Annotated in this window: 39 protein-coding genes (2 of these 39 only partly in view); 12 read left to right on the top strand and 27 right to left on the bottom strand. The window is 43.3% G+C overall.

The window, feature by feature from the left end; translation table 11 throughout:
* The 3 genes from EO132_RS15745 to EO132_RS15735 all read left to right on the top strand — a co-directional run.
* A protein-coding gene (locus EO132_RS15745; RefSeq protein WP_205780376.1) for a SusD/RagB family nutrient-binding outer membrane lipoprotein crosses the window boundary here: on the top strand, window positions 1-1,467 show its 3' portion. Its footprint begins 15 nt before the window's first position; 1,467 of the gene's 1,482 nt are visible here — the last part of the coding sequence; its start codon lies beyond the left edge, outside the window; its stop codon occupies window positions 1,465-1,467.
* An 85-nt stretch (window positions 1,468-1,552) separates the two neighbouring features.
* Window positions 1,553-3,142 carry a BCCT family transporter gene (locus EO132_RS15740; protein ID WP_127138771.1) on the top strand — a complete coding sequence of 530 codons (1,590 nt, stop codon included), beginning with the start codon at window positions 1,553-1,555 and terminating at the stop codon, window positions 3,140-3,142.
* The gene (locus EO132_RS15735) at window positions 3,132-4,013 is read left to right on the top strand and encodes a universal stress protein (RefSeq protein ID WP_127138770.1); all 882 of its coding nucleotides are present in this window, start codon (window positions 3,132-3,134) and stop codon (window positions 4,011-4,013) included. Before EO132_RS15740 ends, EO132_RS15735 begins: the two co-directional genes overlap by 11 nt.
* Here the strand turns inward: EO132_RS15735 and EO132_RS15730 are convergent, their stop codons facing one another.
* Window positions 4,014-4,778, bottom strand: coding sequence for a 3-keto-disaccharide hydrolase (locus EO132_RS15730; RefSeq protein WP_127138769.1), 765 nt, complete (start codon window positions 4,776-4,778; stop codon window positions 4,014-4,016).
* A 161-nt stretch (window positions 4,779-4,939) separates the two neighbouring features.
* On the opposite strand from EO132_RS15730, the gene trxA reads away from it, so the two are divergent.
* Window positions 4,940-5,239 (top strand): thioredoxin, encoded by a 300-nt coding sequence (trxA, locus tag EO132_RS15725; protein ID WP_127138768.1) that lies wholly within the window; start codon window positions 4,940-4,942, stop codon window positions 5,237-5,239.
* 11 nt (window positions 5,240-5,250) lie between these two features.
* On the opposite strand, the gene EO132_RS15720 is transcribed toward trxA, so the two are convergent.
* Both EO132_RS15720 and EO132_RS15715 read right to left on the bottom strand, forming a co-directional pair.
* Window positions 5,251-6,111, bottom strand: a complete 861-nt coding sequence (locus tag EO132_RS15720) for a universal stress protein (RefSeq protein WP_127138767.1) — start codon at window positions 6,109-6,111, stop codon at window positions 5,251-5,253.
* Between the two features lie 4 nt (window positions 6,112-6,115).
* Window positions 6,116-6,961, bottom strand: coding sequence for a universal stress protein (locus EO132_RS15715; RefSeq protein WP_127138766.1), 846 nt, complete (start codon window positions 6,959-6,961; stop codon window positions 6,116-6,118).
* A 270-nt stretch (window positions 6,962-7,231) separates the two neighbouring features.
* Here EO132_RS15715 and EO132_RS15710 point away from each other — a divergent pair, with 270 nt between their 5' ends.
* Genes EO132_RS15710 through EO132_RS15700 form a run of 3 tightly spaced genes read left to right on the top strand, consistent with a single transcriptional unit; the run spans window position 7,232 to window position 12,703 of the window.
* Window positions 7,232-8,305 (top strand): efflux RND transporter periplasmic adaptor subunit, encoded by a 1,074-nt coding sequence (locus EO132_RS15710; RefSeq protein WP_127138765.1) that lies wholly within the window; start codon window positions 7,232-7,234, stop codon window positions 8,303-8,305.
* Window positions 8,305-11,391 carry an efflux RND transporter permease subunit gene (locus EO132_RS15705; protein ID WP_127138764.1) on the top strand — a complete coding sequence of 1,029 codons (3,087 nt, stop codon included), beginning with the start codon at window positions 8,305-8,307 and terminating at the stop codon, window positions 11,389-11,391. The genes EO132_RS15710 and EO132_RS15705 overlap by 1 nt, the downstream gene beginning before the upstream one ends.
* A gap of 1 nt (window position 11,392) precedes the next feature.
* Window positions 11,393-12,703, top strand: coding sequence for a TolC family protein (locus EO132_RS15700; RefSeq protein WP_127138763.1), 1,311 nt, complete (start codon window positions 11,393-11,395; stop codon window positions 12,701-12,703).
* A 54-nt stretch (window positions 12,704-12,757) separates the two neighbouring features.
* On the opposite strand, the gene EO132_RS15695 is transcribed toward EO132_RS15700, so the two are convergent.
* The 9 genes from EO132_RS15695 to EO132_RS15655 all read right to left on the bottom strand — a co-directional run bounded on the left by EO132_RS15695 (window position 12,758) and on the right by EO132_RS15655 (window position 27,127).
* Window positions 12,758-14,377 carry a sodium:solute symporter gene (locus EO132_RS15695; protein WP_127138762.1) on the bottom strand — a complete coding sequence of 540 codons (1,620 nt, stop codon included), beginning with the start codon at window positions 14,375-14,377 and terminating at the stop codon, window positions 12,758-12,760.
* 9 nt (window positions 14,378-14,386) lie between these two features.
* Window positions 14,387-15,574 carry an aldose epimerase family protein gene (locus EO132_RS15690; protein WP_127138761.1) on the bottom strand — a complete coding sequence of 396 codons (1,188 nt, stop codon included), beginning with the start codon at window positions 15,572-15,574 and terminating at the stop codon, window positions 14,387-14,389.
* A gap of 19 nt (window positions 15,575-15,593) precedes the next feature.
* The gene (araA, locus tag EO132_RS15685; RefSeq protein WP_127138760.1) at window positions 15,594-17,099 is read right to left on the bottom strand and encodes an L-arabinose isomerase; all 1,506 of its coding nucleotides are present in this window, start codon (window positions 17,097-17,099) and stop codon (window positions 15,594-15,596) included.
* A gap of 17 nt (window positions 17,100-17,116) precedes the next feature.
* On the bottom strand, window positions 17,117-17,818 hold the full coding sequence (locus EO132_RS15680) for an L-ribulose-5-phosphate 4-epimerase (protein WP_127138759.1): 702 nt from the start codon (window positions 17,816-17,818) through the stop codon (window positions 17,117-17,119).
* A gap of 3 nt (window positions 17,819-17,821) precedes the next feature.
* Entirely contained in the window at window positions 17,822-19,498 is a 1,677-nt protein-coding gene (locus EO132_RS15675; protein ID WP_127138758.1) for a ribulokinase, read from the bottom strand.
* A 28-nt stretch (window positions 19,499-19,526) separates the two neighbouring features.
* On the bottom strand, window positions 19,527-21,458 hold the full coding sequence (locus tag EO132_RS15670) for a glycoside hydrolase family 97 protein (protein ID WP_127138757.1): 1,932 nt from the start codon (window positions 21,456-21,458) through the stop codon (window positions 19,527-19,529).
* Window positions 21,459-21,461: 3 nt separating this feature from the next.
* On the bottom strand, window positions 21,462-23,471 hold the full coding sequence (locus EO132_RS15665; protein ID WP_127138756.1) for an alpha-L-arabinofuranosidase C-terminal domain-containing protein: 2,010 nt from the start codon (window positions 23,469-23,471) through the stop codon (window positions 21,462-21,464).
* A 26-nt stretch (window positions 23,472-23,497) separates the two neighbouring features.
* Entirely contained in the window at window positions 23,498-25,471 is a 1,974-nt protein-coding gene (locus tag EO132_RS15660; protein ID WP_127138755.1) for a glycoside hydrolase family 127 protein, read from the bottom strand.
* Between the two features lie 108 nt (window positions 25,472-25,579).
* Window positions 25,580-27,127, bottom strand: a complete 1,548-nt coding sequence (locus EO132_RS15655) for an alpha-N-arabinofuranosidase (protein WP_127138754.1) — start codon at window positions 27,125-27,127, stop codon at window positions 25,580-25,582.
* A gap of 357 nt (window positions 27,128-27,484) precedes the next feature.
* On the opposite strand from EO132_RS15655, the gene EO132_RS15650 reads away from it, so the two are divergent.
* Window positions 27,485-28,222, top strand: coding sequence for an NUDIX hydrolase (locus tag EO132_RS15650; RefSeq protein ID WP_127138753.1), 738 nt, complete (start codon window positions 27,485-27,487; stop codon window positions 28,220-28,222).
* 30 nt (window positions 28,223-28,252) lie between these two features.
* Here the strand turns inward: EO132_RS15650 and EO132_RS15645 are convergent, their stop codons facing one another.
* The 9 genes from EO132_RS15645 to EO132_RS15605 all read right to left on the bottom strand — a co-directional run bounded on the left by EO132_RS15645 (window position 28,253) and on the right by EO132_RS15605 (window position 45,247).
* A complete protein-coding gene (locus tag EO132_RS15645) occupies window positions 28,253-30,382 on the bottom strand; it encodes a family 43 glycosylhydrolase (RefSeq protein WP_235856484.1) in 2,130 nt (709 codons plus the stop codon).
* Window positions 30,383-30,423: 41 nt separating this feature from the next.
* The gene (locus EO132_RS15640; protein WP_127138751.1) at window positions 30,424-33,126 is read right to left on the bottom strand and encodes a DUF5695 domain-containing protein; all 2,703 of its coding nucleotides are present in this window, start codon (window positions 33,124-33,126) and stop codon (window positions 30,424-30,426) included.
* Between the two features lie 69 nt (window positions 33,127-33,195).
* Window positions 33,196-34,893, bottom strand: coding sequence for a DUF885 family protein (locus EO132_RS15635; protein ID WP_127138750.1), 1,698 nt, complete (start codon window positions 34,891-34,893; stop codon window positions 33,196-33,198).
* Window positions 34,894-34,963: 70 nt separating this feature from the next.
* Window positions 34,964-38,011 carry a beta-L-arabinofuranosidase domain-containing protein gene (locus EO132_RS15630; protein WP_127138749.1) on the bottom strand — a complete coding sequence of 1,016 codons (3,048 nt, stop codon included), beginning with the start codon at window positions 38,009-38,011 and terminating at the stop codon, window positions 34,964-34,966.
* A 54-nt stretch (window positions 38,012-38,065) separates the two neighbouring features.
* Entirely contained in the window at window positions 38,066-40,318 is a 2,253-nt protein-coding gene (locus tag EO132_RS15625) for a S9 family peptidase (protein WP_127138748.1), read from the bottom strand.
* Window positions 40,319-40,485: 167 nt separating this feature from the next.
* Window positions 40,486-41,730, bottom strand: a complete 1,245-nt coding sequence (locus EO132_RS15620; protein ID WP_127138747.1) for an NAD(P)/FAD-dependent oxidoreductase — start codon at window positions 41,728-41,730, stop codon at window positions 40,486-40,488.
* 14 nt (window positions 41,731-41,744) lie between these two features.
* A complete protein-coding gene (locus tag EO132_RS15615) occupies window positions 41,745-42,752 on the bottom strand; it encodes a 4-hydroxyproline epimerase (RefSeq protein ID WP_127138746.1) in 1,008 nt (335 codons plus the stop codon).
* A 51-nt stretch (window positions 42,753-42,803) separates the two neighbouring features.
* Entirely contained in the window at window positions 42,804-44,327 is a 1,524-nt protein-coding gene (locus EO132_RS15610; RefSeq protein WP_127138745.1) for an aldehyde dehydrogenase (NADP(+)), read from the bottom strand.
* Window positions 44,324-45,247: a dihydrodipicolinate synthase family protein gene (locus EO132_RS15605; RefSeq protein ID WP_127138744.1), complete on the bottom strand. Its 924-nt coding sequence runs from the start codon at window positions 45,245-45,247 to the stop codon at window positions 44,324-44,326. Before EO132_RS15605 ends, EO132_RS15610 begins: the two co-directional genes overlap by 4 nt.
* Before the next feature lie 132 nt (window positions 45,248-45,379).
* On the opposite strand from EO132_RS15605, the gene EO132_RS15600 reads away from it, so the two are divergent.
* On the top strand, window positions 45,380-46,222 hold the full coding sequence (locus tag EO132_RS15600; RefSeq protein ID WP_127138743.1) for an AraC family transcriptional regulator: 843 nt from the start codon (window positions 45,380-45,382) through the stop codon (window positions 46,220-46,222).
* A 104-nt stretch (window positions 46,223-46,326) separates the two neighbouring features.
* Here EO132_RS15600 and EO132_RS15595 read toward each other — a convergent pair whose 3' ends face one another.
* Window positions 46,327-47,925 carry a RagB/SusD family nutrient uptake outer membrane protein gene (locus EO132_RS15595; RefSeq protein WP_127138742.1) on the bottom strand — a complete coding sequence of 533 codons (1,599 nt, stop codon included), beginning with the start codon at window positions 47,923-47,925 and terminating at the stop codon, window positions 46,327-46,329.
* A 10-nt stretch (window positions 47,926-47,935) separates the two neighbouring features.
* Window positions 47,936-50,935 carry a SusC/RagA family TonB-linked outer membrane protein gene (locus EO132_RS15590; RefSeq protein ID WP_127138741.1) on the bottom strand — a complete coding sequence of 1,000 codons (3,000 nt, stop codon included), beginning with the start codon at window positions 50,933-50,935 and terminating at the stop codon, window positions 47,936-47,938.
* 374 nt (window positions 50,936-51,309) lie between these two features.
* Here EO132_RS15590 and EO132_RS15585 point away from each other — a divergent pair, with 374 nt between their 5' ends.
* Window positions 51,310-52,680 (top strand): exonuclease domain-containing protein, encoded by a 1,371-nt coding sequence (locus EO132_RS15585; protein WP_127138740.1) that lies wholly within the window; start codon window positions 51,310-51,312, stop codon window positions 52,678-52,680.
* 3 nt (window positions 52,681-52,683) lie between these two features.
* Here the strand turns inward: EO132_RS15585 and EO132_RS15580 are convergent, their stop codons facing one another.
* Both EO132_RS15580 and EO132_RS15575 read right to left on the bottom strand, forming a co-directional pair.
* The gene (locus EO132_RS15580) at window positions 52,684-53,460 is read right to left on the bottom strand and encodes an aldose epimerase family protein (protein WP_127138739.1); all 777 of its coding nucleotides are present in this window, start codon (window positions 53,458-53,460) and stop codon (window positions 52,684-52,686) included.
* A gap of 23 nt (window positions 53,461-53,483) precedes the next feature.
* Window positions 53,484-54,725 (bottom strand): ABC transporter permease, encoded by a 1,242-nt coding sequence (locus EO132_RS15575; RefSeq protein WP_127138738.1) that lies wholly within the window; start codon window positions 54,723-54,725, stop codon window positions 53,484-53,486.
* A 3-nt stretch (window positions 54,726-54,728) separates the two neighbouring features.
* On the opposite strand from EO132_RS15575, the gene EO132_RS15570 reads away from it, so the two are divergent.
* Window positions 54,729-55,952 (top strand): exo-beta-N-acetylmuramidase NamZ family protein, encoded by a 1,224-nt coding sequence (locus tag EO132_RS15570; RefSeq protein ID WP_127138737.1) that lies wholly within the window; start codon window positions 54,729-54,731, stop codon window positions 55,950-55,952.
* A gap of 281 nt (window positions 55,953-56,233) precedes the next feature.
* Here EO132_RS15570 and EO132_RS15565 read toward each other — a convergent pair whose 3' ends face one another.
* Entirely contained in the window at window positions 56,234-57,064 is an 831-nt protein-coding gene (locus EO132_RS15565; protein WP_127138736.1) for a sterol desaturase family protein, read from the bottom strand.
* Window positions 57,065-57,085: 21 nt separating this feature from the next.
* The gene (locus EO132_RS15560) at window positions 57,086-57,580 is read right to left on the bottom strand and encodes a YkgJ family cysteine cluster protein (RefSeq protein ID WP_127138735.1); all 495 of its coding nucleotides are present in this window, start codon (window positions 57,578-57,580) and stop codon (window positions 57,086-57,088) included.
* Between the two features lie 73 nt (window positions 57,581-57,653).
* On the opposite strand from EO132_RS15560, the gene EO132_RS15555 reads away from it, so the two are divergent.
* Window positions 57,654-57,671, top strand: the start of a protein-coding gene (locus EO132_RS15555) for a class I SAM-dependent methyltransferase (protein ID WP_127138734.1). 693 nt of this gene lie beyond the right edge of the window; 18 of the gene's 711 nt are visible here — the first part of the coding sequence; it begins with the start codon at window positions 57,654-57,656; the stop codon falls past the right edge of the window.

Below are 57,671 nucleotides of genomic sequence, written 5' to 3'. Positions count from 1 at the left end.
AGTTTAACCACAATACTTTCAATGCTGTTGCTTACGGCATGTGAAGATTTTGAAGACTTTAACAATAATCCCAACGAACCCACAAGTGTTACTTCGGATGTATTGTTGCCAGGAGTTATACGATCTAGTGTGAACACGACCCAAGATGCTTCCTTTCTAGTTGGAAACAATGCCGCCCAATTGACGGCAAAGACCCTTCGTTTGGAGGTGGATGACTACACATGGAATGCATTCCCAACATACTGGGAGGGTTGGTACAATAGTTTGACGGATTTGGAAATCATTGAAAACCAAGCCATCGAAAACGGCAATCAAGCCTTGGAAGGCGCCAGTATTGTGCTGCGCTCTTGGATTTTTGAGAATATAACAGACGCCTACGGCAACGTACCATATTTTGAAGCCACCAAAGGTGCAGAATTGAATTTCACACCCAGTTACGATGACCAAGAAGCCATTTATATGGATTTGCTCTCTGAACTGGAAAGGGCAGACCAGCTTTTGGCCAGCAATTCAGGTAGTATAGAAGGAGATATTTTATTGAACGGGGACATTTCCAAATGGCGAAAATTTGGAAACTCCTTACGGCTTCGACTGCTCATGCATGCCAGCAATCAATTAGCCGACGTAGGTTCCAGATTCCAATCCATTGTAAACGAAGGAAACATTATTTCCAGTAATGATGACAATGTGACTTTGACCTATACAGGATCTTTCCCTAATGAATACCCTTTGGTTCCTCTTAAAACAGGGGATTTTGATGCTGTTGCCATTGCAGATGCATCGGTCAATGTAATGCAAGGGTACGACGACCCGCGCCTTTTGCGATACGCCAGACCCAATAACGAAGATTTCGAAACCGACCCGACTATTATTGGAGCTTTTAACGGTCTTGGGGAAGACTGCCCTAAAAGTGGGGCCTCACGTCTGGGAGTCCAATACTTTAACTATCCAGATTTGACCCAAGCAGCCGATTTGGACTTGCAAATTGCCGAAGGAATCGTGATGACCTATTCCGAAGTGGAATTTTTACTTGCCGAAGCCGCAGCAAAAGGATGGATTGCCGACGATGTCGAGACACATTACCGAAATGGCATTCAATCATCCATGGCATACCATAATGTGGATCTAGACCCATTCGGATGGGCCAGTTTTGATGATTTTTATACCAATTCAGGTGTAGCTTATTCCACAACCGCCGATATCTGGGAGCAAAAGTGGTTGGCCCTGTTCTTCCATGGCATAGAGCCTTATATAGAGGTAAGGCGTTGGTATTTTGAATCGGGCAACTCATTTGATGGCATACCCTTTTTGGAGGCAAGTTGCGGCAATTCCAACAATGACCAGCTACCATTGAGGTTTCTATATCCTGGTGAAGAGCAATCATTGAACATAGACAATTATCAAGAGGCCGTTGAAGCCCTCGGGGGCTCCGACAGTCAAAATGCGACCACCTGGTTGGTTGAATAAATCATTAAAAAATGCTGTTTTTTAAAGCAGCATTTTTTTTATTCAGGCAATTTCACTATCCTCTGACGCTAAAACACCAATATCAATGGCCAAAAAAGGAGAAAAAAAGTATTTTGACATTCACGCCCCAGTATTTTATCCAGCTGCCATCATTGTTCTGGCCACTATACTGGTTTCCTTTTTTTACAGTGAATCATTGGTGGAGTCCTTTGCATTTTTCCAGGAAAAAACCTCGGAATATGCAGGTTGGTTCTTTATCCTCTCCATGAACATTTTTGTGGTGGCCGCATTGTGGTTCGCTTTCAGCAAATTTGGAAAAATCAGATTGGGAGGACCCAAGGCACGGCCCCAATTTTCCACTTTTTCGTGGTTTTCCATGCTATTCTCTGCTGGTCTGGGCATAGGTTTGATGTTCTACGGCGTAGCGGAACCCATGTTTCATTATGGCAACCCTCCCCTACCCGTTGATTCTGTAGCGGAAAGAGCGGAAAATGCGATGCTCTTTACCTTCCTACATTACGGATTCCATGGCTGGGCTCCCTATGTGATCATTGGATTGGCTTTGGCATTTTTTACCTTCAACAAAGGGTATCCACTTACAATCAGTTCCTTGTTCCGCCCACTGATTGGAAACAAAGTCAATGGTTTTTGGGGACACCTTATTGATGTGCTTGCGGTAATCGCCACGCTTTTTGGCCTCGCCACCACTTTGGGAATCGGGGTGCAACAAATCGGTTCGGGTTTGGAATATCTATTTGGTATTGAAAACACTACAAAAACACATATTACACTCATCATTTGCATCACGTTGGCAGCCACGACCTCGGTAGTATTTGGATTGGACAAAGGGGTACGTTTTTTAAGTGTGGTCAACATGCGCTTGGCACTGCTCTTCCTGATTTTCATCTTGTTCATTGGCCCTACTTCCTTCATCATGGATGGCCTCATACAAAATGTCGGTAATTATTTGAACTCCTTGATCAAGGTTGGCACCTGGGCAGAAACATATCAGGATAATAATTGGCAGCATAGCTGGACTGTGTTCTATTGGGCCTGGTGGATCAGTTGGTCTCCGTTTGTGGGCATGTTCATAGCACGCGTATCAAAAGGCAGAACCGTAAAAGAATTTATATTGGGTGTTCTATTGGTACCGTCCCTGTTGGTCTTTGTTTGGATGTCGGTTTTTGGTGGAGCCGCCATTTTTGTGGAATCGCAAGGTTTGGCCCCCATAGCACAAAGCGTATCAGATGACCTTTCCACAGCATTGTTCGTGCTTCTGGAAGAATTCCCTTTATCGTCCATTACCTCTTTCATTGGGATTATCCTGGTTACCATTTTCTTTGTAACTTCATCAGATTCAGGTTCTTTGGTCATCGACAGCATTACATCTGGCGGAAAACTGGATGCCCCTGTGGGACAACGTATATTCTGGGCATTGCTGGAAGGTGGTGTTGCTGCGTCGCTTTTGTTTGCAGGAGGATTAAAGGCATTACAATCTGCTGTGATTTCCGCGGGACTTCCATTTGCCATTATTATCTTGCTTATAATTTACTCTCTGGCCCGCGAGTTTACCAAGACCACCCATAAAATATGGTTGAAGGCCAAGGAAAAGGAACAGCAGGCTTATTTGGAGCAACTGAAAAACATTATCAATTCTGAAGACGATGAAGATTGACAAACTATTTATAGGCCTGGATTTGTCCAAATATGACAACGCCTGCATAGAGAACGCCTATTATCTGCTTACACACATTGCAACCATTGAAACCGTGGTGCTCTACCACAACATAAAGTTTGATTTCATAGGCGAGCTTGATGAATTCACAGCATTGAGCAGTGGTCAATTGAGGGAGAAAATCCTAAAGCACATCAAAAAAAACTATGTCCCGATGTTCCAAGAACATGCGGACAAAGTGATACCCACCGTAACGGACGATAACAGCACCATAAACGCCATCAAAAACCAATTGCCCTACAATACGAGTTCCACCCTCTTTCTTTTTGGCAGCAAATCACAGGAAGATGGCACAGGGGATGTGCCCATGAAAACGGTATCCCTGAAAATGTTCAATTCCCCAGCATTGTTTTGTCCCATACCTGCCAAAACACCTTACAGGACATTATTCGCGGCCATCGACCTGAAAACAAAGGGTAGTGACAAAAATGTAATTGCCTGGGCAAACAATTTCAGGGAATATTTTCCCAAATTGGAAGTTACGGGCGTTTATGTGAATGAGACACCCATTGCCTATTTCCCGTATATTGAAAAAGAGGACGATGAAATCGCGGATGAATTATGGCATAACTGTGAAGCCAAGTTCAAAAAATTGACGGAAAACCATAAAAAATACGTAAAAGAATGGGAGTTTAAGCTTTTGAAAGGCAAAGGAGTGGTTCAAAACTTGAAAAAAGCCATCAAAAAAGAAAAACCCAATTTATTGATAGTGGGTAGGAATTCCACCTTTTTACGAAACACCAATATCTACGGAAGTACAACCAGAAAGCTATTGATGAGCGCCCCAAAAGTGCCTGTTTTGGTAATCTGATCAGAGTTCCCGGATTTTTATATCTCGGAACCAGCTCTCAAAGTACCAATATTGCAATGCTATTTTGCCTTCGGTAGTTTTACCAAACTCTGGATATTTGGAAAAATGAGTTCCAGCGATTTCTTCTTTCCATTCGGGTAAGCTCAAATCTTTCTCCGCGGTCAGGACACCATTGAGGTAGAACTCAATTTTGCCATCCACCTGCTTTATCCTGGTCTTGTTCCACTCGCCCTGTTTCATCTCAACATTGTTCTGTTGGGGCAAGAATACGTAAAGACAGCCTGGTCGCTTCTCGGGCACATCGTAATCCATGTGGTCCGCACCCAATATTTGGTACTCCGGTCCACTTTGCCATGCAGTGGGCACTTGTGGCAATTCCTGCACATTGATGAAGATTCCACTATTACCATTTCCAGAAATCTTCCACTCCAAGGTCAATTCGTAATTTTCGTAAGCATTATCAGTTACCAAATCACCTGCTGTCAAGGATTCATCATTGGCGTTGCTGTGCAAACTACCATCCACCACTTCCCAAACCGATTCAGCATCTGGTTCATTGTAAAGGTGCCATCCGTTCATGGTTTCCCCATCAAAAAGTAGCTTCCAACCTTCTTCCTTTTCCACATCCAACAATTGGTTGTGGGTAGCGTTTGCAACAGCTTCTTTTTTAGTTCTCCAAGTAGTTGTATCGTCTTTCTTCTTCTCGGTTTTACAGGATGCCAATATGATCAGGGCAAGTATGCATCCAGTGATTTTTTTATACATGTGAAGTATCGTTTGTTTTGTAGTGCAGTGGTTAAAGATAGAAAAAGTATCCGACCTTCACTATTGGGAGATTCATTCAAGTCGTTTTCAATCAAGGTGACCTAAGTCACTTTGGAAAAGAACGGGTTTTTATAAATTGCAGATATTAATTTTTGAGAAGGATGAAAGGAAGTTTTGCAAATTTGATCAACAGCGAGCAACTGACACTTATCGATTTTTCCGCGGAATGGTGCGGGCCCTGTAAGATGCTGGCTCCTATTTTAAAACAGGTCAAGGATGAAATGGGCGATTCTTTAAAAATCGTAAAAATCGATGTCGACAAAAACCAAAATCTGGCCAACACATACCAAGTTAGAGGTGTTCCTACCATGATTTTCTTTAAAAACGGCGAACAGCTTTGGAGAAAATCGGGTGTGCTTCAGAAAGGGGAACTAGTGCAATTGGCAAAATCGTTTTTGTAGGGCTCTCCATTTTATTCGAACAAGTGAACCACCAAGAACGGCACCTTGGTATTGAAACTCACTTTTTTGATTACGGGCTCACGGGTCAATCTTTCAAAGAACGAATGATCTTGATTGATCATGATTATCATATCAATCCCCCTATCCTCATCAACCAATTTCTGAATGGAGTTGTTAACCGAGATATCTTTTTCCACTTCCACAAATTCGTAATTGATGGATTTCAGTCGTCTTTCCAATGTTTCCCTGGAGGCTTTTTGTTCAGCTGTCAGTTCATCCAAACCACCCACATGGGCAATCCACAATTTGGCATTGAAATTTTCGGCCAGGTTCAATAGTGGCCTGAGTTCATAGTTCTCAAAAAGATGCTCATACCCTGTTGCCAACAGCATGGAATCCAATTTTCCATCGGCTTTATAATCATCTGGAACGGCTATGATAGGGCAAAAATCAATTTCATTGATGACTTTGTAGGTGTTACTTCCCATAAAAACCTCTTTGAGGCCAGATGCTCCCTTGGTTCCCATCACAATAAAATCTATTTCCTCCTTGTAGACGGTTTTACCGATGGCACTCACCAAAGTATCCATAATAGACCTGGTCTTAAATGTATGTTCTGGGTTCTTGTCAAAACCCTTGATTTTTTCAAGCTCTCTTTGTAAGTCTCGTTCAGATTGCTCCTTGATCAAATTGTACAATCGGGTGTCATTGGCTCCCGCCATTTTGGTTGATAGACCGAAGGCACCAACCTGATAGGCATTGAGTATAAAAAAATCGCAGGGAATATTTTTAAAGAGCGTCAAAGCATAAGCTATGGCATTCCAAGAGTTATTGGAAAAATCCGTAGGCAATACGATTCGTTTCTTTTTCATCGTCTTAACGCTTTAAGTTCTGCATTACCATAAAAGGTATTTTTATCTTAAGACCCAATAAATCCACAGTGGACCTGTACAACATATCCTCAAAAAACGAATGCCTAGAATTCATCATGACCAACATACCCGCTTCCTTTTTATCAATATGTTCCAAAATTATCTCTGCTTTGTTCTTGACCGGGGCGGTTTCAAAATACAAATAAGGCTTGGTCAAGGTTCCTTCCAAAAACAGTTTATTGTCCTCTTGTCGAGGACTGAGTTCCTCAAAATCAGTAATGTACAGGCAATGTATCTTGGACTTGAATTTACCGGCTAAATCGCCCAAAAGTTTTAGCTCCCTGCGTTTGTAGGGCAGCATGTAGTCCGTTGGGAACAGAATGGCCTTGGGTTGCCTGTACTCAAAACCTTCGGGAATGGCCAGCACGGGGCATTTAACATATTTGAAGATTTCAATGGTAAAGCTGCCGAATGTGGTTTTGTGATCACTGGTCTCCCCTTTGGTGCCCATAATCACAAGATCGATGTTCATTTGATCCACAAAGTCATTAACCCCGTCAACAAGGGTGTCAAAACTCGCCACGGTCTCAAAATTATGCAGTGGATTTGGTGGCTCTCCCATTACGGAATTGACCAATTCATCCAATTTCTTCTCAGATAGTTCCCTTTTCTCCTCTTTTAGCCGCTCAATGTCTTCCTTGGATGCGGTTTTATATGTTCCATACACTTCCTCCCCATAGGTATGCATCACAAAAAAACAAGCTCGTTCACACTTGAAGAGCTCTTGGGCATACTGCAGGGCATGTAGGGCATTCTTTGAAAAATCGGTAGGAATCAATACGGTCTTCATGATTTTAACACTTTCATCAAAGATAAATGGTATAAACCATGCAAAAAATGACTTAGGTCAATCGGAGATCAGCATCAAAATTTTAACATACATGGAGACACATGAAGCCTTTTGCACTCATTTATCTGTCGTTAACCCCGTCCATCTGGACGTTTAGGGGATTCCTATGTTAAAATCAACCTTGACACTTTCATTGAATATTGGTCTAGCGCTATCTTTATTATCTCCTTTTTCTTATATAAGAACAGTGCCACCAACCATCAAACCAAAATGAAAATAAAACACATTGTCTACGGCTTATTAGTTGTTGGAGTAGTTGCGCTTATTGTCTACAGAATCAAGTCCAACGCGGAAATCGGCAAGTCCAGTGGTTCAGGCCCCAGCATTGCCACGGTTACCGGTATGGTCCTACAGCCTCAAATTTTCAAGGATAACATCTCGATTTCGGGAACTTTGGAACCCGATGAGCAAATAGAGATCAGAAGTGAGGTTTCTGGGATAGTGGAAAGTATTAATTTCAAAGAAGGCAGCAAAGTTTCCCAGGGCCAAGTTTTGATAAAAGTAAACGATATTGAGCTCCAGGCCCAGCTGTCAAAAGCACTTACCGCTAAAAAGCTGGCTGCTGAAAACGAAAGAAGGGCTAAACTGCTTCTTGAGAAGCAAGCCATCAGTCAAGAGGAATATGATATTGCCAATGCCGACTATGCCTCGGCCAATGCAGAAGCTGAACTGATCGCCGCTCAATTGTCCAAAACCAATTTAAAAGCTCCGTTTTCGGGTACCATTGGCCTACGTTCCATTTCCAAAGGAACTTATGTTACCCCTGCAACCGTTATTGCAAAACTTGTGAATACAGATGATTTAAAAATCACATTTTCAGTTCCTGAAAAATATGCTTCCCAAGTACATGTAGGAACCCGTTTGAATTTTACCACTTCTGATTCCAAAGAGGAATACGAAGCCACAATTTATGCCATCGATCCTGAAATCGAGGTGACCACAAGAACCTTGAGAGTACGCGCTATAATGGACAATCGTGATAAAAAGTTATACCCAGGAGGGTTTGCCAATGTCATTCTCCCTTTGGAAACCGTAAATGATGCGTTGTTGGTTCCGACCGAGTCGTTGATACCTGTTCAAAATGGAAAAAGAGTTTTCATTACCAACAATGGGGTGGCAAAGGAAATCGATGTTCAAACGGGTTCCAGAACAGGAAGTTCCGTTAGGGTCATCTCTGGTTTAAAAGCGGGTGACACCATCATTACCTACGGGGTAATGGCCGTGCAAAACGGCAACCCTGTTCAAGTTAAACTACAAGATACCAGAACCCAGAACGCGGAATAATGAATCTTTCCACCTTAAGTATAAAAAGACCCGTACTTGCGATTGTAATGAACATAACCATCGTACTTTTTGGTGCGATCGGGTTTACTTTTTTAGGCATACGGGAATACCCTTCCATCGATCCTGCTCAAGTTTCGGTACGCACCAATTATTCAGGCGCCAACGCGGATATTATCGAATCCCAGATTACCGAGCCTCTGGAAAAAGCGATCAATTCGATTGATGGAATTAGAAACATCAGTTCTTCAAGTGTCCAAGGTTCCAGTTCCATCAGTATTGAATTTAACCTGGACAAGGACCTGGAGGAAGCAGCTAACGACGTTAGGGACAAGGTATCCCAGGCAGTCAGAAGCCTGCCCGATGACCTGGATGCCCCCCCAGTGGTCTCCAAATCGGATTCCAATGCCGAACGGATTTTATCTATGACCATTGAAAGTGACAATGAAAATATTTTAGAGCTGTCCGACTATGCCGAAAATGTGATTGCCCAACGATTGGAGACCATCCCTGGCGTGAGCAGCATTCAAATTTGGGGACAGCGAAGGTATGCCATGCGGTTATGGATAGACCCTGTACGTTTGGCCTCCTACGGATTGACCGTGGCCGATGTCAGAAATGCCCTTTTGGCGCAAAATATTGAATTGCCTTCCGGCAAATTAACGGGAAACAATACCGAACTCACGGTAAAAACCATTGGCAACCTCAATACGGAAGAGGAATTCAACGACATTGTCATCATGGCCGATGGCGAAAAATTGGTGCATTTGAGCGATATTGGGAATGCTTCTTTGGAAGCCGAAAACATGGAGACCAAGATGACCAATCTTGGCCAACCCATGGTAGCCACGGCTATAATACCGCAACCTGGCACTAATTATTTGGAGATAGCCGATGCGTTTTACGAAGAATACGAGCAGCTCAAAAAGGATTTGCCAGAAGGTTATAAACTCAATATTGTTGTGGACGACACCGTATTTGTGCGCAAGGCAGTCACGGAGGTAGCAGAAACCTTGCTTATTTCCATAGTACTTGTGATTTTGGTCATCTACCTGTTTTTCAGGAACTGGTCAATGGCGCTGCGACCATTGATCGATATACCTGTTTCCCTTATCGCAACGTTCTTCATCATGTGGCTCTTCGGTTTTTCCATAAATGTGCTTACCCTTTTGGCCATTGTATTGGCGACGGGATTAGTTGTGGATGACGGCATTGTGGTCACGGAAAACATCTATAAAAAAGTGGAAGAAGGCATGAGCCCCATCGAGGCGGCCATAAAAGGCTCCAAAGAGATATTTTTTGCCGTGATCTCCATATCGGTCACTTTGGCGGCCGTTTTCCTTCCCATCATTTTTTTGGAAGGATTCGTAGGACGGCTCTTTAGGGAATTTGGAGTGGTTTTGAGTTCGGCCGTATTGGTTTCCGCCTTTGTATCACTCTCATTGACCCCGATGTTGAACGCATATTTGATCAAACCCGGAAAACAAAAACAATCCAAGTTCTATCGTGTAACGGAAAGGTTCTTCCAAAAGATGAACGAGTCCTACAAAAAATCTTTGGAAGGCTTTATCGCCAAAAAGTGGTTGAGCATTCCCATTTTGTTTGGTTGTATCGGCGTGATCGCGCTATTCTATACATTGTTGCAAAAAGAAACAGCACCTTACGATGATAGAAGCTATGTGAGACTCGTGGTAAATGCCCCTGAAGGTTCTTCGTACGAGTACATGGAACGATACATGGAAGAAATCACGGATTTGGTACTTGACTCCATTCCCGAAAGAAAAGTGGGACTGATCATTACCTCACCGGGTTTTGGGGTTTCATCCGTCAACAGTGGTCGAGCAAGTATCCTGTTATCCGACCCAAGTGAGCGGGAGCGGTCACAAGCGGAAATAGCCCGGGACTTTGGGCAATGGGCCAAAAGCTATGTGGGAGGCAGGGCCAGTGTATTCCAACGCCCTACAATTTCGGTAAACAAACGTGGTGGCGCCCCTTTGCAATTCATAATACAAGCAAAGAATTTTGAAAAACTCGAAGAACGGATACCTGCATTTATGGCAGAGGCCGAAAAAGACCCCACTTTTTCTTTCGTCGATGTCAATTTAAAGTTCAATAAGCCTGAAATCTATGTTTCCATAGATCGTGAAAAGGCGGAAAGTCTTGGTGTTTCGGTCAGGGATGTGGCCCAAACACTTCAACTATCACTTAGCGGACAACGTTTTGGCTATTTTTTAATGAACGGGAAGCAATATCAGGTCATTGGCCAGTTCGATAAACAAGATCGTGACGAACCCATGGACCTTACCTCGATTTTTGTGAAAAACAATGAAGGGCAGCTCATTCAATTGGATAATTTGGTCACTACGGAAGAACACAGTAGCCCGCCACAATTGTTCCACAACAACAGATATATGTCCGCCACCGTATCGGCCAGTTTGGCCCCAGGAAAAAGTATGGGCGATGGAATCGATGCCATGAACGCTATCAAAGAAAGGGTACTGGATGATACCTTTACCACCGATCTTGGGGGCGAATCCCGGGATTTTGTTGAGAGTAGTTCCAACACCGCTTTTGCATTCGGTCTTGCCTTTGTGCTGATATTCTTGATTTTGGCGGCACAGTTCGAGAGTTTCATTGATCCATTCATCATTATTTTAACTGTTCCCTTGGCGGTTGCGGGAGCCATGTTCTCACTATGGCTATTTGGGGAGACCTGGAACATTTTCAGTCAAATCGGAACCATTATGTTGATAGGCCTTGTGACCAAGAACGGGATTTTGATTGTCGAGTTCGCCAATCAACTACAGGAAGAGGACGAGAACATGACCAAAATGCAGGCAATAATGATAGCCTCTGTATCCAGATTACGCCCTATTCTAATGACCAGTCTAACAGTGGCTTTGGGCGCCCTGCCCATTGCTCTGTCATTGGGTGCCGCTTCCACCAGTAGAACAGGCATGGGAGTTGTGATCATAGGGGGAACAATGTTCTCATTGGTATTGACCCTATACGTAATCCCAGCTCTTTATCTCATGTGGTCCCGAAAAAAAGTCCAAAGACCCGAATTCAAAACCCTTGAGCTATCCTAGTATGAACATTAAAAAAACCATCGGCTTACTAATATTTATTATAGGTTGTTTAACGGCATGTAGTGCCCAAGAGGTGTTGACTGTTGAAGAAGCTGTGAAAATCGCTTTGGAAAACAACTATCAAATCAAAACCGCAAAGAATGAACTCCGAATTGACCAGATGGGTGTTAGTCCGGGGCAAGCAGGTATGTTGCCCCAGGTAAACGCAAGTATCGTGGACAACAATAGTGTCCAAAACCTATCACAGACCAGAGTGGATGGCTCGGAGGTTGAGCGCGACAACGCCAAGAACAGTAGCCTCAATTACGGCGTAGCTTTGGAATGGACCATTTTTGACGGATTGCGCATGTTTACCAATCATGAACAACTCAAGGAAACCCAAAAATTGGGCGAAGCGGAACTAAGGCAAGCTATATTGGGAAAAGTAGGCGAAGTAATGACCACTTACTATGATTTGGTGCAGCAACAACAACAACTCTCCGCCTTGGACAGTACATTGCTCATTTCCGAACAAAGGGTAGAACTTGCCCAAAACCGTTTTACCATTGGCAAGGCCTCTAAACTGGAAGTGCTGAACGCCCAAGTTGACCTCAACACCGATATAACGGAAATACAGCGACAGCAAGAGCTGCACAAGAATACAAAAATACTGCTCAACGAACAGCTAGCACGTGACCTAAAAATTGACTTTAAGGTTATTCCTGAAATATTTGTGGACAAAGACTTGAACCTAGAGGAATTGGAGAGCAAAGTGGTCGCAGAGAACCCGCAATTGCAAGCCGAAAAAATAAACAGACGTATCAGCGAACTGGAACTTAAACAGATAAAGGCATCACGATATCCTTCAGTTTATGTGACCACCGGATACAATGTTGGTCGTTCCACTTCTGAACTGGGGTTCAGTACCCGTTCACAATCAAACGGTTTCAACTATGGTTTTGGGGCATCCCTTAGCCTTTTCGATGGTTTCAACCAGAACCGCAACGAAAAAATAGGCAGGATCGCCCTGGAAAACGCAACACTGGCCATTGCCGAACAGGAACAAACCTTGACCTCACTGGTCAATACCACATATCAAACCTATTTGACCAACATCAGCCTAATGGAGCTCGAAGAGAAAAACGAGCTGATAGCAAAGGAAAACCTGGACATTACAGTTGAAAAATATAGAATCGGAATAATCCCTACAATTGAATTCCGTACCGCACAGTTGAACTATATTAATGCCAAGGTCCGAAATAGCAATGCAAAATATCAAGCCAAGGTTTCCGAAATCATTCTAAAACAATTGGCGGGAAGCCTTCAGATATAAAAAAGGACACTTTTAAAAAAATGTCCTTTTCAATACATCTCTCAACTAATGGTTTTACTTACCATTGAACCAAATCATCACATAGGCCACTATGGCTATAATAATGATGGAAATGGCAATATCCTTCCAGTTGTAACTGTTTTTGTTCTCTTTTCGCTCATCATCGGAAATGGTTGCATAGGTAAGGTTCTTTATTTTTTCATCTGATGGAGGTGCAGTAGCGTAGCTCACGACCAAAATCAAAATAATACAGAACAAAAAGAACCAAGATGCAAAGGACAGGAAGTTCATATCCCCTAAAAGGAACCAGATACTGTCCGGGTTCAATGAGTCTTTAACCAATTCCAAAATAATCCGAACGGCTCCTACGATAAATCCAACGACCATGGTCACAAATGCTCCTTGGGCATTGATTCGCTTGTGGAATATACCCAATAGGAACACGGCCGTGATCGGAGGGGCTATGTAAGATTGGACACTTTGCAGGTATTCATAAAGAACTCCTGAAATATTGGCCATGATCGGAATCCAGATGATACCGATGATCACTACGATTACCGTCGCGATCTGACCGGTTCTCACCAACTTTTTCTCTGGGGCATTGGGTCTTAGCTTTTTATAGATGTCCACCGTAAACAATGTGGAACAAGAGTTGAAAACTGAGGCCAAGGAACTCATTAAAGCGGCCAAAAGACCTGCTGCCACCAATCCTCTAAGCCCTGATGGCAATAAATTGCTCATCAAAACAGGAAATGCCTCGTCTGGACTGTCCCATTGCAACTCTCCCCTCATTTTCAAGGTTAGGGCAATTACCCCTGGTATGAGGAACAAGAATACCGGAAACAATTTTAATAAAGCCCCGAAAATGGTTCCTCTCCTACCCTCTTTTATGTTTTTGGCGGTCAAGGCACGTTGTACGATATACTGATCTGTACACCAATACCAAATACCTGTTATGGTACTGGCGATCAAAAGCGATGGCCAAGGGAAATTAGGGTCGGAAGCTGACCTCCACATGTTGAGATATTCCGGTGTCACGGTCTGTTTCATGCTTTCCCAGCCCCCAACGTGGTCCAAACCAATAAAGGTCAGGGCCGCGGCACCAACTACTAGAATGATCGCCTGCAGCGTTTCGGTATACACCACTGCTCGCATACCGCCCAGTACCGTGTAAATTCCGGTAAGCACAACCGTTGCTATCGCTCCTGTCCAAAAATCAATGCCAAGAAGTGCGGAAACCACCACCCCTCCAGCATAGATGGTTACAGAGATTTTTGTAAGCACGTAGGCAACAATGGAAAAAACCGATAGTATCCATCGTGCTCTTGCATCAAATCGTTTTTCCAAAAACTCGGGCATCGTAAAAACACCTGCCCTGGCATAAAAGGGCAGGAATACCCAACCTAGAATAAGAACGATCCAAGCCTGTATTTCGTAAATCAACATGGGCAAACGGTCACCAGCACCTGCGCCGGCAAGCCCCACAACATGTTCGGAGCCAATGTTCGATGCAAAAATAGAGGCACCGACCACAAACCAACCCACATTCCTTCCTGCCAAGAAATAATCTTCGGTATTGTTCTTCTTTTTTCGGATTACCCAAAGCGCAATTCCCAAAAGAACGAGAAAGTATATGGATATCGCAATCCAATCAAAAGTATCCAATGTCTTCATGGTAGTGGTTTATTTGGTTGATAGTTTGAACATGGTCCTGGAGGAATACGTTTCTCCCGGGTTTAATCGTACCGAAGGAAAATCGGCTTGGTTCGGACTATCTGGGTAATGTTGTGTTTCCAGACAAAAACCTGAACGCTTTGCATAAGTGCCTCCCGTTTTTGAGGGCAGTGTACCGTCCAAAAAGTTTCCACTATAAAACTGAATTCCTGGTTCATTGGTATATACTTCCAAAAACCTACCCGTTTCCGGATGATGTGCACTAGCGGCTAAACCTAAATCCTCTTTGGTTTCGTTGAGCACCCAACAATGATCATAACCTCCACCGAGACTCAACTGTTCGTTATTGGCATCAATCTCCTTACCTATCAATTTAGGTTCCTTGAAATCAAAAGGTGTACCTGCCACTTCCCTAAATTCGCCCGTTGGGATCAAACCTCCGTCAACTGGAAGGTAAGTATCCGCATTCAGATAAATTTCATGATCCAATATAGGTTCGGAAAGTTGTCCCGAAAGATTAAAATAACTGTGCTGTGTCAAGTTCACTACGGTTGGCTTATCGGTTACCGCCTCATATTGAACATCAAGGGCGTTGTCATCTGTAAGGGTGTAGGTTACTTTCACATCCAATTTTCCAGGATATCCTTCCTCCCCATCTTCACTGGTATAGGTCAATTCCAAAACAGCACCTTCCGAAGTGTTTTTGGCCACACCGTTCCATACTACCTTATCAAAACCTTTTTCTCCGCCATGTAGGTGGTTGTCCCCATCATTGGTCGCCAAAGTATACGTTTCCCCTTCCAAGGAAAATTGTCCTTTGGCAATACGGTTTCCATATCTGCCAATGAGCGCTCCAAAGTATGGGTTTCCATCCAAGTATTGGTCCAGATCATCAAACCCAAGTACAATATCCTCATAGTTCCCTTGCTTATCCGGTGCAGTCCAACGGGTTATGATGCCTCCATAGGTAATGACCTCCACTTCCATTCCTGCTTCATTTTTTAATGTGAATTTCTTCACTTTAGTGCCATCTGGCATTTCCCCAAATACAGTTTCTTCGATTGGGTTTTGTTCACTTTCAGTTTTTACGGTTTCCATTTCTGACTGACTTTCTTTTTTGTTTTGCTTACAGCCTGCAATAATAAAGACCAAAAGTAAAACAGCGTACAATATAGAAGGTTTGGCTATCCTCATCATTATAGTTTTTGTTTGTTAATTACATTCCATGCTGAAACAGATGGTAATAGGCTTCGTTGGCATGGAGTTGATCCTTAAATGCCCTCAATTTCGTGTCCGAATCTATTACTAAAAGTTCTATTCCGAAAATATCGGCAAAGTCCTCCATGTATTCAGTGGTCAATGCCTGGGTGTATACAGTATGGTGCGCTCCTCCTGCGTGAATCCATGCTGTGGCCGCAACATCGAGATTTGGTTTTGCATCCCAAAGTACACGTGCTACGGGCAATTTTGGTAAATCGGCCATAGGCTCTACTGCCTCTACTTCGTTGACTATTAAACGGAATCTGTTGCCCATATCCACCAAGGATGCATTCAGTGCATCACCTGCGGGAGAATCGAAAACCAAGCGCACAGGGTCTTCTTTACCCCCAATACCCAATGGATGTACTTCGCATGATGGTTTTGCACTTGCGATAGAAGGACAGATCTCCAACATATGGGATCCCAACACATAATCTTTTTGAGGTGTAAAGTGGTAGGTATAATCTTCCATAAAAGAGGTACCTCCTTCCAAACCTTCGGCCATTACTTTCATGGTCCTTGTCAGTGCGGCGGTTTTCCAATCTCCTTCGCCTCCAAAACCATAGCCATCGGCCATCAGGCGTTGTACTGCCAAACCTGGTAATTGTTTTAGTTTACCCAAATTCTCGAACGTATCGGTAAAGGCTTTGAACCCGCCTTCATCCAAAAACGTTCTGAGTCCCAATTCTATTCTAGCGGAATCAATCAAAGATTGACGTTGTGCACCATTTTTTTGAAGTGATGCTGATAAAGTGTAACTGGCTTCGTATTCCTCGATCAATTGATCGACGTCTTTTTGTTCCAACCCGTCAATAATATTGGTAATGTCCGATGAATCGTAACCATTTACCGCAACGCCAAAACGCATTTGGGCTGCAACCTTATCTCCTTCGGTTACGGCAACCTCGCGCATATTATCCCCAATACGGGCAACTTTCATATGTTTTAATTCATCGGCGCCCAGTGCTGTTCTTGCCCAAACGGACAATTTGTTCTGAACCCGTTCTTCTTTCCAATGCCCTACCACTACTTTACGGTTTTTGCGCATTCTGGACATCATAAATCCAAACTCTCGGTCACCATGTGCAGATTGGTTCAGGTTCATAAAATCCATGTCAATACTGTCCCATGGGATTTCTGCATTGAACTGTGTATGCAAATGGCACAATGGTTTGCTTAAAATGGAAAGTCCGGCAATCCACATTTTTGCCGGAGAGAACGTGTGCATCCATGTAATCACACCGATACAGGATGGTTCGTTGCTCGCTTCGCGACAGACTGCCGTTATTTCTTGTGGCGTAGTCACAATAGGTTTAAAAACCAAAGTGACCGGTAATTTTCCAGCTGCATTCAATCCATCAACGATTTCTCTTGAATTGCTAGCTACTTGTTTTAAGGTCTCAGGTCCGTACAAATGTTGGCTACCCGTTACAAACCAGATTTCCTTTTGGGATATTTTCATTTTTGTGTTTTGTTTATTTATTGACCGTAATAGGCATTTTTACCATGCTTACGCTCGTAATGTTTTTTTATTAGTGAATCTTTCAGTCTAGGTGCCTGTGGATTGATCTGCAAAGTCAAATAGGCCATTTGGGCTACTGTTTCCAATACTTTGGTATTGTATACTGCTTTAGCTGCACTTTTACCCCAAGCAAATGGTCCATGGTTACCAATCAGCACCATTTCGACTTCGTTGTAGTCCAAATCCCTTTCCTTAAAGCAATCCAAAATTTGAATCCCTGTATTGTGTTCATAATTCCCTTCGATAAGTTCGTCGGCCATCGGCGGCGCACAAGGAATATCTTGCGTTAAATGATCCGCATGTGTGGTGCCAAAAATCGGAATGTCCTTTTGGGCCTGTGCCCAAGAAACGGAATACATAGCATGTGTATGCGCCACCCCTCCAATATTTTCCCAGTTTTTGTACAGATAACTATGTGTTTTGGTGTCAGATGACGGTCTCATGCTGCCCTCGACCACATTATTATCGTAATCCATGATAACGATATCCTCAGGTTTAAGCGTTTCATAGGGTACACCGCTGGGTTTAATGCCAAAAACAGCATTGTCCCTATCCACCGCACTCACATTACCGAAAGTATAGATGACCAGACCCAAGGCATTGAGCTCCATGTTTGCTTCGTAGCATTCTTCTTTGAGTGATTTATATTTTGAGCTCATCTATTATATGTTTTTGTTCGTTTGTTCTTCGACAAAGTTGCCAAGTTGCTTATACTCCTCTAGTAGTTGGGCATACACTTCCACTTGGGAAGATTGTGGAAAGTATTCCGCTTCGAAGTCACTTCCCATTACTTTACTTGCCTCGATTACATTCTTGTAGATACCTGAGGCAACCGCTGCATAAATTGCTGCACCCAAAGCAGGGGCTTGGTCGGATTCTGCCACCTTAATGGGCATGTTAAGCACATTGGCCAAAGTTTGCATGATAAAAGGCGATTTTCTGGCCACGCCACCAATACCAATCACGGTCTCGATTTTCACGCCCTCCTCTTCAAAACGGTCCACAATCATTTTGGCCCCAAAGCAAATGGCATTTACCAAAGACTTAAAAATATGAGGCGCATGGGTTCCCAACGAAATTCCGGAAATGGCACTTTTCAATTCTTGATTGGCATCTGGGGTCCTTCTACCATTTACCCAGTCCAGGGCTACAGGTACGGATTCAGACAAAGGAATCGCTTCGGCCTGTTCGGCCAAGGAGCGAATGAACTTTGATTCCACCTCAGCCTTTAGCTCGGTTTTTTGTTCTTCTGATAGTATGTTGGAGTCCAAAACCAGGTTGTCAACAGGCCATTGCAATACCCCTTTGAACCATGCCAATACATCTCCAAAGGCCGATTGGCCTGCTTCCAGTCCTATCATCCCGGGAATTACGGAACCATCAACCTGCCCGCAGATACCTTTAACGGTTTTGTCGCCTACTGCTTCGTTGGATGACACCATAATATCGCAAGTGGAGGTTCCCATTACCCTCACCAGTGCATGGTGGTCCACTTTGGCACCAACGGCACCTGCATGGGCATCAAAAGTACCCACAGCGATTACCGTATCCGTGGTAAGGCCTAATTTGTTCGCCCATTCTTCATTTAAATGACCGGCAATCTCATTGGAGGTAAATGTCTCTTCGTACAAATTATCCCGAAGGGATGCCAAGTACGGGTCCAGCTTGGATAAAAATTCCTTGTCAGGGAGTCCACCCCAGCTTTCGTGCCACATGGCTTTGTGACCTGCGGCACATCGACTCCTTTTGAATGCTTTTAAATCTTTTTCGTCACCCAAAAGATAAGTGATGAAATCGCAGTGCTCCATCCAAGTATAGGTGGCATTGATCACATTCTTGTCCTCTCTGGCCACATGAAGAATTTTGGCCCAAAACCATTCTGAGGAATAAATCCCTCCTTCGTATTTGGTATAATCCTCGCCGCCCCAGCTTCTCGCCAACTCATTGATTTCGTTGGCTTCCTTCACAGCGGTATGGTCTTTCCAAAGTACCATCATGGCGTTGGGGTTTTCTTCAAAACCTTCTACACAGGCCAATGCCGTTCCATCTTGGTTCACGGGCATGGGGGAAGAACCTGTAGTGTCTATACAAATCCCCTTGACCGTTTTTGGCGATACTCCACTTTGTTTCATCACGGAAGTTATGGTATGTTCCAATCCTTCAATATGATCTAAAGGATGTTGACGAAACTGATTGATGGTTGGGTCGCAATATTTTTGCGCTTTCCATCTGGGGTACCAGAATACTTCAGAGGCCAATTCCGCTCCATTTTGGGAGTCGATCATTACCGCTCTCACCGAATCGGAACCATAATCGAGTCCTATTACATATTTTTTCATTACTCCTTAAACTAACTTCTATTTTTCATTATATTCTTATCACAAATCCCCCGTAGGGTTCCACTTGTATTTCTGAAAGTGAGTCATCTATTTTTTTTGATGCTGGAATTTTTGTTCCATCATCGTAAAAAAGTGTACCTGATTTGTTTTCTGCGAAGGAAAGATTGATGGTCCACGTTTTTGGGGTTCCTTCACCATTTATGCCCACAACATACCACTCCGTTCCTTTGCGCCTGGCCATGATCACTTCTTTCCCTGGATATCCTTGAAGAAGCTTCGTTTCATCCCATTGTACAGGTACTTGTCTCAGCATATGAACAACTGCTTCGGGCATTTTGGCCATTCCCTGTGGTATTTCGGCGATATGTTGAATACCGGACGTGAACAAAATGGGCAATGCCAGCTCAAAGGTCGTTGTTGTTCTTCGGTCAATATTGGGAATACTATCCAAAACCATGGGAGTAAAATCCATGGGGTCATACACATTCCTTGTAAACGGCAGTAGTGCTGAATGACTTGGTTGAAGGTCTGCATTGCCCTGATCGAATGTAATGAACTCTTCCCCTTTAATGGACTCCATCGTCATGAGGTTGGGATAGGTGCGATGCCATCCCCTGGGCAAGGTGGCGCCATGAAAATTAATCAATAAGCCAAAATCGGCAGCATCTTTCAAAATACCATGATAGTATGCAATCATGGATTGTCCATCGCCTCCAAAAAAGTCAATCTTAAGTCCTCCTACACCCATTTCCTTGAGTCTGGCAAACTCTTTCCTTCTATCTTTTGAGGTCAACAGTTTGCTTTTGGGCGTATATTCCGTACTGTTCCAATCCCCTGATGAATTGTACCACAGTATCACTTTTACGTTTTTACTGGCGGCATAATCCACAAGTTCCTGCATTCTGTCATACCCTATTTTTTGATCCCAGTTTACATCGATCAAGGTGTAAGGCCAGTTCATGGAAGCGGCATAATCAATAAATTGGTGGGATGTTTCGTAATCGATTTTATCATCTTTCAACAATACCCAGCTCCATGTCGCCAAACCACCTTTCACAGGAGTGGTGTCCATATCGATTGCCGGAGCGGCCAAATCGGTTCCAAGAGTACTTTCTACAATTTGGTCTAAATCACCAACGCTAATAATCCTCCATGGGGTTGTGAATGGAAGATTACCCTTTGGCAATAATTCTCGACCAGTAAATACCTCCACTGGTTGTGGAAAAGTAACGGCCAATCCCTTTTTGTCTTCTTCGTACATTAATCTTGTGCCGCAATAGTCTTCATGCAAATTGGTTTCACTCACCAATAGCCAAGATTCTCCCGTATGGAACAAAGCAGGGTAAACATATCCTTCATCTAATGGAGAAGGTTTGTCAACAGGAATCTCCATTTGATAATTTTCCTCGTAAGATGGATTGGTCTCGCTCCACCCCGTTTTTGCTTTTGACATGGGTTGCATCCAAGAAACCGTGTTCCCAGGAAATCCATAACTAGTGGATTCTTCAACTACCTGAACGGATTTACCACCTTCCCCCAAAACTTTATATCTAAACGCAAAGCCGGTTTCGGATAAATCGAAATGACATTCCAATAACAGACCACTTTCCGAAGAAAAAGTGACCACATACCTATTTGCGTGATAGCTGATATCCTTTTGCTTCCCATGAAACATGGTGTAGGATTCAACGATTTCTTGAGCAGGTTGTTTTTTGTCCAGTGTCAGACCTTTTGACAAATCAATATCTTTCAAAACGAGTCCAACATAAGAAGTATCCAAAACCATACTGTCTTTGTGAAACAGTTGGTAAAAAGGTTTTCCTTCATTATCCAAGTACAGTTCTGCACGCAGCGTTCCTTCTTGGTTGGTAATGGAGACCCCACTTCCCCCGGGCCCACAACCAAATAGGAATGTTGTCAGAACAAACAGCCACATAATATTACCGACACTGTGTTTCATTTTTCACAAACTGATTTTATAGATTGAAAATGTCATCGATGGTATTTCCGCTTTAAGGGTATCTCCTTCCATGGAAGCCGACCCCTCTTTGGGACTGATTTTCATTGGTTCCTCAAAGGAGTTTTCGGCCTCTAAATCATCCATTCCCATTGTCAATACCGTAACACTATCGGTTACACTTCCTCCTTCTACCCTAATAGAGAGACTTTGAACAAGTTCGGATGTGTTCACCACCTTTACAATCAACTCATTGGTATTTGTGTCCTTTACCGCACTGGCATAAAGACCGTCTTTTCCAATAATTTTTTCTCCGTTCTCCGTAATCTTCAAAAGGTCGGTCCCCGGATTTGTGGAGTACATTTTTTGCACCTGATAGTTAGGTGTTCCGAAGGATTCCAAATTGTTGAACCATATCATATCCGGAGTCCATTGCCAGCCGTCGGCATGGGCCATCAAAGGTGCATATGATGTTAAATGAACCACTTCGGCGTTTCTCTCCAAACCTGTCATAAAGGCTGCTTCTGAAAGAGCCGCATTCCAGTTGTTTTTATTCTCTGGACTCGCTATGGCCACGGTTTGGGCCGCGTACTCACCGGCAAACACTTTGGGTCCTTCCCTATCGTAGTCGTCATAACGACCGGCATTCTCTAGAAACCATTTTGGTGGTTTGTAATAGTGTTCATCCACGATCTCCGCGTTCATTTGCTTTAGTTGTTCCCATCCATACTCAAAATAATCGCCTTCTGGGAAAGGTCCACTACCTGAAACGATAATGATTTCCGGGTATTTGGATTTGATGGCTTCCTCGAACACCTTGTACCTCTCGATGTAAGCCGGGCCCCATTGCTCATTTCCAATCCCAATGTATTTCATGTTAAAAGGCTCTGGATGCCCCATATCGGCGCGCACCTGACCCCAAGTTGTATCAGTACCTCCGTTGGCAAACTCGATCAAATCCAATGCATCTTGCACATATGGGTCCAACTCGTCCATGGGCACCAATTCCCCTGTGTTAAACTGACAAGCGATACCACACCCCAAAATCGGAAGAGGTTCAGCTCCCATATCTTCGGATAATTGAAAATATTCAAAGAATCCAAGTCCAAAGCTTTGATAATAATCCGAGGTTGGACGATGGGCGAACTCCGTGTTCCATCGGTTCACCAATATTTCCCTGTCTTCAATATCCCCAACCGTTTTCTTCCATTGATATCTTCTTGCCAAGGTTCTTCCCTCCACGATACATCCACCTGGGAAACGAAGGAACCCAGGGTTCAAATCATCCAACAGTTGAACCAAATCCTTACGAAGTCCTTTTTTTCGTCCCTTCCATGTATCTTGAGGAAAAAGGGAAATCATATCCAGATCAATCTCACCTTCTCCTTCGAAAGTGATCTTTACCTTGGCCTTCATTTCTGATGCATTGGTGGTAAAAGTTGATTCGTAGGTTTTCCAGGAATCGCTGTCGGGAGCAATTGAAGTCTCTCCCAACACACTGTCAAGGGAATCGATCACTTGAAGTTTAATTTTTTGAATATTACCAAAACGCTTGGCGGCTTTGACGGAAAAATCATATTGAGCGCCTTCTTTGACTCCCATGCCTCTGAAACCTTCGTTGATCAAGACATATCCTTCATCATTGTTCACCGCTACACGAGAGAAATTGTGGTTGGTTCCTTCTTCGGAATATTTAACCACGGTTAGGATCCCTGAATCATCATTATAGGAATGTCTATCACTATTGGGCTCAACCCAGCCCGTTTTAGGCAATGAGAACTCGAAAGAGCGGTTTTTGATCATTTCGGCATACAAACCGCCATCTGCGGCAAAGTTGATGTCCTCGAAAAAGATTCCGTACATGGTGGGCTGAATTTTTATACCCCTATCTTCCATGCTGACCACCAACTCCCGTTCCATTTCAGCTACGCTATCATCAGTTTTGGTTTCCCCTTGATTTTTACAGCCATAAAAACCCGAGATCAAAACCAGTGCCAAAAAAAGTACTCTAGTCATTTCTTTTATGTTGAGAGTGGTACATTCTATTTTTCTTGCGTCGGCAACCACACCTTCATTTTTCCAATCCCCCGATTGGACCAAGCATAATATGGTATTGCAGTCAATTTTTGGTTTGATATCGTATTGACCCCTTCCAATAATTCGGGCTGCATCTCCACCTTGAATTCTTCATCCGTCGTTATTTGAATGGCATCAAAAGTGCCCTTGTTATCGATTTCCTCCACCGCGTACACTATGGGCCCGTACTCCAGGGACATTTTATCCTTATCCTCTTCTACTTTTGGATTCGCGATCACTTTTCTGACAGACATTGGAAACTCCAGTTCCACCTCATCCCCTGGTTCCCATGTTCTGGTCACTGTGAAATAGCCATTATCCGCAACCACATCAAGCTCCTCCCCATTTAGGCTAAGCTTGTTGCTTGTTTCATCTTTGGATGCATACTGATACAAATCACCTGGCAAAACGATATTCCTGGACCATCCCGGTATTCTGAATTTGATGGTAAATTCCCCCTTCTGTTCCGGGTTTACAGTGAATCTTACCTTCCCATCCCATGGATAGGAAGTGCTTTGGGCAACCAAAACATCTTGATCTTTCAATGCCACATTTGCCTCATTGCTCGCATAAAGATTGGTATATAGGGTATTTCCAGTTTTGGAATAAATAAGACCGGGCATAGCGGGAATAAATCGAATCACATTGGTGGGGCAGCAAGAACAATCGAACCAATCTTTTCGGGTACATGCCCCTTGATTGAATTTATAAACGCCATCCGATTCCAATGCATTGGGGTAAAAGAATTGTTGACCATCCAGTGACAAGCCCGAAATCAACCCGTTGTAGAGAGTCCTTTCGATGACATCAAAGTATTTTACGTCCCCCGTAAGGTTGTGCAACCTATGGTTCCAGTATACATCTCCAATAGAAGCGCATGTTTCATTGTAAGCCGTTAAATTGGGCAACTCATAGTTTTCACCGAATGCTTCCCCATCATGCTTGGCGCCAATACCTCCCGTTATGTACATTTTTTTGTTCACCATGTTCTCCCAGAGTGCATTAACTGCATCCAAATAGGCAGTATCCTTTTTTATAGCGGCAATATCCGTCATGGCGGCGTACATGTATACTGCCCTTACGGCATGCCCCACTACCTCGTCTTGCGCCACAACCGGCAAATGATCTTGGGAATAAGGTCCGAAGAGTTCATGGTTTTCAGGGTTGCCCCTGTTGTCCAAAAAGTATTTTGATAGTTTTAGATACTCCTGCTTTCCTGTAATCTGATACAATTTGATGAGCCCTGTTTCTATGATCTGATGTCCGGGAACAACAGCAATTTTACCTTCGCCATCGCCAAAGGTATCTACCATTAAGTCTGCATTTTTGACGGCTATGTCCAAAAAGTTTCGTTTTCCCGTGGCTTTGTAATGCACAGCTGCTGCTTCGTACAAATGGCCTGCATTGTAAAGTTCATGACTTGCCTCCAAAGACTCCCATCGTTCTCCTTTTTCAACATTTACCCAATTGGCGGGTGGATTGGTCGGGTCGATTGTTCGCCAAGTAGTTAAATACCCATCCTTTTCTTGGCCCACCTTTATAATAGCCACCAAGGAATCTACCAAAGATTCCAGTTTCGGGTTTGGAGCACTGATCAGGGAATTGGAGGCTCCTTCGATAATTTTATAGACATCGGTATCGTCGAACGGCATGGCCCCTCTCGTTTCGCCTTCCATTTCTCCTCCTGCAATCAAAAAATTATCAAAACGACCTTCTTCCTCACATTTGGCCAAAGCATATTCAATGGTTTTTTCCTGAACCCGTTGTATTATCGGCAACCAGAATGCATCATTGAGCTTTACGTTCTGAATGTTCACGGGCTCAATCACATAACCTGTTTGGTTTTCCCCATTCACTTCCTCTTCGCTTTCTTCTTCCTTCTTGCAATTGAAGAAAACTGTCAGGGAAATCAACAATACTATGTATTTAAACGGTTTCATCTAGTTGGTTTTAGTTGGATTTATATTGCGTGGGTTGTCCATGCCTTTAGGTATTCCCAAAACAAGAATTGAGGAGACAAAAAGGCATTTGTTTTTTTCCAGTTTGATTTATTTTCCGGTAAGCACCATAACAGAAAATGGCGGAACTTCCACTTCGAGCATACCTTTGCGGAACTTTACCTTTTTCAGCTCCTTTGGTGTGATTTTTTCGGGCTCGTCAAAGGTGTTGTGATCCTGTAAATCATCGGAGGACAAAATGGTTCCTGAAAAATCCTTGACATCCATATCGCCAAGGTTAAGTTTTACCGTATGTGATTTATGTGCATCGATGTTAACCAATGAAACATTGATTTCGCCAGCCTCTGTTTTGGATGCCGAGATGGAAATCGCGGGCAACTCCTCTCCTTCGAACCCGTAGGTAGGGGAATCAAAGTCAACTGGAAGCAATTGCGCATCTTGATGTACATTGTACATCTTCATCACATGATAGGTTGGTGTCAACAACATTTTCTCATCTTCCGTTAGAACAACAGCCTGCAGAACATTTACCGTTTGCGCTAGATTGGCCATCTTTACCCTTCTTGCGTGATTATTGAATATATTCAAACTGATGCCGGCAATCATAGCATCCCGCATAGTATTCTGCTGATAGAGAAACCCTGGGTTGGTGCCTTCCATAACATCGTACCATCCTCCCCATTCATCAACCACTAGGGCAATGGTGTTGTCGGGATCGTATTTGTCCATGATAGCGGAATGCTTGGTAACCAAGGTGTCCATTTTCAAGGCTGTTTTCATAGTGGAAAAGTACTCTTCCTCGCTATAATCGATGGATGAACCTTTTTCGTTCCATTCCACAAACGAATACGAGTGCAGTGCAACCCCTTCAATCAAGTGTTTGGGAATATCCCTCATCAAAACCTCTGTCCAGTGGTAGTCGTCCACATTGGCTCCAGAGGCAATTCGGAAAATACCATCGCTATTGGTCCAATCCGTCATAAAAGTTGCATATTGACGATAAATATTGGCATAATGCTCAGCGGTCATATTTCCACCGCAACCCCACATCTCATTTCCAACGCCCCAGTATTTTACATTCCAAGGTTCCTCCCTACCATTCTCTTTACGCCATTCAGCCATGGGACTTCCCCCTTGATGAAGCACATACTCCACATATTCAGTAAACTCCTTCACGGTACTACTTCCCACATTGGCTGCCAAATAAGGTTCTGCACCCAGGGTTTCACAAAGGTTGAGAAAGTCGTGTGTTCCAAAACTATTGTCTTCCGTGACCCCACCCCACCATCGGTTTATCATGGTCGGCCGTTCGCTTTTTGGCCCTACACCATCTTTCCAATGATAGGTGTCCGCAAAACAACCCCCGGGCCATCTTAAATTTGGAATCTTAAGCTCTTTCAGGGCTTCGATTATATCATTTCTCACCCCGGCCGTATTGGGAACCATACTCTCCTCTCCAACGTAGAGCCCTCCGTAGATACATCTTCCCAAGTGTTCAGAAAAATGCCCGTAGATGTGTTTGCTGATCATGGGAGCTTCCGCGTCTTCGTTTACAGTTACTTGAACCGGTTCTTGCGCGGAAATCGCGACCGAACACAAAAGGGCCAAAACGACCGTGGAATAGTTAAAAATTTTCATGTGCATCTGGTTAAAAAAGACCACGACCTAAATCGTGGCCTTTAAAAATTACTAAACTTAAACTAACTCAAATAATATCAGCAATATAGTGCTTTAAAATATTAAAGTGTTGTTTTTACATTTATAAATGTAGCAAAAGTTTCTCCTTTTAAGCAAATTAAAATACTAATTTTATGTGTTATTTTTACACTACAAAGAAAAAAATAATACCAATAAGCTAATTTTCAGAAAATTAAGGTCAAATTGGGAAATTAGAAGTTTGACCTTCTTCATGCTCGGATGCTCTGCGCATCGATTTTTGAAGTTTTTGACCATAGATACTTGTTTAAAAAGTATAGTTTTAAGATTTTAGCCATTATGGAGAAAGCCAAAAATGTGGAATTGACCACTGAAATTGACAGACAACTCAATTTTTATCAGAAAGAAGACCAAGTTCTGTTGGCAGTGGATTGTATTATTTTTGGTTTTGACAAGACCAATTTGAAAATTTTGCTCATTAAACGGAATTTTGAGCCAGAAAAAGGGAAATGGTCCTTGATCGGTGGTTTTTTGAAGAAAAATGAAAACCTGGATCAAGCAGCCACAAGGGTATTGAACACTTTAACGGGATTGAGCGATATTTACATGGAACAGGTCTATACCTACAGTAAAGTGGATAGGGATCCTGGTCAGCGTACTATCTCCGTGGCATATTTTGCCCTGATTGATGTAGAATCACATCAGTTTGATGGCATCCAAATTGATTCCGCTCGATGGTTTGACATGGACGAAGCCCCAAATTTGATTTTTGACCATGAGGAAATGATTCGAAAAGCCATCGCCAGACTACAGCGACGTGCCATGACCATGCCCATTGGCTTTGAGCTTCTTCCTGAAAAGTTTACCATGCGACAACTTCAAAACCTCTATGAATCCATACTGGACAAAAAATTGGACAAGCGTAATTTCATCAATAAAATCAATTCTTTGGATGTTCTGGTAAAGTTGGACGAAAAGGATATGACCGTATCAAGAAAGGGAGCTTATCTTTATGTCTTTGATAAGGAAAAGTATGAGAAAAAAGTAGCTGAGGACGGTTTTAGTTTTAAACTCTGATATTTGAAGAACCTCAGTTTTCCAATCGATTCAATTGTCTCGAACAGGACTTGTTTCCATCATTAATTTTTGGATATCCGCCTCATTCAGGGCGTAATCGTACATCTCCAAGGATGCCAAATATCCTGAATAATGCTCCCCCACATCCGAAGCCCCTATCCGTAATTTGGCATTTTTTATCTGTGAGGCCAATACCATTACCTGGGAATTGTCCAGTTTCCCGTTGACATACATTTTTTCCACTACACCATCAAAAGTCAGCACGATATGATGCCATTCGTTGGCGGGGGGAAGGGCATTGTACTTCATGTCAAAATGACCATCCAAATGTGCGGCGGCACCATAATTGCCACTGTTGTAGTGCAACGCATTATAGGAGTTTGCCAAATTGAACTCAAAGCGGTCGCACCACGACAACAAACACTCACCCTCCTTTGATATTTCCGGATTCTTTACCCAAGTGGCTACCGTAAACGCCCCATTCCATTCCAAGCTTTTCGGAACCGGTTGGTTGAGCACCAAAGCCCCTTTTTTAAAGTTGAATGCCGTAATACCATCTTGTTGATATATGGATACCTCCCCTTTCTTCTCAAAACTTCCACCAATTGTTCCGGTATTGATCAAACTGTCAAAGTTCCTCTTCTCAAGAACATCTTTGGCATCGATACTCACTAATTTTTGACGAGAGCTTTTCGTCCCAGGGCCTTCAATTGATGGCTTACCATTGATTTCCAAAGGAATATCAAACAAGGACCCAAATACTTTAATGTTCCAAACTGCTGCTAACAAACCTGTTTTTTCGGTATCTAAAACTGTGAGTTTGATATAGCGGGCCTTTACATCAGCATCATCGGTCATTGGGCTGCCTGAAATCCTGTTCTTTGAACGGTCTGCGAAAACCTCCCAATTCTTCCCATCCAAGGAATATTCCAATGTGTACTGGTAATAGTATCCAGCAAACTCAAATTGGGTCATTATCCTTTTTACATGGGTCTGCGTTTCCAAATCGATCGTCAGGCTTTGTGGAAAAGAATTATCCCCTGCTTTCCACATGGTCGCATTGTAACCATCGGTGGCATATGATGGTAGGTAAGCATAATCGTATTCAAGTGACTCCAATTGATAAAATGAGGAGGCGCTTGCCTTGGCATGCAATGCTAAATTGGAAGGGACATTCGATTGTATTGATTTCCCTGGCCCCTTGCTTCCAGGGCTCACTTGTTGTAAAGTGGAATCATTTTCAAAAATGAGTTCATCAACACTGACTTGGCGGGACAAACCGCCCCTTGTCATTGGATAATCGTGTTTATGGTAAACAATGTAGTGACTCCCGTCCTCCTCCAAAACAGAATGGTGCCCCGGGCCGTGTACCGTCCCATTACCATTGGAACTGAGTATGGGGTTGTTCGTACCCGGTGTAAACGGTCCATAGGGACTATCGGAATAGGAATACCTTACATTGTAGGTTTCATCATGACAAGAGCCTCCAGAGTACATCAAAATGTATTTGTCCCCTTTCTTCATCATGTAAGCAGCTTCAAAAGGTTCAGGAGTCTGATCCAAGGGTATGTTCTTCGGGTTTTTGATTTTTGACATGTTCTTACTGTCCAACTCCCCCACGGCATAGCCTCCGTTATAATGTACCCAAGTGCCCCAATAAGCATAGATTTTACCATCATCATCGGTAAAAAACTGTGCATCCAATGATGGAAACCCTTCCTTGGGATAATTATGGGCAATTACAGGGGTATCGTCTTCGTTCAATTTTTCCCATGGTCCCACTGGGGAACTGGATACATATCCATAAATATTGCAACCTGCCTGGCAATTACCAAAATACAGGTAGTACCTTCCATCACTCCCTTCAATAATGTCCGGAGCCCAAAAATTTCTGAGGTTGACGGATTCCAATGAGGGAACTTCCATGGTATGGTTGTACCAATGCTCAAAATCTTTGCTGTACCATACCGTAGGTACTCCTGAGGCCAACATTTCATTGTCAGTGGTAGCATAGATATAATATGTGTCCCCAAACTTTTTGATTGTAGGGTCAGCAAAATAACCGGGAAGAATAGGGTCCACCTTCCCAACGGGCAATTGACCTTTTTTTCCTTGACCAGAGACATTGCCCAAGACCATGACAAAAAGTAATATGTACAATACCCTATGTTTCACAATTGGCAACAACCACCCTTTTAGGCTTATAGTTTGACTTCTGTTTCTTTCTTGCCCAATTCAATTTGATACGCACCCCTGACCTTTTTATAAGGCAGTTCAACATCCATGCCCTCCACACGCAAATAGGCATAAGGAGTATGTGCGTTTTTGGCATCCAAGGTCAGGGTTACATCCCCATTCTCGTTGTTATAGGCCACTTTTTTAAATGAACCTGCATCCAAGGTAAGCCAAAGCTTTTTGGGAGCTATGAATACCCTGGACCTTGAGGCCGTGGTCGGTTCCAATTCCACAACGGCGGCTTTTTGGGATAGATTTCCCCCAAAGACCAACCATCCCATATCCTCATCTTTGGTAAGGTAGGATGATGTGTTTACGGCGTATCCATAAAACCCAGACCCATAATCACCGGAAATACCGTCGATTTTTAAAGTCGAAGGGTATGAATGGAATGCGGCCGGCCCGAATCCGTCTTGGGTAATATTCGAAATCCCTCCCAACAAACCTCCGTAACCCACTTTCAACAGGTACAGATCTTCCGGTTTTTTTCGGTAATGATTTAAAACGGGAATGGCATTCAGTGAAGAACCATAATGATGGATTTGGCGTTCCACACGTGAAGTTTCGCCAGCTTTTCCACCGTATAAAAAATCCCAATATCTTCTGGCATTACCATTGTATCCCCAATGAGGCATTGTTGGCATGTAGGCCAAAATGGCACTAAGTGTCACATAGGCTTTTCTATCATACCCAAAATAACTGGACCACATATACACTTCTTCTTGTCCAGTGGAATCCCATGGCATTTCACTGCCAAAAGGGTAATCCAATGCCCGCCAATGATCGGCACGCTTTTTCATTCGTTCTTCCAAATCCGAGGCCATTGCCGTAAGCCCTTCGTGCTTCAGGTCTTCTAAAATAAATAGGAACACGGAGCCCTCCATTTGTCCAAACTGGGCATAGTACGGTGCCTGCTCCACCATGGCTACACTGGTATGATAGGCATTTTGCAAATACCAATCCCAAGACCTGTTATCCACCAAACCTTTGTAGTAACGGGACAAACGGTACATGACCCAATATGCGGCCGCCACATGGGGATAGTTATAGGACCTTCCAGGGTCGTTCGCATGCTTATGGTCCCATGCCGCCCAGGTATCGTAATTGATTTTATCACTGTACGTGCCTTTGGGCAAAGAGTCGGGTTCGTAATAATACAAACTCTTTTTGACCCCATACTTATTCGGACCTTCATTATACTGGATTCCTCCCCATAGTGTTTGATCCACAAAATCTTGCAACTTCTGGATTTCGTCCTTGTCAGGTTGAACCAATTGCTTCATGACGGCTGCCAACCAACTACCTGCCCCACCTTCATCGCTCAATCCACTGATCCAAACTCTACCATCTTGAACTACCTTTTCCTTTTTCTCGTAATCATAGCTTATCGCTGATGGATTTCGTCCAAATGGGTCATTGGGGTTATCGAACCATTGTTCCGTGGTCAGAAAATGTCCAAAATCCTCAATAACCTCTGCCTCTGGTTTAATGATTTTATAGTTGATGGTCTGTTCTGTATCATCAGTATAGGTAATGGTAAGTCTGGCCCTGCCCCATTTTTTTCCATGGACATTGTATTTTTTCTTTCCTAAAGGAGTAGTGCCTTTCTCCTTGATTTCCAATGCTCCGGTGGGTTCAACCTTTATGGAAGCAACCCCCTTGTTATAATCGATGAACAATTGCCCCTCAACGTCTTGTGGCAGTACGTAACCTGGAACACCGACCGCAACGGGATGTTCCTCCTTGACAAGTGTCTCCTGTATATTCTTGATTCCTTCGGCAAGTACAAATTTCAAGGCAAAGTTTTTGGTTTCATTTGGTTGAAGAACAAGCGAGGTTGGTTCGTTCCATTGTTCCACTCCTTTCCATTCGTTTTCGGAATAAGCTTGGCTATATGCCATCCACTCGTGAAACCCTTCAAAGACGATACTCTTCGGAGTGGGATCGTCCAATAAAGGTCTATACGCCTCAAATGGCATATGATCTTTGGGCAGCACCAATAGGGCCGGACCCCTCCCACTCAACCTTTTTACCTCAAGGTAACCTGCATCTTTCCCGATATAGGGGTCAAAAAATACGTTTTGGGCATGGGTTTCCACCAAGGACTTGCCTTCAAGAATGTTGTTAAATACCATTGGAACTCCCAATGCCCCTATTTCCAATGGTCTGTTTTGTTTATTGGTGATTTCAAAACGCATGACCAGTTGGTCATTATCCAGTTCGTAAAATCTTTTTACGGAAACAGGTATATCCCCAGGCAGGGTATTGGCCAAGTCAGCAGCTGCCAAAACATTTCCCCCAGTCTCCAATGGTTCCACTTTTGCCCTATTGGTGGCCGTGGAATACTCTTTCCAAATCCCATTGACTCCTTTTATCCGAAGGTTAATGTCCCCCAAATGATACAGGCTGTCCTTGTCCCTTATTTCCAGACGGTCGCCTGGGGTAAAGTCAAAGTAGGGGTCGCTATTGGGGCTCAATGCCGCAACGGTCTGTGATGCCCTTACCAATTTCAACTTAAAGTCGGGGGTATCGAATTTTTGATAAACATCGGCTATGCCCAAAGTCGATTCCCTTTTTTCCACCCTGCTCCAATAGGTGTCCTGTGCCATTATGCTCGAAACGGTGACCATACAAAATGCGGAAGCCAGCCAATACTTTATATGTTTCATCTTGGTGTTAGTTTGGTTTTTGGATGAGTGATACCACTCTTATCCCATTTTAGAATAATAGGTACATGCTTATTTGAACGCTGTGGAAAATTTCCACTTTGTCCTATAGTTCTTGTTCAAAGGAAGATCCTGCAATAAAGCTCGTAATAGCTCTACCGGCATCCTTCCCTCTTTCATTACCCGATCGTGGAACTGTTTTTCCGTCCATCCTTTATCCAGCATTTCATTTCGAAGGGCATAGAACTGTAGGCCTCCCATCATATAGGCCAATTGGTATAGTGGTGGGTAGTTGGTTGTAAAGGAACGCCTTACTTCTGCCTCTGCATTGGCATATTCGTGACCTACCTCATCAACTAAAAGGTCTATACACTCCTGAGGGGTCATTTCCCCTAAATGGAACTTCAGCGAGAAGATGATTCGTGCACATCTATGTATCCTCCAGAACAGCATACCTAATTTCTGTTCAGGTGTTTGGGGAAAACCCTTGTTCCAAAGGATAATTTCCCAATACAACGCCCATCCTTCCGTCCAAAAAGGATTATAAAACGGTCTCCTATAGCTTTTGTGACGACTGGTCATGAAATATTGAAGGTTATGGCCGGGAAGCAACTCATGCTGTACCGTTGGAAAAGAAAAGTTGGGGTTATTGCCACGCATGCTCATCAACTTGTCATTATGGTCCATTTCCATGGTCGGGTAGGAAATGATAATGTCCCTTCCTCCAAGGAAGAACGGGTTCACTTTCTGCCGTTCAGGACTCATCATTTCCATTCCCCAGGTTTCCTTGGCCAAATCGGGTAAGGTGATCAAATCCCGCTTTTCAATAAAATCAACGGACTGGGAGTAAAGGTCCATAATGGCCTGGGGCTGCTCCCCTGCCGGAACATAGGTGTTCTTCACATGTTCCATGGCCTTTTTCCAATCATCGCCGTATCCCAATTCACGGGATGCCTTTATCATTTCGTTCTTGCACCACTCAAATTGCTCCTCTGCGGTTTTTATAAGCTCCGAAGGGGTGTAGGGGATAAAAGCCATCGCCAAGCTTTCGTTTAGCGCATCCTCCCCAATGGGCTTACCAATGATTCCACTACCATCATCCTTGACACTGTTCTCTGAATAGTTGTTTTTCAGAAATTCCGCATAAACGGTCAATTTTTCATTCAGTCGCTCATAAGGTTTTTCCACCCACCATGTAAAATCGGGATCGTAACCATAATAGAAGTTATACGCTTCTTCCAATCCTTTTTGAAGCGATTTCACTACTTCGGAAGCTTTATCCGCCGTTTGCCAATCCTTAAATGGTTTGGCTTTCCATGACTCCATTTCAGAATCAATGGTTTGTGTGGCATTCTGGAATATTTGCGCCAATTCTTTTGAGTCGGGCTTTTTGCCCCTTCGACGGTCCTTAATGAATTGGAAGATATCCTTGGTGAAATGGCTTACTTCTGCGACTTCGTCAAAGGCTTCGTAATCTTGATCTAAAAAATACTTACCCTTGGTCACCAAGTTCTTCAAAAGAACATAGTCCACCTTTCCCTGTTGGCTCAATGAACCAAAATCCAAAGCGGACAACTTTTTGTCCCAGTCATCATAAAACCTGGAAAACCGCTGATAATACTCCTCGGATTCTTCTACGTTGTAGGTACGGTTCAATGCCCAGTTGTCCGCCTCAAATTCAGTAACAAGATCAGCCAACTTACTGTTCTGTGCTGTTGCATAGGAGCCGATCAAGGCCATCAATATGATTCCAGTTTTTTTCAAATCCATTTTGTGCGTATTTAATTATCGTTTTCTACCTAAAGGTAGTGATTGGCTTCGTTGCATTGATGCAGTCCAGCTATTCCAGTGTTACATCCATATAGACCGAGTGACGTCCGTAGGTTTCGTAGAACGGTTTAAAAACCACACCATCAATGGTAAATTCCAATGTTTTCGGGTCTCCCTCTATGGTCTTGCCTATATCCTTGGCATCCAAGGTTACTTTTCGCCAATCGTTTCGTGGTTCGGGCTCCTGTGCCACCAACAGTACGGGTCCATAAAAAAGGCTTGCGATGTTTTGTTGGTCCATTACCGGGTCCAAATGGAATTGAAATGGCATTTGAACATCAATGACATCACCATCTTTCCATTTACGTCTCAGGGTCAAATAGGAACCGGGTTCTGCTTTTATCCGCTGGTCTTTGCCATTCACTTTCACATAAAAGCCTTTGGTCGCCCATTGGGGAACACGTAGGTTCAAATCAAACTTTCCTTTACCTTTTATGATCAATTGGGTGTTATCCTCTTTTGGAAAAGCTGTCTTTTGCTCTACGCTAATATCTTTCTCGGTCCATTCCAGAGTTGAGGGTACAAATAGGTTTACATATAGTGCGCTATTGTCCTTGTTTTTGAAATAAATGGAGTTTTGAAGCTTAGTGCTACTTTCCAATGCTGTACCATTACAACAAGTGAACCCTGTCATATCCGCATTTCCAAATCTTTTGACGGAACCTGGTCTCAATGGCACATGATAGGTATTTGCGGGGCTGTCCTCAGCTACCGAAGCCAAGATGTGGTTGTACAGGCCTCTCTCATAATAATCCATCAACTCCGTTCGCTGGTCAAAAAGAAAGAGGTTTTTAGTCAGCTTTAGCATATTGTAGGTGGCACAGGTTTCATTTTGTCCTCCTGCTGAAAAACCATTTTCATACAAGGTAGCAGGTTGCCCAATGAAACATTCTGCATTTGTCGGGTTTCTTGCTCCGGCCACTCCGCCAATGCTGTACATATAATCATTTTTTGCCTTGTACCAGAAATTATCCGCTACTTGGTAATATTCAGGAGATTCTGAATCCCGGTAGATTTCAAGAGCCCCCATAATCTGTGGTATGTGCTGGTTGGCATGCAATCCACGGAAGGAATCAACATTTTTGGCCAATCCGTGGGAATGTTCCGCATCTCCAAAAAACATTTTGATGTTGTCAAAAAGTTGTGCGACCTTAAGGTATCTTGGTTCATCCGTAATCCTATCCAATCGGGCCATGGCCTCGTTCATCCCTCCGAATTCCCCGGCAATATAGCTGTTCCACATACTTATCAATGTATCGGTTGGCAACAGGCTCAACCGGGCATACACCCAATCCCCCATTCCCTTGGCCACTTCCAAGGCTTTCTTGTTTCCACTGACCTCGTAGATATCCATTAAACCTGCCAAAATTTTGTGCAGGGTGTAATATGGCGCCCAAACTTGGGTTGGTTGTGTACCATAGGTAGCACCTTTTTCCAGCATGATGAACTGATCGGGTGGGTAGGCACTGATAAACCCTTCTCCCCAGTTCCAGTAATCTGTTCGAATACCATTTTCGCTCAAATCCGAGTCGTAGGTTGTTTTTCCTGGACCATGTGGCACTTTAGTGGGGTCTGATTCGTGCGCTCCCCCAGCTTTAACAGGTTTTCCGGACATTTGAGACAATTTGTACATTACTTCTACCATATAGTCCATTTTATTGGCGAAATTGGCCTGCAGTTCCTTGTCGTAACCGGTGCTGGCATACGCCTGGGCTATGGCAGTTAAATAATGTCCCGTGGCATGCCCCCTTAATTTGGTTTCCTGACTGTCCCAAACACCCAATGGTTCAGCTCCTTCGGGCTGTTCTTGTCCAAAGGCATTACGGAACATGAACAAAAAGGAGTCCGGGTTGGTCCCTGCCAAGGTATTGATGAACTTATCCCTGTTTTCTATGAACTTTGTTTGCTTACCATGAGTATCTGAATCCAATCTTACTTGATCTAACCCAAAAACTTCCAGTTTCATGTTAGGCGTTTTCAAATCCTTTTTTGCCTTTACGGTAATTTTTGCCGTAGGCTCAAAATCCGTACCCGGTACCCTGCCTGTGACTACATAGCTTCCTGTTTTGGTCACCTCGGCATTATCAGTTGGAGATGGCCATAGGACCCTAACCATCGGACCTTTGATCCCGTCGCGATATGTTCCTTTGACATGACGTGGCAATCTGGGCAAGAAGCCTAGTTCTGTTTCCACCTCAACATCGGACACTCCTGTCAAAAATTCATTGTACAATTGAGGGACTTCAGAAGAAAATTTTGGCAGGTTGTCTTCAGGTTTCTCCCGTCTTACCACTGCATCCCCACCTCTAAGTGCAATATATCGAATCCTTCCTACCTGCTTTTCACTCAAAGGAATCCTATACAACCTAAAATCGTGGATCTTTGCTTTGAGATAAGGATTTCCAGATACGATCGGCTTTCCTAAATAGAGTAAATTCTCATGGGTAAATAAATCCTCCAATTCCATTTCTACATTTACTGCCTTGCCGGTTTGTTTTCCATTGACAAAAACACCAATGGATTTTGATGGAATATCAAAGACCAAGGCTAGATGCACCCATTGGTCTGTTTCAATTTCCAAATCTGGGGAAAGCACCTCATATCTTGATTTGCCATCCAATATGACCTGGGCTTGGAACCCTTTTCGATCTTTGGTTCCGAATGGAGCGACAAAAAAATGTGTCCTATCATCCTTTCCAAAATCAAAAAGCAGCTGGCCCGGTTCCTTCGACTGAAAATTGACCCATGTTGCGATACTCATGGATTCTTCACTTTGCACAGATTCCCCAGGAATGGAAATATAGGATTTACCATCCCCTGGCAGCGAGAGCACCTTTTTAAACTGCTCGTCGTCTTTAAAATCAATTTCGCCGTAGGCTCTTGCGTGCAAATTATTTCTGGACCAATCTTTGGCATCTCCATCAAAAATATATCTGGCAATCATTCCGGTCTCCCCTATTCCATCCAAAATCTGGTTACCACTCTGTGCGTGCACCAAACTCATTTGGGCCGTCAACACAAACAATACTGCACCAACAAAAAACTTACTTAACTTCATAATAATTCCTTTACTCCTATAATTTTTACTAACCTATGGTTTAACGTTGTTTTTCTAATTGTAGATTTCTTCCCAAGAGGGCGGATCCACATCCATCAAATGTTTCACAAAAAAGTCCTTGCGTTTCCGCTCGCCAAATTCCCCTCCGGAGGAGTGTCCCATACCGGGTATGGTGACCAACTCAAAATCTTTGTTGGCTTTGATCAGGGCATTGGCGAATTGCATGGTGCTGGCGGGGTCCACGTTATCATCCACCTCCCCCAAGATCAACATTAAATCGCCGCCCATTTGGCCTGCGTTTTCCACATTGGAACAGGCCTCATAATGTGGCCCTACGGGATAGCCCATAAACTGTTCGTTCCACCAAATCTTATCCATTCTATTGTCGTGGCATCCACAGGAGGATACGGCCACATCGTAAAAATCCGAATTAAAGACCAATGCTGCAGCTGCGTTTTGCCCACCTGCCGAAGTCCCAAAAATGCCCACGTTTTCGGCATCCATATACGGATATTTCCTGGCAGCTTCCCGTATCCAAATTTTTCTATCGGGAAAACCACCATCTTTGAGGTTTTTCCAGCACACATCGTGAAAAGCCTTTGAGCGGTTGGAAGTCCCCATACCGTCTATCTGCACCACAATGAACCCCAGTTCCGCCAAAGAGGACATGGACCAGTAGTACGACCTGAAGTCCTTGGGAACAAACGAACTGTGCGGCCCTGCATAAATATATTCAATTACGGGGTATGTTTTGTTGGGATCAAAGGACGTGGGCCTTATAATGATTCCCCATATATCGGTAAGGCCATCCCTACCTTTGGCCGTGAAAACCTCAGGAGCTATCCACCCCTCTTCCAGCAATGCGGAATGGTCGGCCTTTTGCAATTGCATTAGAGTCTTGGCATTTTTTGATGATTTCAAAAGCGTTACGGGTGGAGCATCCACCCTGGAGTACTGATCTATATAATACTCATGGTCTTCCGAGAAAGTAACCTTATGGTTCCCGTTCTCTTTGGTGAATCGGGTTAGGTTCCTGCCATCAAAACCTATTTTAAAGTAATGAAGGAAGTACGGGTCTTGACCCTTGTCCATTCCACTGGCCGTAAAGTACACCTCTCTGTTCCCCTCATCCACATGAATGACATTTCGAACTACCCAATCTCCTTTGGTAAGCTGTTTTTTTACTTTTCCCGTTTCCCCATCATACAAATAGATATGGTTCCACCCATCTCTTTCCGATGTCCATATAATTTCTTTACCATCATCAATATCGTACCTGTACTTTTTACTGCTATAATCGATGAAGGTTTTACTGACCTCATCTACGAGCACTTTTACCGCTCCAGTAACTGCATCAACCGCTATTACTTTGTAAGCCTGATGACCTCGTTGATTGTATTCAAAAGTAAAGGCACTGCTATCTTCCCTCCATTCCATGTTATTGAGCCCGAATTGATGGCCAAATTCCTCGGTAGGAATTTGGATATGTTTCTTTTTCCCGACCAAAAACAATTGTGGGCTTTTGAACGGGAGCTCATCCCCGGGCTTTAAATAATCCCTGGATTGCAATTTTGGCTGAAACTGATCCTCTGGACTGGATTCCACAAAATATATTTTACGTTCATCTCCTGGACGCACCTTGTATGCCATGATTTTTTCCCCATCAGGCGACCATTTTATATAAGTGGAATAGAAAAAACCCGGAGAGCCATCATAGCTCAACCGGGTTTCTTCGTCTGTCGAGGTGTTTTTGATATAAAGGTTGTGATTCTTGATAAATGCCAACATAGTGGAATCGGGAGACATAACTGGTGGATTATTGGTCTCATCGAACCTGCTGCCCCAATAGCCCCAATCTCTTTTTGGGTCTTTGGTTTTTGACTCTACAATTGTTAATTTTTGGTTTTCAGGACGGTATGAAACTTTCTTTTCATCATAAACGAATTGAAGCTCGCTCATATCCGAATCAAATTCCAGTTCGCTGATGTCGATTTGACCTGCATCTATGTCCTGTTCAAATTTTTCTGATAGCAATTTGGCCAATACGGTATGGTCAAAACATTTTTCTTGCGTTTTTTCCGAGGGGTTTACCCAGAGATATTCTTTTCCTTCCGGGGTATTGTTGACGTACCACAGAAGGTTATTTTCTTGCCAATGAAAATTTTTGGGCGAGTTCGTGACCTTATCCCGAAACAAAGAATCCAGCGATATCGCCTTTTTATATTCCGCAAAGGTTCCTTGGGCAAATGATGCACCGAATTTTATAAGTATAAAAAATACACTTATTTTTTTGACAAAAGATTCCATAGTTTAAATAAGTCTAAAACTATAGATAATCTATGGTTGCACACCGATTCAAATTACCAGATACTAATACTATATTACCCTTAACGCCTTCACTACTGCATAAAAAAGCAATTAATTGAATAAGAACAACCGAAATGCAAAAGAAAAGCCGTGGGAAGAAATCAATATCAATGAAACCTTTCAGGTGAGAGCAGGGCCATCTCCATCGAAGTTTTTGAGCCATTCACTTCTTGCGACACCAGCTTTCCTGTTATGGGTCCCAGGCTCCATCCCATCATAGCGTGACCTGCCGCTAGGGTCAGGTTTTTATATTTTGTGGTTTTGCCAATAAACGGCAATCCATCCGGAGATACCGGCCTGAGTCCGGAGGTGGCGGAATCTTGTTCTTCAGGAAGTATGGTAAAATCCCTATAGTGCGCCTTTACAGCATTGGACAAAGCCATTACACGTTTTTTTTGGATGGTATCGTTATTGCCGGAAAACTCCATCGTACCCGCAAATCGGGTAAAGCCATCCATTGGGGTTATCGCCATTCTGGCATCCACTAAAATAGTGGGCAGGGTTATTCCCGTTGGCCTCTTAACATCCATACTGTAGCCCTTTCCACCTTGAATGGGAATTTTAAGTCCCAAAGTTGCCGCCAGCTTCGATGTCCAGCTCCCACTGGCCAATACAAACTCATCAGCCTCATAATTGTTATCATGGGTCTTCAAGGATGTTATTTGTTTGCCCTTTATGGAAAAATCCTCAACTTTCTGCCCCAATTTAAAACCCACCCCTTGTTCCTGTAGCCAACCTTTCAGTTCCTCCATAAAATGATTGGGTGTCATGTGGGCATCACACTTGTAATGAACAGCTCCCCTTACTTGGTCGGATAGTACAGGTTGTACTTTTCGTAAATCTTCTTGGGACAGTATGGAAACCTCTAGACCTTCCTTTATGGCTCTTTCGGCCACTTCATGCTCCTCCTTTTCAGATTTCTCGCTACAATACGCCATCAAAACCCCTTTTCTTTCGTAATGAAAGTCGAAATCATGAGAGGCCAATAATTCTTCATACAACGTCCTACTTTTCAGATTGAGCTCTTTGAGCACAGGCAATGCTCTTTCAACATTGGAAGCTGTTGCGGACTTTTTAAACAATAGTGCCCATTTGAAGAAATCCATATCCCATCTGGGCTTCATATAAAAAGGGCTGGAACTATTGAGCATCCACTTAAGGCCTTGGGTAATTATCCCCGGGGCGGCCAAGGGAACAAAATGACTTGGTGTAATATATCCTGCATTGATATACGAAGTACCACTATCGATTTTTGTTTGATCCAAAACAGTGACTTCCCATCCATCCTTCACTAAATAATATGCACTACAAAGCCCGGAGATCCCTCCCCCGACAACAATTACTTTCTTCATTCTGAAAAATTGGTTTACAGTACCTGGAACCCATGGGCATATGGATCATCGTCATCTATAATGATATTGTTATAGCCTGTTACTTGTGCCCATCCCTGTATACTGGGCACAATGGCTTTTTTACCCGCCAAGGTGGTCTCCAGTTCTATCCTACCTATGAACTTACTCCCTATGAAACTTTCATGAATGTAATTTTCGTTTGCGACCAACTTTCCTTTGGCATATAGCTGTGCCATACGAGCCGAGGTCCCCGTACCGCAAGGAGAGCGATCTATGGCCTTATCCCCATAAAAAACGGCATTTCTTCCCGAAGATGTCGGGTCCAAAGGGTCTCCCGTCCAAAGCATATGGCTCACATCCCTTATGGTACTGTCTTCTGGATGCACAAACATATCAGGATACTTTTCATTGATACGCTTTCGTACCACTTGGGAATAATGTATGATTTGACCCGCCGTAAAATCATGTACGCCCTTAAAGTTTTCCTGGGGGTCCACAATCGCATAGTAGTTTCCACCGTAGGACACATCAAAGGTTATCTGGCCCAGTTCCGGACACTCCACGGTCAAATTTTCTGCTGCTAAATACGATTTTACATTGACCAGTTTTACCCAATCCACTTTTTTGCCCGATTGGCGGTATTCAATTTCCACCAAGCCAGCAGGAGCTTCCATTCTAATGCTCCCCGGTACTTTGGGAACTATCAGCCCCTCCTCTATTGCTACGGTTATGGTCCCGATGGTTCCATGTCCGCACATGGGCAGGCATCCGGAAGTTTCTATGAAAAGTATCGCAAAATCATTATCCGGATTATGTGGCGGAAGCAAAATGCTCCCGCTCATCATATCGTGTCCACGGGGCTCGAACATCAATCCTTTTCTGATCCAGTCAAAATCCTTGAGAAAATGCTGTCTTTTTTCACTCATGTTCGCCCCGATCAAGTTGGGACCTCCACCTGCCACTACGCGAACCGGGTTGCCACAGGTATGTGCATCAACACAAAAAAAAGTTTTTCTTGCCACTAGCAGCGCTCTTTAAAAAACCATCTTATTCTTAAATCATTGTTCTGTTTCCTATCCCTTGAGGTATTCTGGTAACAGGGTCTGCGGAAAGGATTGGTAACTGATCGGCCTGACCCACCTTTTAATGGCATGCACACCAACTGCAGTGAACCTGGAATCCGTAGATGCCGGGTAGGGACCTCCATGCTGCATGGACGGACATACTTCAACACCTGTGGGAACACCATTATAAATGATTCTACCGACTCTATTCTGCAAAGCATCCACCAACTCCATCAAATCTAAGGTACCATTTTCTTCCGCGATAAGGGTACCGGTCAACTGCCCTTCCAAACCTTCAATGATCTGAAGGAGTTCTGCATCATCCTTGCATTGTACCACTAATGAAAATGGACCAAAAACTTCTTGATGCAATTTTGGATTGGCCAAAAACTCACTCCCTGAAACCGTTGCGACAACTGAGGCAGCATAATTGGGCTCCAACTCTTCATCCACCTTACCCACAACTTGCACTCCAGATTGGGAAGTCACATCGGCTTCATTTTTATCGTAGCCGCTCTTGATATTGGGGTGTAGCATGCACTGTGGATCCAATGCTATGGTCTCTTTCGCCAGTTCATTTATGAAATCTTGGGTGTTTTCGTTCTTTACCGTAAGCAAAAGACCTGGATTGGTACAAAATTGTCCCGTTCCCAAAGTAATGGATCCCGCATAGGTCTTGGCAATATCCTTTCCTCTTTTGGATATGGCATCCGGAGTAATGATCACAGGGTTGATACTTCCCATTTCCGCAAATACCGGGATGGGTTCTTCCCTTTTTGAGGCGATGTCGAACAATGCCCTTCCTCCAGTGATGCTACCGGTAAACCCGACTGCTTTCACTTTGGGGTGACTTACCAAATCCACTCCTGCCTGGACCCCTCCATTGATACTGGAAAACACTCCTTTGGGCATACCTGTTTTTTCAGCGGCCTTTACTATTGCCGATGCCACCAATTCTGATGTACCTGCATGCATGGGGTGGGATTTCACGATCACAGGGCAACCTGCGGCCAAAGCACTGGCGGTATCACCTCCGGCCGTGGAATAGGCCAAGGGAAAATTGCTCGCTCCAAAAACAGCTACTGGCCCCAATGGAATCATTGTTTTTCTCAAATCATCCTTGGGCAACGGTTTTCTATCCGGTTGGGCCGCATCAAAGGTGTTCCCTCTCCAATCCTCGGTTTCCACCAGTTGGGCAAAGGAGCGCAATTGGTTCATGGTTCGCCCACGCTCACCAATGGCCCTTCCTTCGGGAAGGCCTGACTCCGTGGTATAGGTATCTATCAGTTCTTGGTCCAATGCCTGAATCTCATCTGCAATGGCATTTAGAAAAGTTGCCCTTTGCTTACCGGACACTTTACGATAGGCCTTAAAGGCATCCCATGCCGATGAGACCGCTTCCTCAATTTCCTCTTTTGTGACTTCCACAAAAGTCGTTGGGTTCTCAATGTTCAATTTGGGATCCATTGTTTTGAACTCAATGCTTCCCTTTGCGCTAAAATCTCCTGCGATACAGTTTTTACCTGTAATCATACTACACTTTTTAGGTTTTTATAATCTGGGAGCTCTGGTCTGTTTTTCATGGCTTCTTCAATAACCTTGAGCACTCGCTCCCTTTCTTTTCCTTGCAAGGGCAATCTTGGGGCCCTGACATATTCTGTTCCGATTCCCGTGGCCACTTCGGCCAATTTGATGTTCTGCACCAATTGTGGACTTATATCCAACTCAAGCAATGGCATAAACCACTTATATATGGCCAATGCCTCCTCTAATTTTCCTGCTTTGACCAATTCATAGATGGCCACAGTTTCCGCTGGATATGCACATACCAGACCTGCAACCCAACCATCTGCTCCGATCACTAGGCTTTCAAGACCCAAAGTATCCACTCCCGTGAAGACTTTGAACCTATCTCCGAAACGGTTCTTCAAACGGATTACATTGGTAATATCCCTTGTGGATTCCTTTACGGCTTGGATGTTACTGCATTCGGACAGCTCCTCCATCATATCCAAAGTTACCTCAATTTTATAATCCACAGGGTTGTTGTAGATCATAATGGGCAGCGATGTATTGTTTGCAATTGCCTTAAAGTACACAACTGTTTCATGGTCGGTCGCCTTATAGCGCATTGGAGGCAATACCATTAGCCCTTGTGCGCCTATCTTTTCAGCGTGCTGTGCCACTTCTATGGCTTCCTTGGTGCTTTGTTCCGCAATGTTGATGATAACAGGAACTTGACCTTTGACTATGGTCAATGAGGTTTTTATCAGGGTTTCCTTTTCCTGTTTGGTAAGTGTACTGGCCTCACCCAGGGTTCCCCCAAGGATGATCCCTTGTACACCGGCATCCAATTGCGCCTTGATATTCGTTTCAAACATGGCAAGGTCCAATTCGTCCTCGCTTGTGAATTTAGTGGTTACAGCGGGCATAACCCCTTCCCAATGTATCATAATGCTATATATTTTGAATACAAAAATAGACCACACAATATCAAGGTTAAGCTTCATTATTAACGAATAGTGGTACTATATTACCCCAAATATTGATTCAGGTGCTTTTTATGATGATATTCGTATAAAAAAGTGAAAGTACTACCGTTCAAAATACCGAAACCTGAAGATGAGGCCCTGGTCTACCAAGTGGACAACGAGCGTGTCTTTTATGATCAATTGCACCAACATGCGGAAATCCAGATCAGTTATATTGCAAAAGGCTCTGGCTCCCTTATCGTAGGCGATTCCATTAGTGATTATAAAGAGGGGGACATCTTGGTTATAGGGGGGTATGTACCGCATGCATTTAAGAGTGATGTTTCTTTTGCCCCGAAATCACTGATGCACACCCTTTTTTTTGACATTAACTCCTTTGGCAAGGAATTCTTCAGCATTTCCGACCTTTCCAACACAAAAGATTTCTTTAAAAAATCCGAACTTGGGATGCGGGTCGTTTCCAATACGGAAATCATCATTGAAGAGTTCAATAAATTAAAAACACAGAACAGTATTGAGCAGATAGCGACTCTTTTGTTCATTATAAGCCATATTACGCAATCAAAAACCACTCCTTTATCCTCCTTTGTATACCGCAAGTCCTTTTCGGATGATGAGGGTAAACGAATGAACGATGTTTTTAAATATGCCATGGATCGGTACCATGAACCCATTAGCTTGGATGAAATAGCCAATGTGGCCAATATGAGCAAAAATGCTTTTTGCCGCTATTTTAAAAAACGGACAAACAAGACTTTCTTCCAGTTTCTCATAGAAATACGGATTGAAAATGCATGCAAGCTCATTTTGAACAATCCGGAATTGGCCATTTCCATGATTTCCGATCAATGTGGCTTTAACAATATTGCCAACTTCAACAGGAAATTCAAAGCATTGAAAGGATGCTCCCCAACGCAGTTCAAATCACAGTTCTAAGATTTACACCCATAAAAAAAGCGGATGGGGTTTCCCATCCGCTTATTATGCACTAAACAACAAACTCAAACAATTACAATAATTTGATTTACTATCTATTTAATCTAATAACCAGGGTTCTGACTTAGGTTGGTATTGGTATTGAGTTCCTCCAAACCTATGGGAAACAGTGTTGTATACTCGCCTTGTGGAGTGTGGTTGTACCAACTTTTGGTCTGGTACACACCGAATCGAATCATATCAGACCTTCTTCTTGCCTCTGCTGCAAACTCCCATCCCAGTTCGTCCAAAAAGCGCCCATAGGGCACTGAAGATTGGTCCCCTGGATCATCAATGGTGCCGTCTTCGGCCAATGTTCCGTATTCCACCGTTGTATCGCCTTCAAGCTCAGCACCCGTAACAGTTGCTTCTGCTGGGTTTTCAAAGGAACGCATACGGATTTGTGTCACTATGGTCGCAGCATCATCACTATTATTGGTCCTAAGAAGCGCTTCGGCTTTCATCATCAATACATCCGTATATCTCAAGAACGGAAAGTCAACGCTCAGTCCTCCTGTGGCCCCTGATTCTATTTCATACTTACCACATCTAAAGCCATCTGTAAAATCACAATCGTATATACTTGGCATTTCCTTTCTCAAGGTCATTACCACACTGCCATCGGAAGCGTTCAATTGATCTCCCATCAACCAGGTATCGGACAAACGCTTATCATTGGGGTCATAACTATCTATAAATTGTGGGTTACAGCTAGACCCTCCCCATGGTTGAGCCTGCATATCAAAAACCAATCGATGATCTGGCAAAAGCATTTTCATATGGGCGCTCCAATCTCCAGCAAATATTTGATCGTAAGGGATCGCGAACACCATTTCTGGATTTCCTTGGTTCTCCGTACTGAAGATATCTGAATAATTGGAGGACAATTCAAATGCCCCACTGCCGATAATCTCATCACATGCTTCAATAACCTTGTCCCATTGAGCGGTTCCCGTATAAACTTCAGCATTTAGGTACACCCGGGCCAAAACATGGTAGGCCGCCCACTTGGTCATGCGACCATAGGTTGATTGATCTACGACCTCGGTAAGGTTGGGTATAACCGCTGTAAGCTCAGAAACGATAAAGTTGTACACTTCGGCACGTGGGCTCTGGACCGGAAGTTCATCACTATAGCTTGCTATAATGGGCACGTTGCCATGGGTGTCCACCAACATGGAATAATACAATGCCCTCAAGGCCCTCATTTCTGCAATGATAGCAGATGCTTGCTCATCGCTTACCGGTAATTCTCCCGACTCAACTTGTAGAATCACCCTATTGGCACTATTGATTCCATTGAAACAGGTAATCCATGTGTTTCTTGGTTGCCATTGGGTCTCTGTCCATTCATGAAAGTGCATTCTTTTATATGTACCTCCATCATCCCATCCGTTAGGTCTTGTAGGTGTCACGAACATATCTCCGGGTTCTTCCTGCACATCAAAATATCCTTGCCATCCCATTACAAACCGCATGGGTGTGTAAGCGGATGCCATTACGGAAATGATATCCGATTCCGAGGGTGTAAAGGAGGATTCTGTCACTTCAGAGAACACTTCCTCTTCCAAATCCGTGCAAGCTATGGGCAAGAGCAATAAACCTGCTACGATCGTTAAAATTTTTGGTCTAAGTGAAATCACTTTGTTCAATATATTTTTCATAATCTTTTTTTTAGAATGTAAAGTTGATACCCAGTGTAAATGTTCTAATTGAAGGGTATTTGTCCCTATCGTCATTACCTGGAACGATTCCATCGTTAGGAGTCCGGTTTCTATTCACTTCCGGATCGATACCCTTATACCCTGTTATGGTAGCCAAGTTCAAACCTGATGCGTAGATGCGGAAACTCTGGGCAAACTTGATAGCATCCTTGGGCAATGTATACCCCAATGTAATATTGTCTATCTTAAGAAAATCCCCATCTTCCACATAATAGCTTACAAATCGCTGCACATCCTGCAACACTGCTTTGCCATAAACCATATCGTAAGCGGAATCCAAGGTATTATAGCTGATTGTTGGGTTTTCGTAGAACATTCTCGAGAAGTTCAATATCTGATAATCCAAAGCTCCTCTCAGGTTTACCATAAGGTCCCAATTCTTATACTTAACCGTGTTGTTCCAGCTATAGTAAGCTTTTGGCAACCCGTTGCCCAACACCTGTCTATCGTCGTTCGTGGCCTCTGTGGCGGGAACACGGGATCCATCCGGTCTTTCTATTATCCAGATGCCATCATCGGTAATATCCACACTTTTCAATCCATAAAAATTACCAATGGGCTGTCCCTCCTGTATACGGTGCGTGCTGATCTGTATGGGCTCCCCTGTATACCCTTCATCAAAAAAGTCGTTGGTCAATTGGAATTCGCCATTGGACAACGAGACCACTTCGTTTGTATTCGTTGAATAGGTCAGGTTTGCAGTCCACTCAAAGTCATCCGTTTGAAAAGGAGTGACATTCAACAAAAATTCCAGACCGGTATTTTTAATCTGAGCTACGTTCGCAGCTATCTCACCATAGAAATAGGGTGGTGTCGGCACACTGTAATTGAGCAGTGCATCCTTTGTCGTCCTATTATAGTAATCCACCGAACCGTTGATGCGCCCATCGAGCACCCCAAAATCCAATCCTAGGTTAAATTCTTCTTTTTTCTCCCAACGTAGGTTTGGGTTTGCATTACGAGATGGGACCAATTCCCTTACCCATTGTCCATTGTTCAAAAAATAATCCCCATATGTCAGTCCACTCAATGCTTGATAATTGGCTCCAGCATTGATTCCAGTGATACCAAATCCTGTCCTGAACTTAAGGTTGGATAGCCAATCCCAGTCATCCGCGAAAGATTCTTGGTCCACACGCCAACCCAAAGAAACACCTGGAAAATTACCCCATTTATTGTCTTCCCCAAATCTTGAAGAACCTTCCCGACGCATACTTGCCATCAAGAGATAACGATCGTCGTAGTTGTAGGTTACCCGGGAGAAAAATGCTATCAGTTTATCGGAATACTTATCACTGCCCATTCCAGCTTCCCCTAATTGGAGCCCTTGGCCACTGCCTAGATTATTATAGGTAAAACCATCGGTTGGAAAACGACGGTTGGTTGCCCAAAAACCTTCGGTGGTATTGTCCTCGTAATTATATCCCACCAGACCTGTTACCTTGTGTTTCCCAAAGCTATTGTCGTAATCCACGGTAAACTGCCCATAGTTTCCAACATAGTCATTGGTGCCTCTTGAAGCAAAGCCTTCTTGGCCATTTTTGGTAGTGGAAACGTGATTCTTTGTCTGATAAAAACCTCTGATATTGGAATTTCCCTTACGCGTGTACAATCCTTTTACCGTAACATGATCACCAAAGTCATAACTCAAGGAAAAATCGAATCTTGTATTTCTGTACCTGTTCTGACCAATGGTTTCCTGTATATAGGCCATTGGGTTGTCATAGAAATACACATCTCTCTCGTACCAAGTTCCATCTTCGTTGTATACAGGTTCCGTAGGGTTTCTTATTAGCGCCTGCCTGTATATGTATGGGTTAAAGCTTACCCCATCTCCCAGAGCATTGAAGGTTTGTTCGCTCAAGATCACACCCACATTTGCTTTCAACCGGTTATCGAACATGGCATGGTTCACACTTACCCTGGCGGTATGTTTTTTATTATCGGATTTTAGAAAAATCCCCTCAATATCCCTGTAGTTCAAGGACGCTGTCATATTGGAAGTTGAGTTTCCCGCCCTGAAAATAAGATTGTGCACCTGACTATATGCATCACGGGTAATCTGGTCCACCCAATCGGTATCGGCTCCAAAATCTTGGATATTGGCTCCATTAAAGGTATACCCTTCATTGAATTTTTGTCTTAATTCTCCAGCGTCCAGAAAATTCAATCTATCCGCAATCGTGGAAAGCGATGCATATCCATTGTATTCAATCGTCGGTTTCATATCAGCACTACCCTTTTTTGTGGTAATGATGATAACCCCGTTAGTACCACGTGTACCATATATTGCAGTTGCCGAACCATCTTTCAGTACATCGATGGATTCGATGTCTTCCGGCGCAACGGTATTTAAACTACCAGGAACCCCATCGACCAAAACCAAGGGGTTGGACCCACCCGTTAAGGAAGAAAATCCCCTTAAGTTAATCTGCGTTCCCTCCGTGGGGTCGCCCGAAGGGGCCGAAACGGAAAGACCGGCAACCTTACCTTGGATAAGTTGCGCCGCATCCTTTACGTTACCTTGCACAAAGTCTTCGGATTTTACGGTTGCCACGGAACTGGTCACGTCCGCTCGTTTTTGGGTACCGTAACCGATCACAACCACTTCGGACAATTGTTGTAAATCTTCTTTCAATACTACATCAATCGTAGTATTCCCCTGAACCGGAATCTCTTGGGTCAAAAAGCCCAAATAGGAAAATACGAGTACCGCATCGGATTGTGAAGTGCTGATCTCGTAATTACCATCAAAGTCGGTCGCAGTACCGTTAGTGGTGTTTTTTTCCAGTACGGCAGCACCAGCAATGGGAACACCCTGCTCGTCCGTTACGCTACCGGTAATTGTTTGTTGGGAGAATCCAACTTGTCCAACCAAAAGGCAAAATACGGAAAACAAGAGCTGTTTTTTTCCCAAACATTTTTTGAATAAAAAGCTAGCCAATTTCATAATACATCTTTAGTTTGTTTAGTTAATTGCTTTCATAAAACTTATACTCCATAGGTCTTAAATTTGATTTAAAAATTAAGAAGCGTTAAATTTACACTTGTAAATGTAATCTTCTGAGTACTAAGTTTTTTGGAAATATTACCCTGTTTTGATACTATATTGACCAATCAGCAGTGATTTTCCCTTTATAACGGATTTAATCCTATCAATTCGAGAATAACAAGTATAATTTCAACACTTATAGTTATAAAACAGTTATTTATTAATTAGGTAAAAAGTCTTCATTTTTTGACCCAAAAAGACAGCTCCAAAAGTTTGTGGGTTGCAGATGAAATTCCATAAAACATTAACTTTAATGTTTCAAGTAAAATTGATTGTATACAGTTATAGACATAGAGACCACTGGAAACGGAATCAAAGGCAATAAGATTACCGAGATTTCCATTTTCAAATATGATGGTGCACAGATTGTGGAGGAGTTCACCACCTTGGTCAATCCGAAAAGCCCTATTCCTTATTTTATAACCGGACTTACGGGGATCGATGATCAAATGGTGCAAGATGCCCCCACCTTTCAAGAGATTGCCCAAAACATCCTGAATATTACCGAGGGCTGCGTTTTTGTGGCCCACTCCGTTAATTTCGATTATGGTGTCATCAAAGAAGAGTTTCGACAAATCGGTGTGGACTTTACCCGTAAAAAACTCTGTACGGTACGGCTATCCCGTAAATTGATACCCGGACTTCGTTCCTACAGCTTGGGGAAATTGTGTTCCGCAGTGGAAATCCCTTTAGTTGACCGCCACCGCGCCCGTGGAGATGCCCATGCTACCGTCCTTCTGTTTGAAAAGCTCTTGGAAAAACCTGAATCGGAAGAAGTTTTCAAAAAGTTTTTGAATGCCCGTAGTCAAGAAGCCACCCTTCCGCCCCATTTGCCCAAAGCTGTTTTTGATAAGATCCCACAAAAACCGGGCATCTATTATTTTATGAATCAAAAAGGGGAAATAATTTATGTGGGAAAGGCCATCAACCTTAAAAAAAGGGTACTGGGACACTTTTACGATAAGAGTCGCAAGGAAATCCAAATGTGTGGCGAAACAGTGAATATTGACTTCAAACTGGCGGGCAGTGAATTGGTCGCCCTGTTGATGGAATCCGCAGAAATTAAAAAGTTGTTCCCACCATACAATCGTGCCCAAAAAAGAACAGGTAAACAATATGCCATTATCGCCTACGAAGACCGCAATGGAATCATTCACTTGGCCTACAATACTATCAAGGGCATTCCAAATCCTTTAAAGGTGTTCCACAATCAAACCGAATCCCGAGCCTATTTGGAAGAAGTGTGCAAACGTTTTTCACTTTGTCCCAAATATTGCCATCTACAGCAAACAACGGCCGCCTGCTCCCATCATGAAATCAATACCTGCGAAGGAATCTGTAGAGGAGAGGAGCTTGCGGAGGATTACAACCAAAAGGTCGAGGAAGCTATTGATCACATGAAAATCTTGTCGTCCGAAGTCAGGATCATCAAAGAAAAAGGCAGGGTCGAAAATGAAAGTGCCGTGGTTTTAATAGCTGATGGTATTTACAAAGGCTTTGGCTTTATAGATACGGACACTGAAATATCTTCCCTTGAAGATGTTGAGGCATTCATTACCCCTCAGAAACACACTGTGGAAACCGAAAGTATTCTTACCCAATATTTTTTAAAGCACAGCAAGAGTCAAGTGCTGACTTCTTAAAAACTATGCTTTCGGGTTTAGTATGACCTTAAATTGGGCTGCATCCTTCAATTTTTGAAATCCTTGATGCAAATTCACCTGTTCCACGGCATAGGGATAAAAAGAGATGGGCTCAATACAAACCATGTTCCTGACCTCTGTCCAGCACATGAAATTGCCAAAACCTTCGGTTGCAATGGTAATTTCCTTCTCGTCCTTTAGTATGATGGACGTACAATCCTCGACTTGCAAAGCTCGGCTCCCAACGGCCAAAACCTCATCCAATGAAATCTCCTTGCCTTGGGCCAAGATTATTGGAGATTTTGAGTGCAGTTTAAAAGCTGGATGATACCCCAACATAAAAGGCATATCTTCTTCTCCAGAAACCTTGAAGTGGACTTCAAGACTATCATCCGTCAATAAAAAGGATTTTTCAAATCTAAAATCATAAGGCCACGACAAGGCTTCTTCCGTGGACTTTTCAGGGAATTTTGAATTGGAAACCTCGGTTCCGGATTGGTATTCCTTGGCAAAAACGGCTGAAGTATCCGTTTGATGCTCCAGTTCGTAGTCCATTTGGCGCAAAAGTCCATGCTGATCTTGAATCGCATCGCCTTTGGGTGTCTTTACCCGAAAATCAGCCTCATTGACCGGCCCGATGATGGGAAACATTTCGGTATCGGCACTGCCCCATCCCGGACTTCCTTTTTGGTGGATGAATTCATGTCCGTTGACCTGGTAACCCACCAGCTCTCCCGCATCAATCTTTACTATGCTATTGTTATTCTTGAGCTGAACCATACTTCTTTAAATTTTTATGTTGATCATTCAAACTGGATGGCCTTTACCGGTGTAATTTTTGTGATGATGTACGATGGAATCAAAAGCATCAACAAACAAAGTAGCATCACACCTACATTCAACAATAAAATGGTAGGCACATCCATATGTACTGGAATGTAGTCTATATAATATTCCTCTGGGTTCGGAAACTTGAACATTCGGTACTTATCCTGAAGAAAAATGACTCCCAAACCAATCAAGTTACCCCAAAAAAGTCCGATGGCAATCAAATAAGCGGCATTGTATAAAAATACTTTTCGGATACTCCAATTGGCTGAACCCAACGCTTTCAAAATTCCGATCATCTGGGTACGCTCCAAAATAAGGACCAGCAAAGCTGTTATCATATTGATACCACCAACAATGATCATAATACCTATGATTAAGGCGATATTAAAATCAAAAAGACCGATCCACTCAAAAATGCGGAAGTATTTGCTTTTGATGTTTTGTGTATCCAGACTTGATATGGTCTTTCCATAAATCTCGTTGCTCTTTTCATCAAGCTGGTCAAAATCTTCAATGAACACCTCAAAGTTTCCAATTTGATTTTCTTCCCATCGGTTCATCAATTGAATATGGCGGATATCCACGAACACATAGGTTTCATCAAATTCCTCAAAACCACTATCGTAAACACCGACTATTTCGAACCTTCTATTGTTCGGTGGTTTGGACGCATCGCCATCCCGAAGGAAAAAGGAAAAGAAACTATCGCCAACTTTCAACTGCAATCTATTGGCCATTAAACTGGATATGAGCACCTCTTCATTTAGATCTCCGTTATAATCCGGTATCCTGCCATCGACCAGATATTCCTCAAAAGTGCTCCAATCGTAATCGGTGCCCACTCCCTTGGCCAACATCCCCTCAAATGTATCCGCAGTTCGGATAATTCCACCTTTGGTGGCCACCCCTTGCACATGCCTTACACCTTGCACATCCTGAAATTCGGGATAAAAATCCTGATCAATGGAAATCGGCATCAGGGAAACCTCGGAGTTGTTATTATCGAAACTGGAAATTTGGATATGGCCATTAAAGGCGGCGACCTTCTCGCGTATCTTGTTTTTAAGCCCAACACCCGTAGCAATGGCAATGAGCATCATTACCACACCGATGGCAATAGCGGCAATGGCAATTTTTATTATCGGGGCGGAAATACTAATTTTATGTTCCTTCCCTGTAACAAGGCGTTTGGCAATAAATAATTCTAAATTCAACGAATGCCCATTTTATCTAGATTCAAAAGTACAGTTTTATTGTTGTTTTTGGTGTTTTCCGCATGCAAGGGACAACAAAAAGAAACCATTTCCGCTTCAGAAACAACTAGCGAAGCGTCTGCTCCCATAAAAGTGGCTGCGAACCGAACGGAAGTTTACCTACCCCTTCTTGAAGGAAAAACGGTGGGTATCGTAGCGAATCCAACCAGTGTGATTTTTAAAGAAAAGGGACACACCCATTTGGTGGATTCTTTGCTGTCCTCAGGGGTTGATGTCAAACAAGTTTTTGCTCCCGAACATGGGTTTCGAGGTACGGCAGATGCAGGGGAACACGTAAAAGACGGTGTGGATACCCAAACAGGCTTGCCCATTATCTCGCTTTACGGTAAAAACAGGAAACCCTCCCAAGAGCAATTAAGCGAATTGGATGTCATCGTTTTTGACATTCAAGATGTAGGAGTGCGGTTCTATACCTTTATTGCTTCCCTACAATTGGTCATGGAAGCCTGTGCGGAAAATGATGTTCCTATTATAGTTTTGGACAGGCCCAATCCCAATGGACATTATGTGGATGGTCCAACCATGATGCAAGAACATACCAGCTATTTGGGAATGAACACGATTCCTTTGGTATACGGAATGACGATGGGCGAATACGCCCAAATGCTGAATGGCGAAAGCTGGCTCGAAAATGGCAAAAAAGCTGATTTGACCGTTATTGAACTGGAAAACTATACCCACGAGTCCGAATATCACTTGCCCATTCGGCCCTCGCCCAATTTGCCCAATGACACCTCCATTACATTATATCCAAGTTTAGGATTATTTGAGGGCACCAATGTAAATGCAGGTCGAGGCACAGAATTCCAATTTCAACGCTACGGGGCATCGTTTATGGACAGTACAGCCTATGATTTCAGTTATGTGCCCGAGCCCAACTTTGGTTCCAAATACCCAAAGGAGGAGGGTAAAACCTGTTACGGCAAGGATTTATCCAAAACACCAAGAATGGACGAGGTGACCATGGAATGGATCATTGATGCTTACAACAACACCTTGGACAAGTCCAAATTCTTTTTAACGAGTGGTTTTACCAAACATGCGGGCACTCCGCTCCTTCAAAAACAGATTGAGGAAGGGTTATCCAACGAAGAAATCAAGGCTACTTGGCAAGATGATCTGAAAGACTTTAAAAAAATTAGGGCGAAGTATCTAATCTATGATTGATTTTTTAGATAGTTCCGACTGTTGGATGTTTGAAAGATTCAACATCGAGTCAATAGTAAAGGGCAAAAGATTTTGATACGAATTTCTATGAACACAAAACGAAACATTCTTAAGTCACTCTGAACTCGTTTCAGGATCTCACATTAATGAGATTCCGAAATAAGTTCGGAATGACGGTTGGCCAACATTTGACACGAATTTCACAAATGGCACGAATACTTTCATTCTTGAACTTGAACCAGTACTTACACAAACGCCTGGCATCCCATTTCGGATGCCCCTTACCCCTTTGTCGTAGGTCTCCGATATTTATGGAAAGGTTGTTTTAACAATCCCTTGATACTACTATTCTCTTTTTCATCGGGAAAGGTGTCCACTCCGTATACGATATCCTTGGGGTCCATGGACATATACGTGCCGAACAATCGGTCCCAAATGGAGAAAATATTGCCGTAGTTGGAATCCGTATAGGGCAATTGGTAATGATGATGCACTTTGTGCATATCGGGACTTACAATGAACCAACTGATGGCATTGTCCACTTTTTTGGGCAAGCGAATATTAGCGTGATTGAATTGTGAAAACACCACGGACAGACTTTGGTACAGCATAATGACACCTATGGGCGCCCCAACAAGTAAAACCCCCGCCAAAGTGAATGCATATCTGATCAAACTTTCCAAAGGATGATGACGATTCGCTGTGGTCGTGTCCACGTTATGATCGGAATGGTGCACGAGATGAACCATCCACAACGGTTTTACCTTGTGTTCCACCCAATGTGCCGCATAGGCACCAATCAAATCCAAGAGCATCACACCGAGAACAACGTAGAGCCACAAAGGCATTTCGGGCAACCAATTAATAATCCCAAATTGATTTCCCACTGCCCAATCCGAAGATTTCAACAATAAAAAAGCAAGCGGAAAATTCACGATAATGGTGGTCAGCGTAAAAAAGAAATTGGGAACGGAATGCCGCCATTTTTTATAGGGCACATTGAAAAGGGGCACAATTCCTTCCAAAATCCAGAAAAAAGTGATTCCCCCGACCAAAATCAAGCTTCGGTGCCAGGAAGGTATGGTCTCGAAATATGAAATCAACTGTTCCATTCCTTCAAATATAGCAAATCATTAAAATTTGATGGCTTTTTTCATTTCTTCAACAATGTTAAAAGCTGCAGGACAAATAGCTACATTTTTCATGGTAAGGTTCGCAATCTGCTGGAACTTTTTTCTATCCGTATGGGGAAACTCGCGACATGCCTTGGGACGAACATCATAAATGGAGCAGTAATTATCAGCTCCCAAAAAGGTACAGGGAACAGTTTGCAGCACATAATCGTTCTCTTCATCGACCCTCAAAAACTCATCAATAAATTGGGAAGGCTTCATCCTAAAATGCTTGGCTATTCGCTCAACATCGGCATTGGTGAACAACGGACCCGTGGTTTTGCAACAATTGGCACAAGTTAGGCAATCCGTCCGCTCAAACTCGGCCTCGTGGAGTTCCTGCATGGTATAGTCAAGGTCCTTCGGCGGACGTTTTTTGAGCTTGGCGAAGAACTTTTTGTTCTCGGAATGTTTCTCCCTGGCCTTTTGTGGTAAATCCTTGAGTATTTCGTCCATAGAGCACAAACTTATCCATTTTAAACCTTTTCAAACAATTAAAGTCCCACCTTTGCAGAAACAAACCGAAGCTATGGCAGATGTTTTTGGA

Source organism: Flagellimonas oceanensis, from assembly GCF_003992595.1.
Lineage (GTDB): Bacteria > Bacteroidota > Bacteroidia > Flavobacteriales > Flavobacteriaceae > Flagellimonas > Flagellimonas oceanensis.
The sequence above is the reverse complement of the archived record's forward strand: the minus strand, read 5'-3'. Positions and strand labels throughout refer to the sequence as shown.

Excerpts from the sequence above, each read along its gene's own strand:
- EO132_RS15570 (WP_127138737.1), top strand. The coding sequence starts at position 54,729 with ATGCCCATTTTATCTAGATTCAAAAGTACAGTTTTATTGTTGTTTTTG.
- EO132_RS15595 (WP_127138742.1), bottom strand. The coding sequence starts at position 47,925 with ATGAAAAATATATTGAACAAAGTGATTTCACTTAGACCAAAAATTTTA.
- EO132_RS15655 (WP_127138754.1), bottom strand. The coding sequence starts at position 27,127 with ATGAAAATTTTTAACTATTCCACGGTCGTTTTGGCCCTTTTGTGTTCG.
- EO132_RS15705 (WP_127138764.1), top strand. The coding sequence starts at position 8,305 with ATGAATCTTTCCACCTTAAGTATAAAAAGACCCGTACTTGCGATTGTA.
- EO132_RS15690 (WP_127138761.1), bottom strand. The coding sequence starts at position 15,574 with ATGATGAGGATAGCCAAACCTTCTATATTGTACGCTGTTTTACTTTTG.
- EO132_RS15695 (WP_127138762.1), bottom strand. The coding sequence starts at position 14,377 with ATGAAGACATTGGATACTTTTGATTGGATTGCGATATCCATATACTTT.
- EO132_RS15710 (WP_127138765.1), top strand. The coding sequence starts at position 7,232 with ATGAAAATAAAACACATTGTCTACGGCTTATTAGTTGTTGGAGTAGTT.
- EO132_RS15740 (WP_127138771.1), top strand. The coding sequence starts at position 1,553 with ATGGCCAAAAAAGGAGAAAAAAAGTATTTTGACATTCACGCCCCAGTA.
- EO132_RS15700 (WP_127138763.1), top strand. The coding sequence starts at position 11,393 with ATGAACATTAAAAAAACCATCGGCTTACTAATATTTATTATAGGTTGT.
- EO132_RS15605 (WP_127138744.1), bottom strand. The coding sequence starts at position 45,247 with ATGATACATTGGGAAGGGGTTATGCCCGCTGTAACCACTAAATTCACA.
- EO132_RS15625 (WP_127138748.1), bottom strand. The coding sequence starts at position 40,318 with ATGGAATCTTTTGTCAAAAAAATAAGTGTATTTTTTATACTTATAAAA.
- EO132_RS15715 (WP_127138766.1), bottom strand. The coding sequence starts at position 6,961 with ATGAAGACCGTATTGATTCCTACCGATTTTTCAAAGAATGCCCTACAT.
- EO132_RS15680 (WP_127138759.1), bottom strand. The coding sequence starts at position 17,818 with ATGAGCTCAAAATATAAATCACTCAAAGAAGAATGCTACGAAGCAAAC.
- EO132_RS15675 (WP_127138758.1), bottom strand. The coding sequence starts at position 19,498 with ATGAAAAAATATGTAATAGGACTCGATTATGGTTCCGATTCGGTGAGA.
- EO132_RS15720 (WP_127138767.1), bottom strand. The coding sequence starts at position 6,111 with ATGAAAAAGAAACGAATCGTATTGCCTACGGATTTTTCCAATAACTCT.
- EO132_RS15620 (WP_127138747.1), bottom strand. The coding sequence starts at position 41,730 with ATGAAGAAAGTAATTGTTGTCGGGGGAGGGATCTCCGGGCTTTGTAGT.
- EO132_RS15565 (WP_127138736.1), bottom strand. The coding sequence starts at position 57,064 with ATGGAACAGTTGATTTCATATTTCGAGACCATACCTTCCTGGCACCGA.
- EO132_RS15560 (WP_127138735.1), bottom strand. The coding sequence starts at position 57,580 with ATGGACGAAATACTCAAGGATTTACCACAAAAGGCCAGGGAGAAACAT.
- EO132_RS15610 (WP_127138745.1), bottom strand. The coding sequence starts at position 44,327 with ATGATTACAGGTAAAAACTGTATCGCAGGAGATTTTAGCGCAAAGGGA.
- trxA (WP_127138768.1), top strand. The coding sequence starts at position 4,940 with ATGAAAGGAAGTTTTGCAAATTTGATCAACAGCGAGCAACTGACACTT.
- EO132_RS15665 (WP_127138756.1), bottom strand. The coding sequence starts at position 23,471 with ATGACTAGAGTACTTTTTTTGGCACTGGTTTTGATCTCGGGTTTTTAT.
- EO132_RS15635 (WP_127138750.1), bottom strand. The coding sequence starts at position 34,893 with ATGGATTTGAAAAAAACTGGAATCATATTGATGGCCTTGATCGGCTCC.
- EO132_RS15735 (WP_127138770.1), top strand. The coding sequence starts at position 3,132 with ATGAAGATTGACAAACTATTTATAGGCCTGGATTTGTCCAAATATGAC.
- araA (WP_127138760.1), bottom strand. The coding sequence starts at position 17,099 with ATGAAAATATCCCAAAAGGAAATCTGGTTTGTAACGGGTAGCCAACAT.
- EO132_RS15730 (WP_127138769.1), bottom strand. The coding sequence starts at position 4,778 with ATGTATAAAAAAATCACTGGATGCATACTTGCCCTGATCATATTGGCA.
- EO132_RS15630 (WP_127138749.1), bottom strand. The coding sequence starts at position 38,011 with ATGAAGTTAAGTAAGTTTTTTGTTGGTGCAGTATTGTTTGTGTTGACG.
- EO132_RS15640 (WP_127138751.1), bottom strand. The coding sequence starts at position 33,126 with ATGAAACATATAAAGTATTGGCTGGCTTCCGCATTTTGTATGGTCACC.
- EO132_RS15590 (WP_127138741.1), bottom strand. The coding sequence starts at position 50,935 with ATGAAATTGGCTAGCTTTTTATTCAAAAAATGTTTGGGAAAAAAACAG.
- EO132_RS15650 (WP_127138753.1), top strand. The coding sequence starts at position 27,485 with ATGGAGAAAGCCAAAAATGTGGAATTGACCACTGAAATTGACAGACAA.
- EO132_RS15670 (WP_127138757.1), bottom strand. The coding sequence starts at position 21,458 with ATGAAACACAGTGTCGGTAATATTATGTGGCTGTTTGTTCTGACAACA.
- EO132_RS15660 (WP_127138755.1), bottom strand. The coding sequence starts at position 25,471 with ATGAAACCGTTTAAATACATAGTATTGTTGATTTCCCTGACAGTTTTC.
- EO132_RS15580 (WP_127138739.1), bottom strand. The coding sequence starts at position 53,460 with ATGGTTCAGCTCAAGAATAACAATAGCATAGTAAAGATTGATGCGGGA.